Here is a 55,729-nt window from a genome sequence, read left to right on the forward strand (position 1 = left end):
CACCCAGATGGGCTACGACTCCGACGACCCGATCGCCTCCGGCGAGGTCGGCAAGGTCGGCGTGGCCATCGACTCGATCGAGGACATGCGGCTGCTGTTCGACGGCATCCCGCTGGACAAGGTCTCCACCTCGATGACGATCAACGCGCCGGGCTCGGTGCTGTTGTTGCTCTACCAGCTCGTCGCCGAGGAGAACGGGGTGCCGGGCGCCGCGCTCAACGGCACCATCCAGAACGACATCCTCAAGGAGTACATCGCCCGGGGGACGTACATCTTTCCGCCGAAGCCCTCGCTGCGGCTGGTCGCCGACACGTTCGGCTACTGCCGGACCGAGGTGCCGAAGTGGAACACCATTTCCATCTCGGGTTACCACATGGCCGAGGCCGGTGCCTCGCCCGTACAGGAGATCGCCTTCACGCTGGCCAACGGCGTGGAGTACGTCCGGGCCGCGATCGCCGCCGGGCTGGCCGTGGACGACTTCGCCCCCCGGCTGTCGTTCTTCTTCGTCGCCCGTACCACCCTGCTGGAGGAGGTGGCGAAGTTCCGGGCGGCCCGGCGGATCTGGGCCCGGCTGATGCGCGACGAGTTCGGGGCCAAGAACCCCAAGTCGATGATGCTGCGCTTCCACACCCAGACCGCGGGTGTGCAGTTGACCGCCCAGCAGCCCGAGGTGAACCTGGTCCGGGTGGCGGTGCAGGGGCTCGGCGCGGTGCTCGGCGGCACCCAGTCGCTGCACACCAACAGCTTCGACGAGGCGATCGCGCTGCCCACCGAGAAGGCGGCCCGGCTGGCGCTGCGTACCCAGCAGGTGTTGGCGTACGAGACGGACCTGACCGCCACCGTCGACCCGTTCGCCGGGTCGTACGTGGTGGAGGCGATGACCGCCGAGATCGAGGCGGCGGCGGACGCCCTGATGGCCCGGGTCTTCGAGCACGGCTCGGCGGTGGAGGCGATCGAGGCGGGCTTCCAGAAGCGGGAGATCGAGCAGTCCGCCTATCAGATCGCCCAGGAGATCGACTCGGGCGAGCGGGTGGTGGTCGGGCTGAACCGGTTCGCCGTCGATGCCGAGGAGCCGTACGAGCCGCTGCGGGTGGACCCGGCGATCGAGGCGGCGCAGGCCGAGCGGCTGTCCCGGCTGCGCGCCGAGCGTGACGGTGCCGCCGTGCAGCGGGTCCTGGCCGATCTGCGGGAGGCCGCCAAGGGCAACGCCAACGTGCTCTACCCGATGAAGGAGGCGCTGCGTCTGCGGGCCACCGTCGGCGAGGTGTGCGGGGCACTGCGCGAGGTCTGGGGCCGCTACCTCCCGACCGACCGGTTCTGACCGCCGGTCGCGCTGCGTGTCGGGACGCCCGTCCCGGGTACTCCGCTCTGAGCGGTCGTGCGGGCGTCCTCCCGGCTGATCTCTGACGCACACGGTGTCCGGTCGGAGGGCGACCGCGCGTGTGAGCGTTCCGATGCGCTCGTCGCCGGGTGTGGTCGGGTAATTGTCGTAGGGTCAGTTGATCGAGCGACTAATGCGACAATTCGGAAATGGCGCCGATGATCCGTCGAAGGATTTTCGGTCCGTGTACCCGATTACAGGTTGTAGGAGGTGAGGGGCGGATGACGACGTTCAACGGCGATCTACCTGCTGTCTCGCTCCGCTGCGGGCGCTCTCAGCAGGGCATACGTGACGCTGCGCGGTCCGACCATCACCGGAACGAGGTTGCGCAGAGTTACCATCGGGGGTCTACGCTGTCTGCTGTCCCCGATGATCCATCCATTTCTAGTGATCGAGAATTCGACGTGACGACTGCGTTGACGATGCCCACCGGCGAGCAACTGGTGGCGTCCTGGTCCGAAGTGCCGCCGGTCGGCGGCCAACCGTTGCCCGCCGAGCTGGACCACCTGCTCGCCCTGCGGGTACCGGGCCTGATCGCCACCCGCCGTCACATTCACTCGCATCCCGAACTGTCCGGTGAGGAATTCGAGACCGCCGCCCTGATCGCCCGGGAACTCTCCCTGGCCGGGCTCAGCCCGCGAATGCTGCCGAAGGGCAACGGGGTCATCTGCGACATCAACGGCCGCCCGGACGGCCCGGTGGTCGCGCTGCGCGCCGACATCGACGCGCTGCCGCTGACCGACACCAAGGACGTCCCGTACCGCTCCACGGTGGACGGCGTCTGCCACGCCTGCGGTCACGACGTGCACACCACGGTCATGCTCGGCGTCGGCATGCTGCTCGCCCAGCTCGCCGACCTGGGCGAACTGCCGGGCCGAGTCCGGCTGATCTTCCAGCCCGCCGAGGAGATCCTGCCCTGCGGGTCGCTGGAAGTTATCGAGGCGGGCGGTCTCGACGACGTGGCACAGATCTTCGCGCTGCACTGCGACCCGAGTCTGCCGGTCGGCCGGGTCGGCCTGCGGGTCGGGCCGATCACCGCCGCCGCCGACAACGTCACCGTACGACTCACCGGGCCTGGTGGACACACGGCCCGCCCGCACCTGACCGTCGATCTGGTCGACGCCCTCGGTCGGCTCGTCACCGAGGTCCCCGCCCTGGTCAGCCGTCGAGTGCCGGCGAACAGCGGCCTGCTGCTGGTCTTCGGTCACGCCTCCGCCGGCACCCAGTACAACGTCATCCCGTCCGAGGCGTCCGCCTCCGGCACGTTGCGGGTGATGGACCGCGACACCTGGCACAGCGCCCCGGACATCGTCACGCAGGTGGTCCGCGACGTCCTCGCCCCGACCGGCGCCACGGTCGACATCGAGTACCTGCGCGGCCGCCCGCCGGTCAGCAACGACGCCCAGGCCATCACCGTGCTGACCGCCGCGACCATCGCCGCCCTCGGCCCGGAGGGTGTCGCGGAGACCCCGCAGAGCATGGGCGGCGAGGACTTCTCCTGGTACCTGGAGTACGTCCCCGGGGCGCTGGCCCGGCTCGGCGTCGGCCGGGCCGGGCCCAACGTGGATCTGCACCGGCCGTCGTTCGACGTGGACGAGCGAGCCGTCCCGACCGGTGTACGGCTCATGGTGCAGACCGCGCTCCAGGCACTGGCGGCGCTGCGCTGACCCCGGCCGCCGCCACCCCCGGCGGTGGCGGCGTGTCGACCGGCGCGACCAGCGCTGGCTCCGAGGGCCGGTTGCGCCGACGCCGCCGGTTCCACCACAGCAGCAGCCCCAGCGGTACGCCGAACACCAGCAACCACGGCAGGACTGCGCCGAGCACGGTGAACAGGACGGTCATCGAGGCCAGGAAGACCGTCCAGCCGCCGCTGAGCCCGACCAGGAAACCGAGCTGGTTCTCGTCGTCGTCGGTGGTCGCGTCCGGGCCGACCAGGGTGACGGTGATCGTGGACAGCGCGGTCAGGTCGGCCAGCCGCCGCTTCTTCGCCTCCAGCGAGGCGAGGTCGGCCTCTCTGCGGGCCAGTTCGTTCTCCAGGCTGATCAGATCGCCGATCGAGTCGGCCTGGGCCAGCAACCGCCGGGCACTGTCCACTCGGGCCCGCTGGCTGGTGATCCGGGCGTCCAGGTCGATGGTCTCCTCGGTGACGTCCTGGGTGTCGATCTGCCGACGCTGTTGGCTGCCCAGTCGGGCGAGTTCCTCCACGACCGGGTAGAACCGGTCGGCCGGCACCCGCAACTGCAACTCCGCGACCGCGTCGGCCGCGGTACTGCGGCGCTGGTCCCCGCCGACGAAACCACCGGCTCGGGTCGCCGAGGCGACAGCGTCGCGGGCTGCCGCCTCCACATCGTCCACCCTGATCTCCAGGGAGCCGGTGTAGACGATCGAACGCTGGTCGACCCGGGTGTCCGTCGCCGTACCCGCCGCCCCACCCTGCGCCGGCTCACCGGCGGCGTCCCGTTCGGCCATGGCCGGCCCGGCGACGCCACCTGAATCCGAGGTGGCCGCCTCGTCAGTGCCGCTTCCACTGCCGCATCCGGTGAGCAGCGACAACGCGAGCAGTGCGCCCACCGCCGCCGTCCGGTGCCGACGGACTCTTCGCAGTCCCATCCCCGTTCCCCTTTCCTCGACCCGCAGCGGGGTGATAGCTCGGACGTCCCGCGTCACCCCACGGGTTCCGGCAGACTGCGCTGGAGACGTCACGATTCGATATGGGAGGCATCACGATGCGGCTCACCAAGTACGCCCACTCGTGCGTGCGGATCGAGCACGACGGCGCGGTGCTGGTCGTCGATCCAGGAATGTTCAGCGAGGCATCCGTGGCGCTGGACGGGGCCGACGCGGTGCTGATCACGCATGAGCACCCCGACCACGTCGACGTCGAGGCGGTCAACCGGCAGTTGGCGCGGCGGCCGTTCGTCATCCACGGGCCGGCGTCGCTGTCCAAGGTGTTGGGCGACGCGGCCGAGGCACTGCGCCCGGTCAGCCCCGGCGAGTCGTTCACCGCCGCCGGTGTGGCGGTACGCGCCTACGGCGGCCGACATGCCGTGATTCACCCCGACATTCCGGTGATAGACAACGTCGGCTACCTGTTCAACGATGTCGTCTACCACCCGGGCGACTCGCTCTTCGTGCCGCAGGACGTACCGGTCGACACCCTCTTCGCCCCGATCCACGCGCCCTGGTCGAAGTTCTCCGAGGTGGTCGACTTTATCCGCGCGGTGGCTCCGCGCCGGGTCTTCGCGCTGCACGACGCCCTGCTCAACGCGAATGGCTACACGGTGCTCGACCGGCAGTACACGGCCCTGTCGGGCAGCGAGTACCGACGGCTGGAGCCGGGCAGCCGGATCGACGGCTGAGCCGATGTCCGAATCGGCGCCTGATCTCGTCGAGCAGCTCTACCGGACGCCGCCGGACCGGTTCGTCGCAGCGCGGGACGCGGCGGCGGCCGAGGCGCGCCGCGCCGGAGACCCCGGCGCCGCCCGGGAGATCGCCCGCCTGCGTCGGCCCACCGTCGCCGCCTGGCTGGTCAACCTGCTCGCGTGGGAACGGCCCGAACTGGTGGCCGATCTGGCGCAACTGGCCGACGCGCTGCGCGCCGCGCAACGCGAGCTGCGCGGCCCCCGCCTGCGCGAGCTGTCCGCGCAGCGGCGGGCCGTCGTCGGTGCGCTCGTCGCCGAGGTACGCCGGCTGGCCGCCGAGGTCGAGGGGGCGCCGTCGAGCGGGAAGCTGCCGCTGGCCGAGGTCGAGGCCACCCTGAACGCCGCCCTGTCCGACGTGCAGGTCGCCGAGCAGGTCCGTTCCGGGCGCCTGCTGCGCTCCGCCCACTACGCCGGGTTCGGCGAGGTGCCCCGGCCGCAACTGCGGCTGGTGACCGGCGGCGAGGAGCCGCCGGCCGTACCGATTCGGCAAGAGCCGGCCCAGCGTGGCGAGTTGCGTGCCGAACAGGCACAGCGGGCGGCCCGCGCGGAGCGGGAACGCCGCCGCCGGGCGCTGGCGAAGGAGCTGACCCGGGCCCGTACCGACCAGGAACGGGCCGAGGACGACCTGGCGGGCGCGGCGGCGGCCGAGCGGGACGGCGCCGAGGCCCTGGACAGGCTCGAAACGGAACTGGCCGAGTTGGAACGCCGACGGGCCGTCGCCGAGCAGGAGCTCAGCCGGGTCCGGCTGGCCCGTCGGGCGGCCGAACGTGCCGCCAGTGCCGCCCGACGCCGCACCGGTGAGGTGGAAGCCGCGGTCGAGGCGTTGGAAGCCGAGGAGGAGGATGCCGGCGCTGGCGGTGGCGCGGCAGACTGATCCCCCATGGACGGATCTTCGGCCGGACACCTCACGGACGGATCTTCGGGCGGCCGGAGATGACTCCGGAACAGGTGGCTGCGGCCAGCAAGCCGGCGGTGCTCGCACTCGGTGAGGCGTACAGCCGGTGCCCCACCACGCTGCGTCGGGCCCGGTTGCTCGGCATCTCGGGCTGGGCCTTCTACATCACCGGGCGGGCCGGCGCCCTGGGTGACGTGCGGGCCGAGACGGTGGCCGCCGCGCTCGGTTTCATCGCCCCCGACGCGGTGGCCGACGGTTGGGACGCCGCCACGCGCACCGTACAACCGTTGGAGGTGGCCGCCGCCAGCTTGGCCGAGTGCTGCCGCTGGGGCGAGGAGAGACTGGCCGACGTGCCGCACCTGGACCGGCTGGTCGAGTTGGTGGAACGGGCTGTGACGGCGGCCGACGCCAGCGCGATGCCGTTGTTCGCGGCGTGGCGGGCCATGCCGTCGCTCGCCGCGACCCGGGGCGCCCGGCTGGCCGCCGGGCTGCGCCTGCTGCGGGAGCACTTCACCGGCGCCCATCTGGTGGCGGTACGCGCCAGCGGGATGACCCCGTTGGAGGCGGTGCTGGCCGGGCCGGAGGGGGAGAGTGGCGCGATCGCGTGCGGGTGGCCACCGCCGTACCCAGCGGTCGGCCCGTTGGTGCGGCGGCGGCTGTGGGCCGAAGCGGTGACCGACCGTCTCGTCGCGCCCGCGTTCGCCGCACTCGGCCCGGCCGGTGGCGCGGAACTGGTGGAGCTGCTGGCCGCGACCCGGGCCCACACCGAGGGCTGACCGGTTCGTCGGCCTGGGCCGGTCCTGACCAGCTTCGGGCCGCCCCTGACCCGTCAGCGACGGGGCGAAAGCGGGCCGACTGTGACAGATCACCCGGGTTCCGGGGTCGCCGCCCGCCGCGATGGCGGCCGGTAGCAGACTGAGGGTGTGGGAGACGCGCTACGCCGACGCGGTGCCGGTAGGGCGGGACCGCAGTTCGAGGACGTAGTCGTCCGGCGCGCCCGCCTTCTCGGCGGCGTTCGCGATCTCGGACAGGTACCACGAGGTGGGCAAGCCGCCCTCGTACCCGTCGAACACGTAGACCCAGGCCGTCACGTCGCCGTCCAGCGTCGACACCCGGACGGTCAGCTTCCGGTACGTGCCGGAGGTGACGCCCTCGATCTCGTCGAGTTGGGCCGCGTCGTACGGGTGGATGTCGTAGAGCGCCACGAAGACCCGGTCACCGGGCGACTCGACGACTGTGCTGACCGCGCCCTCCCAGCCGATGACGTCCTCACCGGCGAAGGTGAGCCGCCAGCCCTCCAGCCAGCCGATGCCCACCATCGGCGAATGCGGGCAGTAGGCGCGCATCCGAGCAGGGTCCAGGTTCGAGCCGTAGGCGGCGTAATGACGCACGGCGATGACGATAGCCCGGCTGACGCTCGGGGGAGAATACGACGGTGCGTGTCGCACGCGCCGGGGAGAAGAAAGTCACTGTGAGCATGGACGAGGGGCGGTCGTGGTGAGCCGGATCGTGATCATCGGCGGCGGGCCGGCGGGCTACGAGGCGGCACTGGTGGCGGCCCAACTGGACGCCGACGTCACCGTCGTGGAGGCCGAAGGTGCCGGCGGCGCCTGCGTGCTGTCCGACTGCGTACCGTCGAAGACGTTCATCGCCAGCTCCGAGGTGGTGACCGGTTACCGCGACACCGAGGTCTTCGGGGTGCACTCCGACGGCCTGGAGGCGGTCACCGTCGACGCCACGGCGGTCAACGAGCGGGTCAAGCGGCTCGCCCTGGCCCAGTCCGCCGACATCCACGCCAAGTTGGTCAAGGCCGGGGTCACCTTCGTCTCGGGGCGGGCCCGGCTGGGCGAGGACACGCTCGGTCACACGCACCGGGTGATCGTCACGCCGGACGGCGAGGAGGCCGCGTACGCGATCGGCGCGTCGACGGTGCTGATCGCCACCGGGGCCACCCCTCGTCAGCTGCCGACCGCCGTGCCGGACGGCGAGCGCATCCTGACCTGGCGACAGGTGTACGACCTGCCCGAGCTGCCGGAGCACCTGATCGTGGTCGGCTCCGGGGTCACCGGTGCCGAGTTCGCCAGCGCGTACCTGGCCATGGGGGTGCAGGTGACCCTGGTCTCCAGCCGCGACCGGGTGATGCCGCACGAGGACGCCGACGCCGCGCAGGCCATCGAGCGGGTGTTCCGGGCTCGGGGCATGAGCATCCTGAACAACTCCCGCGCCGAGGGCGTCCGCCGTACCGCCGACGGCGTCGAGGTCGAGCTCTCCGACGGCCGCAAGGTGTACGGCTCGCACGCGCTGATCGCGGTCGGCTCGATCCCCAACACCGAGGCGCTGGGCCTGGCCGAGTACGGCGTCGAGCTGGCCCGGGGCGGCTACGTGACGGTGGACCGGGTCTCCCGTACGAACGTGCCCGGCATCTACGCGGCCGGCGACTGCACCGGAGTGCTGCCGCTGGCCAGCGTGGCCGCCATGCAGGGCCGGATCGCCATGTGGCACGCGCTCGGTGAGGCGGTCCGGCCGCTGCGGCTGCGTACCGTCGCGGCGAACGTCTTCACCGACCCCGAACTGGCCACCGTCGGCGTCTCGCAGGACGAGGTGGACGCGGGCAAGGTGCCGGCCCGGCAGGTGATGCTGACGCTCGACGGCAACGCCCGGGCGAAGATGGACGAGGTGGCCGACGGTTTCGTCAAGCTGTTCTGCCGCCCGGCCAGCGGCCAGGTGATCGGCGGAGTGGTGGTCGCCCCGAAGGCCAGCGAGCTGATCCTGCCCATCACCATGGCCGTGGAGAACAACCTGACCGTCAACGAACTGGCTCAGACCATCACCATCTATCCGAGCCTCTCCGGCTCGGTCACCGAGGCCGCCCGCCAACTGATGCTTCACGAACTGGAGTGACCACTCCGGCCTCCTGCTCCTGCGGCCCTTGCCGCCCGCGCGGGTGGGTGGGCAGGGCGATGGCGAGGAGGGCGAGGAGGGTGACCTCGCTGAGGATGAGAGCCCGCTCGATCAGGCCGTAGAAAGCGCGGTCACCAGGATAGGCGGACCAGATCTGGGCCGCAGCCAGCAGCAGGCTGGCCACGGTGAGTATGCGTAGCCAGTGGCGGGTGCGGGCTCCGGTGGGCAGTTGGGCGGCGAGCAGCCAGCCGACGACCGGCAGGGCGAGGAACGCCACCACCGAGGCGTACCGGTGCACGTAGGCGGCGGTGCCCATCTCGGTGCCGGGCGGGTTGGTCGGCACCAGGCCGGCCAGCAGCAGTCCACCGGCCCACACCGCGAGCAGCAGTTGGGCCGCGCCCAACCGGCCGGTGCGTGCGCCCGGTACGCCGAGGCGGCGCAGCGCCGGTACGAGCAGCGCGGACGCCACGGCCAGCGTCAGCATCGCCAGGTGGATCGCCCCGCCGGAGTCGGAGACGGCATAGTCGCTGACGGTGAGGCTAACCGGGTCCAGGTCCCGCACGCCGAGGTGGCCGATGACGGCGAGCAGTGCGGCGAGAGCGATCCCGATGAGGGCCGGTGCACCGTTGTTCCGGATTCCAGGCATGACTCAGCCTGTCGTCGCGCACACCCCAGACGGATCCGGGACGAGCACCGAAATCCGACCCCGGGTGCACCCCGAACGGCCATCCGGCATTCCCCCCCAGGGTGACCGTCCCGCCGGCCAGGCGGCGTTCCTCCGGGGTGACGCCCGGGGGCCGTCCCCGGGTGATGCTTCAGTCGGCGGGTAGTTCGGCCGGTGCCGGGGCCAGCCGTGCGGCGATCAACGCCAACGCCCAGCCGGTCAACGCGAACCCGGCGGCGGCCACCACCGCGATCACCACCATCCGCCATGCCGACCCGGTCAGCGCCGCGCCGCCGAGGTGCCCGACCAGGCCGCCGTACGTCGCCCAGCTCACCGCCGCCGTGCCGGCGTAGGGCAGGAACAGCCGCAGCGGATACCGGCCACGGCCGGAGGCGAAGCAGACCGTCATCCGGCCACCGGGCACGAACCGGCAGAGCAGCAGCCCCGCCGGGCCGGGCCGGCGCAGGCCCTGAGCGAGGCGACCGGCCACCCGGCGGGTCCGACCCGTCACCTTGGGGCGAGGCGGCTGGCGCCGTGACGTGATCCGGCCGAGCAGGTAACAGGCCAGGTCACCGACGAATACGCCGAGGGCGCCGACGGCGATGGCCATCGGCAGGTTCAGCCCGCCGTACACGGTGAGCGCGCCGCCGGTGATCATCAACAGTTGGGTGGGCACCACCGGCACAAAGGCGTCCAACACCAGCAGACCGAACAGGACGAGGTACGCCCAGTCAGGTGACGCCACCTGGGTAAGTAGTTCGGGCACCTCTGTCACCTCGCGCGGCGGGCCATCCGGATACGTAACGAGCCTGACGGTGTGTCCGGCGTCACCGGGAACACCCCCCGTCCCGTCGTGACCAGCGACACTCGCCGAGTGGCGTGGCATGTGAAGGCTTTCGACCGGGGAGTATCGAAATCGGTTGGTGTGCGGTGACGGTCGCCGGAACGTCTCTCAGCGGCGTACCGTAGTCGGCGCGCGGCCCGAGCGTGCGTCGGGTCCCCCGTTCCTGACGCCCGAGCCGCCGGCCGGGCCGCTGACAGGTCCCGTGTCAGCGGCCCGGCCACCCTTCACGCGGGTACGGCCACCGCATCGTCGCCGCTGACCGGCTGCTGGAACTGGGACTGGTAGAGCCGGTGGTAGGCGCCGCCCGCCGCGAGCAGTTCGGCGTGGGTGCCCTGCTCGACGATGCGGCCGTTCTCCATCATCAAGATCAGGTCGGCGTCGCGGATGGTGGAGAGCCGGTGCGCGATGACGAAGCTGGTCCGCTCCGACCGCAGGGCCGCCATCGCCCGCTGGAGCAGCACCTCGGTACGGGTGTCCACCGAGCTGGTCGCCTCGTCGAGAATCAACAGCGACGGTTCGGCGAGGAACGCCCGGGCGATGGTGATGAGCTGCTTCTCGCCCGCACTGACGTTGCTGGCCTCCTCGTCGATCACCGTGTCGTAGCCGTCGGGCAGGCTGCGTACGAACCGGTCCACGAAGGTGGCCTGGGCGGCGGCGAGGATCTCCTCCTCGGTCGCGTCGGGCCGTCCGTAGGCGATGTTGTCCCGGATGGTGCCGCCGAACAGCCAGGTGTCCTGGAGGACCATGCCGATGCGGCCGCGCAGGTCGTCGCGGCTCAGCGTGGTGATGTCCACCCCGTCGAGCGTGATCCGGCCGGCGTCCAACTCGTAGAAGCGCATGATCAGGTTGACCAGGGTGGTCTTGCCGGCGCCGGTCGGCCCGACGATGGCCACGGTGTGCCCCGGCTCGGCCACCAGGGACAGCTCCTCGATCAGCGGCTTTTCCGGGGCGTACCGGAACGAGACGTCCTCGAACTCGACCCGGCCGTGCGGGTCGCTCACCCGGGCCGGCACCGCCGGATCCGGTTGCTGTTCCTCGGCGTCGAGCACCGCGAAGACCCGCTCGGCCGAGGCCACCCCGGACTGGAGCAGGTTGGCCATCGAGGCGACCTGGGTGAGCGGCTGGGTGAACTGACGGCTGTACTGGATGAACGCCTGCACGTCGCCGAGGCTCATCGAGCCGGAGGCGACCTGCAACCCGCCGACCACCGCGATCGCCACATAGCTGACATTCCCGATGAAGAACATCGCCGGCATGATGATCCCGGAGATGAACTGGGCCCCGAAGCTGGCCTCGAACAGTTCGTCGTTCTTGGCGCGGAAGGCCGCCTCCACCTCACGCTGCCGACCGAAGACCTTCACCAGTTCGTGGCCGGTGAACGCCTCCTCGATCTGCCCGTTCAGCTCGCCCGTGTGGGTCCACTGCGCGATGAACTTACGCTGCGACCGCTTGGCGATCTGCCCGGTCACCACCACCGACAGCGGCACCGCGACCAGCGCCACCAGGGCCAGCAGCGGCGAGATCCAGAACATCATGCCGAGTACGCCGACCACGGTGAGCAGCGCGGTCAGCAGTTGACTCAACGTCTGCTGGAGGGTCTGCGAGATGTTGTCGATGTCGTTGGTGACCCTGCTGAGCAGCTCACCGCGCGGCTGCCGGTCGAAGTAGGGCAACGGCAGCCGGTTCAGCTTCTCCTCGACCTCGGCCCGCAACTGGAACACGGTCCGCTGGACCACCCCGTTGAGCAGCCACCCCTGCCACCACAGCAGCACGCTGGCCGCCACGTACAGGCCCAGGGCCAGCAGCAGCACCCGGCCCAGCGCGGCGAAGTCGATGCCCACTCCGGGCACCACGTCCATCCGGGCGAGCATGGCGGCGAAGTTCTCGTTGCCAGCCGCCCGAGCCGCCGCAACGGCCTGCTCGGCGCTGGAACCCGCCGGCAGTTGCTGGCCGATCACCCCGGTGAAGATCAGGTCGGTGGCGTACCCGAGCACCTTCGGCCCGATCACCGTCAACCCGACACTGACCACCGCCAGCGCGATGATCGCGGCCAGGTGCAGGCGGTGCGGACGTAACCGGCCCAGCAGGCGCCGTACGCTCGGTCCGAAGTTCATGGGACGTTCCGCAGGCATGCCCGCACTCATCCCGTGCGGACCACCCCGGTGGCCGGACGCGGGTAACCGCTTCGGCGTACCCTCGCCGGTCGACTGCTGCGCGGGGATGGTGGCCGCTCGCTGACGCTTGCTCATGCCGGCACTCCGCTTCGCTGCGTGCCGTCATGAGGCACCTTCGCGCTGAGCCGATGATTCGCTCGCTGACGCTTGCTCATGCCGGCACCTCCGTGGTTCGTTGCGACGCCACGATCTCGGCGTAGGTGGGGGAGGTCGTCAGCAGATCCTCGTGTCGGCCCACGCCGACCACGACGCCGTTCTCCAGCACGATGATCTGGTCGGCGTCGATGATCGTGGAGACCCGCTGCGCGACGATGACCACTGCGGCGTCGGCGGTGACCGGCCGCAGGGCCGCCCGCAACCGCGCGTCGGTGCCGAGGTCGAGCGCGGAGAACGAGTCGTCGAAAAGGTAGATCTCCGGCCGGCGGACCAGGGCGCGGGCGATCGCCAGGCGCTGCCGCTGCCCACCGGAGACGTTCGTGCCGCCCTGCGCGATCGGCGCCTCCAGCCCTTCGGGCATGGCCTCGACGAAGTCCCGAGCCTGGGCGATCTCCAGCGCCGTCCACAGTTCCTCGTCGGTGGCGTCCGGGTTGCCGTAGCGCAGGTTGCTCGCCACCGTGCCGGTGAACAGGTACGGCCGCTGTGGCACCAGTCCGATCCGGTTCCACAGCTGCTCCGGGTCCAGTTGCCGGACGTCGACCCCATCGACCAGTACGGCACCGGCGGTCACGTCGACCAGCCGGGGGATCAGCGAGAGCAGGGTGCTCTTGCCCGCACCCGTACTGCCGATGATCGCCGTGGTGCTGCCCGCCGTCACCCGGAAGGAGATGTCCCGCAGCACCGGCTCGACGGCGCCCGGGTACTGGAAGCGCACTTCGCGTAGTTCCAGCTCGGCTCGGGTGGTCACCTCGACGACCGGGTCCGGGTCGGGCACCACGGAGGAGTCGGTGTCCAGCACCTCCGTGATCCGTTCGGCGCAGACCGCCGCGCGCGGCACCATCATCAGCATGAAGGTGGCCATCATGACGGCCATCAGGATCTGCATCAGGTATTGCAGGAACGCGGTGAGCGCACCGACCTGGATGGCTCCCTCGTCGACCCGCTGGCCGCCGAACCAGAGCACTGCCACGCTGGAGACGTTGAGCACCAGCATCACGACAGGGAAGATCAACGCCATCAGCCGGCCGGTGCGCAGGGCGGTGGTGGTCAGGTCGGCGTTCGCGGTGGCGAAACGGGCCGTCTCGTACGGCTCCCGGACGAACGCCCGGACCACCCGGATGCCGGTGATCTGCTCCCGCAGCACCCGGTTGATCGTGTCGATCCGGGTCTGCATCAACCGGAAGCTCGGCACCATCCGCCGGATGATCAGGCTCAGCAGGATCGCCAGCACGGGTACGCAGACCAGCAGCAGCCAGGAGAGCCCCACATCCTCCCGTAGGGCCATCACCACACCGCCGATGCTCATGATCGGGGCGGCGACCAGCATGGTGCAGCTCGTCAACACGAGCATCTGCACCTGCTGCACGTCGTTGGTGTTGCGAGTGATCAGCGACGGGGCGCCGAAGCGGGCGACCTCCCGGGCGGAGAAGCGGTTTACGTGCCCGAACAGTGCCGCCCGCAGGTCCCGGCCGAAACCCATGGCAATGCGGGCACCCAGGTAGACCGCCCAGATCAGGCAGACGATGTGCACCAGGCTGAGCACGAGCATCCAGCCGCCGGCACGCAGGATGTAGTCGGTGTCACCGCGGGCCACGCCGAGGTCGATGAGGTCGGCGTTGAGACTCGGCAGGGAGAGCGAGGCCATCGTGCTGACGAACTGGAGCAGCACCACCACGGCCAGCGGCCGTCGGTACGGGCGCAGATTGGCGTGCAGCAACCGGATCAGCATGTCGGTGCTCCCGCAGGATTCCCGGTGGGCTTCTCCTCGCCGATGACCTCAAGGAGGAACTGCCGGATCACGGCCGCCTTCGCCGGGTCGGCGTCGACCGAGGTGAGTGGGCGTCGGGCCTGGATCATCGCGGTGAGGGCGTCCACCCGGTCCCGACCGGCCGGGGTGAGGGTGAGTTTGACGCTGCGCCGGTCGGTGCCGTCGCGGCGCCGTTGCACCAGGCCGTCGCGTTCGAGGGTGTCGACGATGCCGGTGAGGGTGGCCGGGCGGACGAAGCACAGCTCGGCCACCGCGCGGTGCGGTAGTTCCCCGTGCTCGGCGAGGGCCATCAGGGTGACCATCCCGGCCTGGGTGAGGCCGTGCTCGTCGGCGAGATAGCGGTTCCACCGTTTGCCGGTGAGGTGCCCGGCGACCATCAGCAGCCGGCCGAGCGGCAGGTCCCCGAGTTGGATCAGTCTCATGCCGGTCACTTTAATGACCTGATAGTCAGGGGCCAAACTAATTTCGGTGCGACTCACCAGCTGGTCGGCAGCGGCATTCCCTCGGTGTAGCCGGCGGTGCTCTGCACTCCGACCAGGGCCCGCTCGTGGAACTCGGGCACGGTGCGGGCACCGGCATAGGTGAACGCACTGCGTACCCCGGAAATGATCTCGTCGATCAGGTCCTCCACGCCAGGACGGGCCGGATCCAGGTACATCCGGGCCGACGAGATGCCCTCCTCGAAGATCGCCTTGCGGGCCCGGTCGTACGGGCTGTCCTCGCCGGTACGCGCACTCACCGCCCGCGCGGAGGCCATCCCGAAGCTCTCCTTGTAGCGGCGGCCGTCCTCGTCGGCGTAGAGGTCGCCTGGTGACTCGTAGGTGCCGGCGAACCAGGAGCCGATCATGACGTTGGACGCCCCGGCGGCCAGCGCCAACGCCACGTCCCGGGGATGCCGCACCCCGCCGTCGGCCCAGACGTGCCGGCCCAGCTCGCGCGCTGCCGCCGCGCAGTCGAGCACCGCCGAGAACTGCGGCCGGCCCACCCCGGTCATCATCCGGGTGGTGCACATCGCGCCCGGACCGACCCCGACCTTGACGATGTCCGCGCCCGCCGCGACCAGGTCGCGTACACCGTCGGCGGTGACCACGTTGCCAGCCGCGACCGGGACGGCCGGATCGAGCCGGCGCACGGTCCGCAGGGCGTTGATCATTCGCTCCTGGTGGCCGTGCGCGGTGTCCACGACCAGGGTGTCGACTCCGGCCGCCAGCAGCGCCGCCGCCTTGCCCGCGACGTCACCGTTGATCCCCACCGCTGCCGCGATCCGCAGCCGCCCCTGGTCGTCCACCGCCGGCTTGTACAGCGTCGCCCGCAGCGCACCCTGCCGGGTGAGCACCCCGACCAGGCGGCCGTCGTCGTCGACCACCGGGGCCATCCGCCGCCGCCCGGCGGAGAGCCGGTCGAATCCGGTACGCGGATCCGCGTCCACCGGCACGGTGTGCAGCTCGGCCGACATCACGTGTTGCAGCTGGGTGAAGCGGTCCACGCCGACCGTGTCCGCCTCGGTCACCACGCCCATCGGGCGGCCCGCCTCGTCGACCACGATCACCGCGCCGTACGCCCGCTTCGGCAGCAGGTGGATCGCGTCGCCGACGGTGTCCGTCGGGCCGAGCGCCATCGCCGTCTCGTGCACCAGGTGCCGCCGCTTGACCCAGGCGACCACGTCGGCCACCACGTCGATCGGGATGTCCTGCGGGATCACCGCGATGCCGCCGCGACGAGCCACCGTCTCGGCCATCCGCCGGCCGGAAACCGCCGTCATGTTCGCCACGACCAGGGGGATCGTGGTGCCCGTACCGTCGCCGGTGGCCAGGTCCACGTCGAGCCGCGACGCCACCTCGGAGCGGGCCGGGGCCATGAAGACGTCGTTGTAGGTCAGGTCGTACGCCGGGGTGGCGCCATGGAGGAACCGCACCCGGCCATCATTCCTGCCGATGGCCGATCGCGCGTGCCGGTGGTAGGTGAACCACCCGCTCAGCCCAGCACCAACGCCGCCGCCACCAGGACCATCACCACCGCGATCAGGCCGTCGAGCACCTGCCAGACACGGGTCCGCGCGAGCAGCGGGGCGAGCCGGTAGGCGCCGGCACCGAGCGCGGTGAACCAGCACACGCTGGCCAGCGCGGCCCCGACACCGAACCACCAGCGGTGCTGGTGCTGCTGGGCGATGCCGCCGAGCAGCAGCACGGTGTCGAGGTACACGTGCGGGTTGAGGTAGGTGAAGGCCAGGCAGGCCGCCAGCGTCGCACCGAGCCGGGCCGGTGGCCGGTGCGCGGGGGTGAGGGCGCCGGGGCGCAGCGCGCGGCGGGCGGCGAGGACCGCGTACCCGAGCAGGAAGGCCGCGCCGCCCCAGCGGATCGCGGTGAGCAGGTCCGGTCGGCCGGTCACCACCGAACCGACGCCGGCGATGCCGACGCCGATCAGCAGGGCGTCCGACGCCGCGCAGGTCAGTACGACGGGCACCAGGTGCTCCCGGCGCAGGCCCTGACGGAGCACGAAGGCGTTCTGCGCTCCGATCGCGACGATGAGGGCGATGGACAGCGAGAAGCCGGCAACGGCCGAGGTGAGCATGGGTTGACGGTAGGGGTGGGCCGGATCATCAGTCCAACTAAAGATCCTTCAGATGGTTAAGCTGAGCTTCATGAGCGGTCTGGATTCCGCCCAGCTCCGAACGCTCGCCGCGGTCGTCAGCGAGGGCAGCTTCGAGGCGGCGGGTCGCCTGCTGCACGTGACGCCGTCGGCGATCAGCCAGCGGATCAAGGCGCTTGAGGAGACCGTCGGGCAGGTGCTCGTACGGCGTCAGCGGCCCTGCGACGCCACCGAGGCCGGCCGTCCGCTGCTCCGCCTCGCCGGGCAGCTCGCGCTGCTGGAACGGGAAGCGCTGGCCGACGCGCGCGGGCCACTCGGCGGCGATCCCGGTCGTACCCGCGTCGCCGTCGTGGTCAACGCCGACTCGCTCGCCACCTGGTTCCCCGCGGCCCTGGCCCGGCTACCCGCCCAGCCGGAACTCTCCTTCGACATCCGGCAGGACGACCAGGACCACAGTGCCGAGCTGCTGCGCGCCGGTACGGTGATGGCTGCGGTTACCGCCCAGCGTGAGGCGGTGCAGGGCTGCCGGGTACGCCCGCTCGGCGCGATGCGGTACCGGGCGCTGGCCGCCCCGTCGACCGTACGACGATGGTTCGCCGACGGTCTCACCCGTTCGGCGTTCGCCGCCGCGCCGGTGGTGGTCTTCGACCGCAAGGACCGCATCCAGCACCGCTTCGTGCGTACGCTGACCGGCCAGGCCCTCGATCCACCCGTGCACTACGTGCCGTCGGTGCTCGCGTTCAGCGCCGCGATCCGCCTCGGGCTGGGGTGGGGGATGGTGCCGGAGCAGATCGCCGCCGACGACCTGGATTCCGGCCGCTGCGTGGACATCGCGCCCGGCCAGGTGGTGGACATCCCGCTCTACTGGCAGCACTGGCGGCTCGACTCACCGGTGCTGACCGCACTCACCACTGCCGTGCGCGACGTCGCCGCCGAAACCCTCCGCTGACGCGCGCACCATCGCCCGCAGTGCTAGGAGGGGGCCCCTTCACCACCCCAGGCGTTAACCAGGGGCCCTTCCTTACACCTCAGGCGATGGTGCAGATGGCGGCGCCGGCGGTGATCACCGCGCCGACCTCGGCCGACAGGCCGCTGACCGTGCCGGCCTTGTGGGCGTGCAGCGGCTGCTCCATCTTCATCGCCTCCAGCACCACCACCAGGTCGCCCTCGGCGACGGTGTCCCCGTCGGCCACCGCGATCTTGACGATGGTGCCCTGCATGGGGGAGGTCAGCGAGTCGCCGCCGGCCGTCGCGCCGACCGTGACGCCACCACCACGACGGGTGGGCCTGCGCGCGGCCGGGGCGGGGGTGGCCGGACCGGTGGTGAGGCCCGCAGGCAGGCTCACCTCCAGCCGCTTGCCGCCCACCTCCACCACGACGGTCTCGCGCGCGGCCGGGTCGGCGGTCGCGTCGGCCGCGCCGGTGAACGGTGGCACGGTGTTGTCGAACTCGGTCTCGATCCAGCGGGTGTGCACGGCGAACGGCTCGGCGGTGAACGCCGGATCGCGGACCACCAGACGGTGGAACGGCAGCGCGGTGGCCATCCCCTCGACCACCATCTCGGAAAGCGCCCGACGGGCCCGCTCCAACGCCTCGATGCGGGTCTCCCCGGTGACGATCACCTTCGCCAGCAGCGAGTCGAAGTTGCCGCCGATCACGTCGCCGGCCGAGATGCCGGTGTCCACCCGTACGCCGGGGCCGGTGGGCAGCCGCAGCGCGGTGACCGTGCCGGGGGCGGGCAGGAAGTTACGCCCCGGATCCTCGCCGTTGATCCGGAACTCGATGGAGTGCCCGCGCGGCGTCGGGTCCTCGGTGAGGCGCAGCTTCTCGCCGTCGGCGATGCGGAACTGCTCGCGTACCAGGTCGATGCCGGCGGTCTCCTCGGTGACCGGGTGCTCCACCTGCAACCGGGTGTTGACCTCCAGGAAGGAGATGGTGCCGTCGTTGCCGACGAGGTACTCGACCGTGCCGGCGCCGTGGTAGCCGGCCTCCCGACAGATCGCCTTGGCACTGTCGTGGATCTGGGCCCGCTGCTCGGCGGTGAGGAACGGCGCGGGCGCCTCCTCGACCAGCTTCTGGTGTCGGCGCTGCAACGAGCAGTCCCGGGTGCCCACCACGATCACGTTGCCGTGCTGGTCGGCCAGGACCTGCGCCTCGACATGGCGGGGCCGGTCGAGGTACCGCTCGACGAAGCACTCGCCCCGGCCGAACGCGGCGACCGCCTCCCGGGTGGCCGACTCGAACAGCTGCGGGATCTCCTCCATCGTCCGGGCCACCTTCAGACCACGTCCGCCCCCGCCGAAGGCAGCCTTGATCGCCACCGGCAGGCCGTGGTCGACGGCGAAGGCCATCACCTCGTCAGGGCTGCCGACCGGGTCGGCCGTGCCCGGCACCAGGGGCGCGCCCGCTCGCTGGGCGATGTGCCGGGCGGTGACCTTGTCACCGAGGTCGCGGATCGCCTGCGGGGTGGGGCCGATCCAGGTCAGGCCGGCGTCGATGACCGCCTGCGCGAAATCGGCGTTCTCGGCGAGGAAACCGTAGCCGGGGTGCACCGCGTCCGCGCCGGAGCGGGCCGCCACGTCGATGAGCTTGTCGATGCGCAGGTACGTTTCCGCGGCGGTGTCACCGCCCAGGGCGTACGCCTCGTCGGCGAGCGTGGCGTGCAGGGCGTCCCGGTCGGAGTCCGCGTACACGGCGACACTGCCCAGGCCGGCATCCTGGCAGGCGCGGATCACCCGGACGGCGATCTCGCCCCGGTTGGCGATGAGTACCTTGCGCACCTTGGTGGCTCCTCCCGGAGGTTACTGACCGGGAGTTTAACGACCGACCCGGAAACCCTAACGATCGATCAGTGTGGGATGTCGCACGGATTGGTCCAGGATTGACCCGGCGTGGTGTCGTACCGATGTGATCGGCTACCGATGACGATGATGGCCGACATCGGCCACAAGCGGGGGGAAGCGATGATCGAGACCAGAGGGCTGCGCAAGTCGTACCGCAGCCGGGCCGGTCGGGAGACGAAGACCGTCGACGCGGTACGCGGCGTCGACCTGGATGTGGCCGCCGGCGAGATCTTCGGCTTCCTCGGCCCGAACGGCGCCGGCAAGACCACCACCTTGCGGATGCTGGCGACGTTGATCGAGCCGGACGGTGGCCAGGCCACCATCGCCGGTGCCGATCTGCGCAAGGATCCGGGTGAGGTACGCCGCCGGATCGGCTACGTCGCCCAGGGCGGCAGCACCTGGGACGAGTCCACCGCCCGGGAGGAGTTGGTGCTCCAGGCCCGGCTGTACGGCATCTCGAAGGCCGAGGCACACCGGCGGGCCACCCGGGCGCTGGAGGCGTTCCAGCTCACCGAGTTCGCCGACCGCAAGTGCAAGACGTACTCCGGTGGCCAGCGCCGCCGGGTCGAGATCGCGCTCGGCATCATCCACGAGCCGAAGATCGTCTTCTTGGACGAGCCGACCACCGGCCTCGACCCGCAGAGCCGGGCGCACATGTGGGACGAGATCCGACGGCTGCGCGCCGACGGAATGACCGTCTTCATCACCACCCACTACCTCGACGAGGCCGACGCGCTCTGCGACCGCATCGCGATCATGGATCACGGCGAGGTGGTCGCCGAGGGTACGCCCGCCGGGCTCAAGCGCGAGATCTCCGGCGACGTGGTGCAACTCGGCCTCGGCCTAACCGCCACCGCCGAGGCGGAGAAGTTGCTCGCCGCCGAGGAGTACGTCAGCCGGCTGGAGGCGCTTGAGGACGGTGGCCTGCGGCTCTTCGTCGACGACGGCGCCACCGCCATCCCACGCATCCTGCGCCGTGTCGACGGTGCCGGGCTCGATCTCAGGTCGATCGAACTGCACCGCCCGAGCCTCGACGACGTCTTCCTCACCAAGACCGGCCGCTCGCTGCGCGAGTCCTGACCGACCAGGAGACCTCATGAAACTCGCCCGCGACACCTGGCTGATCTTCGAGCGCCAACTGCATCTGCTGCTGCGCAACCCGGTGTGGGTATTCGTCGGCGTCTTCCAGCCGGTGATGTATCTGCTGCTGTTCGCCCCGCTGCTCAAGCCAGCGTTGAATGCGCCGACCCAGGCCGAGGCGTACAAGATCTTCGTGCCCGGTCTGCTGGTGCTGCTGGCCATCTTCGGCGGCCTGTTCCAGGGCTTCGGCCTGATCGCCGAGCTGCGGGCCGGCGTGATCGAACGCTCCCGGGTCACCCCGGTGAGCCGGCTGGCGTTGCTGCTCGGCCGCTCCCTGCGTGACGTGGTTTCGCTGCTGGTCCAGGCGGTCATCATCACCCTGCTCGCGCTCCTGTTCGATCTGCGCGTGTTCATCGGTGACCTGCTGCTGGCCTATCTGATGCTCGCCCTGATCGCGTTGATGACCTCGGCGGTCTCCTACGGCGTCGCGCTGAAGGTCAAGAGCGAGGACGCGTTGGCCCCGCTGATGAACACGGTCGCCCAGCCGGTGCTGCTGCTCTCCGGCATCCTGCTCCCGCTCGCCTTCGCACCGGGCTGGTTGCAGGGCATCGCCAAGTGGAACCCGTTCTCCTGGGCGGTGGACGGCACCCGAGCCCTGTTCAGCGGCGACATCGGCAACGACCGGGTGTGGCAGGGGCTGGGCATCATCGCGGTGCTCGCCGCTGCCGGCGTCTACTGGGCGGCCCGCCAGTTCGCCCGCAGCGTCCGGTGAAAGGAAGGGCCCCTTGTTAACGCCTGCGGTAGAGCAGGGGCCCCCTTTTAACATCCTCACACAGCGTGAGGAGAGTTCGCTCTCAGCGCGGGTCGGGCAGCGGCATGCGCTTGTAGCGTGAGTCGCGTGCCCCGCCTCCGCCACGACCGGATCACCTGGTTGGCGTACGCCCAACTCGGTTTGTGGGGTTTCTTCCTTTACGGTTTCGGCCCGGTGGTGCCGCTGCTGCGCGACGAACAGGGCACCTCCGCCGCCGTCGCCGGCCTGCACAGCACCGCCCTCGCAGCCGGCGCCCTGGCCGGCGGCGCGCTGTTCGCCCCGATCGCCCGCCGGCTCGGCCGAGCGCCGACGATCTGGCTGGGGCTGGCCGGCGTCGCCGCCGGGGTGACCGGGCTGGCCCTACTGCGCCCGCTACCCGCCACCCTCGCCGTCGTCATGGTGATCGCCACCGCCGGGACGCTGGTGGTCAGCGGGGTGAACGTGGTGCTCACCACCCGGCACGGCCCGGCCGCACCAGCGGCGTTGACCGAGGCCAACGCCGCCTGCGCCGGCATGGGTATCCTCGCCCCGCTGGTGATCGGGTTGAGCGTGAACGCCGGCTGGGGTTGGCGGCCGGGAATGTCCGTCGTGGTCGCCCTGATCGCACTCGTTGCCGTCGCGACCCTGACCCCGGGCGTACGCAGACCGCAGGTCGCCGTCGCCGAAGCGCGCCCAACCCCGGTCGCGGTTCGTCGCGGTACGCGCCGACTGCCGAAGGCGTACTGGATCGCCTGGGTGCTGATGGCGGTCACCGGTTCGATCGAGGTCTGCCTGTCCCTGTGGACCGCCGACGTGCTGCGCTCGAACGCCGGGATGGCGCCCGGGGCTGCCTCGGCGGCGGTGGCCGCGATCGTCGGCGGCATGTTCGTCGGCCGGATCTTCGGCGGCCGGGTGGCCCTCCGTTTCCGCCCGGTACCCCTCCTGCTCGCCGCGCTGGGAGTGTCGCTGGCCGGGTTCATCCTCTTCTGGGTGGCCTCGGTCGGCTGGCTGGCGGTCGTCGGCCTGGTGGTGCTGGGCCTCGGCAACGCGTTGCACTATCCGCTGGCCATCTCCCTCGCTCTCGCTGTCGCCGGTGACGCCACGGATCAGGCGGCGGGCTGGTCGGCGTACTCGATGGGGGTGGGTTTCGGGATCGCGCCGGTGGCGCTCGGCTGGGTGGCCGACGGCGTCGGAACCCACTCGGCGTTCCTGCTGCTGCCGGGCTTCATCGCGGCGGCTGCGCTGCTCGCGGTACGACTCGGCCGGGCCCTGCCGACCCCGACGCCCGCCGAGCAGCCGACCCCTGCTCCCGTCTGACTGCACCGTTCGTTCGGCGACGTGCTGTTCACGGACGGTGGAGTGTGCCGACCGCCCGCAGGGCGATGTCGACGGAGGCCTGAAGCTCCTCGCGGCTGGCGCCGGCGGCGGCGTGCACCGCGTGGCCCTCACTCAGCGCCATCACAAATCGGGCGAGTGCCGGGACATCCGTGTCGTCCGGCAGGTCGCCTTCGTCCACGGCACGGGACAGCCGTTCCGCAAGGGCCGACTCGGTCGCGGCGCGACCGGCGGCCAGGATCTTGGAGATACCGGCGTTCTCCGGCGAGCAGGCCAAGCCGCCCTGGATGGACAGGCAACCGGCGGGGTGATCAGCGGCGGTGAGGCCGTCGGCGCTGGAGCGTAGGAAGGCCTCGATGGAGGCGTACGCGCTGGGCTGGTCGAGTGCGGCGCGGGCGGCGGCCACCTGGGTCTCGTGGTAGCGGGCGAAGGCGCGTTGGAACAACTGCTCCTTGCTGCCGAACGTGGCGTACAGGCTCGGCCGGTTGATGCCCATCGCGCCGGTGAGGACGCTCAGCGAGGCGCCTTCGTATCCGTGGCGCCAGAAGACCTCGACGGCGCGATCGAGGACAGCCTCCTCATCGAAGGCGCGGGGACGTCCGATCGTGCTCATGGAGTCAGCTTACCGCTTGGTACAGAACGTGATCCAGACCACCAACCGATCGGTACAAAATCCTGTTACGCTGACTCGCAACTGATCGGTACAAAAGGAGAGGCATGACCGTCACACTGGTTACCGGCGCCAACAAGGGCATCGGTTTCGAAACCGCCCGGCAGCTTCTCGAACTGGGCCACATCGTCTACGTCGGCGCACGCGACATCGAGCGGGGCAAGGCGGCTGCGGCAGCACTGGGCGCACCGTTCGTACAACTCGACGTCACCGACGACGCGTCGGTGAGCGACGCCCTGGCGACCATTGATTCGACCGAAGGCCGCCTCGACGTCCTGATCAACAATGCCGGCATTCTCGGTGCCGGAGAGATCGACGGACCGAAGGCCCTACAGGTGTTCGACACCAATGCGGTGGGAATCGTCCGGGTCACCGAGGCCGCGTTGCCGCTGCTGAAGAAGTCGTCGAACCCGACGGTCGTCAACGTGTCCAGCAGCATGGGATCGTTCTGGGCGGTGAACAACCCCGAACGGCCGGAGTTCGGCATCCCGCTGGCGCTTTATGCGGCGTCCAAGTCGGCGGCCACCATGCTCACCGTCCAGTACGCCAAGTTGTACCCGGACATCAAGTTCAACGCACTCGAACCCGGCACCACAGCCACCGACATGACCGCAGCCTTGGGGATCGGACGGCCGGTGGAGGAGAGCGCCAAGACGGTCGTACGCCTCGCCACGCTCGACAAGGACGGTCCGACCGGGACCTTCACCGACGAACACGGCGAACTGGGCTGGTAGGGCAGATGACGACGCAAGAGGATATGCGTAGCTGGTACCTGCGCTACGTCGCGGCGCTCAACGCCCACGAATTCGACGGGATGGACGAGTTCATCAACGACCGGGTCCTGCTCAACGGCAAGCCCGGCACCCGGGACGATGTTCTCACCGTCCAGCGGCAGGACGTCGAAGCCGTTCCGGACCTCCACTGGGAGGTCAAGGAACTGCTGTTCGACCGCAACCGCATCGCCGTACGCGCGATCAACACCGGCACTCCGGTGAAGGAGTGGCTCGGTGCCGCCCCGTCCGGCGCTTCTTTCGAGATCGTCGAGTACGCCATCTATGAGGTCAGTGACGGCCGATTCGTGCAGATGACGGCGTTGCACGACTCCGCCGAGATGCTTCGGCAGCTAGCCGCCTGAGAAATGAGCACAATGGCTCGGACGCCCGGTCTGTGGGCCGGGCGTCCGAGCCATCGGTTGGCCTCGGCAAGCGACACTGCTCGACCCACCGAGGGACTCACAATGAAATGGAACCATCAATGACAACGATCGGAATTATCGGTGCCGGCGAGGTCGGCAGCCAGATCGCGCGTGCGGCACTGGCCAGCGGATACCAAGTCGTCATCGCCAACTCTCGGGGACCCGAGACGCTGGAACGTCTCGTTGCCGAGCTGGGCCCGTCAGCGCGCGCAGCGTACGCCGCAGACGCCGCTGCGGCCGGTGACTTCGCCGTCGTGGCGGTGCCCCTCAAACTCGTCAACGACATGCCGGTCGACGAACTTGCCGGCAAGATCGTGCTGGACACGAACAACTACATGCCCTGGCGCGACGGCAACTTCCCGGTCATCGACTCAGGCGAGAAGACAGTCCACGAACTACGCCAGGAGCAACTCCCCACGTCGAAGGTCGCCAAGGCGTTCACCCACATTCAGGCGCACCGGCTGCTTACCTCCGCTCGGCCTGCCGGCGCCCCCGACCGGTTGGCACTGTCGGTATCGAGCAATCATCCCGACGCCGTCGAACTCGTGACGAGGCTGTACGACCAGTTCGGCTTCGACACCGTCGACAACAGCCCGCTGAGCGAGTCCTGGCGCACCGGCCCCGGCCAACCTGCCTGGCTCCGGCACGCGTACCAGAACCGCCAAGAGCTGGCCCTCAACCTGACCCGAGCCCGGCGCGCAGTTCGGGCATAGCCCGATCGCCGGTGGCCTGTTCCCGCGGATGGCCCTGCTCCCGGCTCAGTGCACCCGGGCGAGGGTCAGACCGTCAGCGATCGGCAGCATCACTGCGGCAACCCGCACGTCGGCCAGGACGTCGTCGTTGAAGGCGGCGATGGCCCGGTCGTCGGCGTCTTCCGGTGCGATGACCCGGCCGTGCCGCAGCACATTGTCGACGGCGATCACCCCGCCCGGCCGCATCCGGGGCACCAACTCGGCCCAGTAGATCGGGTAACCGGTCTTGTCGGCGTCGATGAAGGCGAAGTCGAGGTACCGCTCGTTCGGCAACTCCCGCAGCGTGTCACCGGCCGGGCCGATCCGCAGGTCGATCCGGTCGGCCACACCCGCACGAGCCCAGTACCGGCGCGCGACACTCGTGTACTCCTCCGAGATGTCGAAGCAGGTCAGTTGCCCGCCGTCGACCAGCCCTCGGGCGATGGCCAACGCGGAAAGCCCGGTGAAGGTACCCACCTCCACCGCGTGTCGGACGCCGAGCAACTGGGTCAGGAAGGTCAGGAAAGCTGCCTGCTCGGGTGCGACCTGCATGGACGCATGTTCCGGCAGCAGGGCCAGCGTCTCCTCGGCCAGGTCGCGGATTACCTCGTCGGGCGGGGCACCGTGTGCGACCAGGTACCCGTGCAGTTCATCGGTGAGCGGGATCGACTTGAGCGTCATGCCCGGACGTTAACCGAGTGGCTCGACCGATTGGCTGCCAGGCGCGACCTTCGTCCACAGGTCAGTGATCCGCAGGTCCAGTTCGGCCAGTAGACGCCGCAGCAATGGTAGGGACAACCCGATCACCGTGCTCGGATCACCATCGATCCGCTCCACGAACGGCCCGCCCAGGCCGTCGATGGTGAACGCCCCAGCCACCGCGAGCGGCTCACCGGTCCCGACGTACGTGGCGATCTCGTGGTCGCTGATGTCGGCGAAATGAACCACCGTCGAGGCCACCGCCTCCGCGTGGCGCCCCGCCCCGACGTCGATGAGGCAGTGTCCACTGTGCAGCACCCCACTGCGCCCCCGCATCCGTTCCCACCGCTCGGTGGCGTCGGCAGCGTCGGCCGGCTTGCCGAGGATCTGCCCGTCGAAGGCGAGCACGGAGTCGCAGCCCAGCACGAGCGTGCGCTGGTCACCAGCCGGCCGCAACCGGGCCAGCACCGCCTGCGCCTTCAGCCTGGCCAACTCCAGGCAGAGATCCTCCGCCCGCTCGGTCACCACCAGTGACTCGTCGACCCCGCTGACCAGCACGTCCGGCTCGATGCCGGCGGCTTGCAGAGTCTTACGGCGGGCCGGGCTCGCCGAGGCAAGCACCAGGCGAAGAGGCATGACATCAGGCACCCCGCCGACGTTACCGGTTGCCCGCCCGATCACGCCGCCGGCTCCCGGCGCTCATCGTCGCGTCGCGAGTAGCTCAGCGGCTGATCCGCGGCGGCGGATCATCGGACCTACGTCGGTGACGAACGAACAAGGCCCACGCACCACCTGCCGCCATCAGCACCCCCAGCGTGACCAGCCCACGCACGGTCGCCGCACTCTCACCATCGGCCTGCGGCGCGTCCGCCGCCGCCGTGCTCGGGCGAGCCCCGTCGGGCGCGGTCGGCGGCACCGACTCAAAACCCCTCGGCGGTACGTCTGCCGTCAACGCCGCCACCAGATCGATTACCCCGTAGCCATACTGGTCGTCCCGCCCCGGCGGCCCTTTGTCGATCGCGGTAGCCGTCAACCGATGGGCAACCTCATCCGCCGGCAGATACGGATACTTCGCCCGAACCAGCGCCGCCGCCCCCGCCACAATCGCCGTAGCCCCAGACGTACCAGTCCCGACACGATACTTTCCATTTATGCCGGTGCTAAAGATCTCAACGGCTGGTGCAACTACGTCTACTTCTGCTCCGGCGACGGAAACCTCGGCGTGTCTCCCTTGGTGATTAATTCCACCGACGGCAATTACCTGCGGATAGGCGGCGGGAAACCCCACTTGCCCGTCATGCGGCCGATTCCCTGCTGCAGCGACGATCAGGATGTCTGCCTGGGCTGCCTCCTGAATTGCCTGCTGCAACTCGAAGTCAGGGGAGCCGGTGGAGGATATGCTTATTACTCGCGCTCCGCCTCTGATCGCATATCTGATGGCCTCGCTAAGTCCTCTTGCCGTCCCATGATGTCCTCCTCGCTTGAAGCGAACGGGGAGAACTGTTGCTTCTGGTGCAATACCTAAGGCCCCCTTGTTGTCGGGCTGGCCGTGGGCGACGATTATTCCGGCCATCCCGGTTCCGTGGCCGTCATGATCTCGTCGGCCGTCACGGTACCTCTCCTCGGAGACGTCGGCACCCGGTAACAGGTTTTTTTTGAGATCAGTATGGGGGTGAACGCCTGTATCCAGAACAGCTACAGTAATTCCGAATCCCTTGCTTATCTTGTGGGCATCTTCGAGCATGAGGAATCTCAGATGCCATTGTTTACTGCGGATGCTGTTGACGTCGATAGTCGTTGGCTGCGTCGCCGCTTCGGCATTCAGTGTAAGGCCGGAGGGGGATGCAAGGATGAACGTGAGTAGCAGTGCAACCGGAGTATGCAAAGCCCTTGGCTTCACCGATCAAGGCCGATTGCTGGTCCGGGGTCGAAGGGTCCCTCCTCGTCAGGGGGCCGGACTATCGGGCTAACGCCTTGATCCGTTTTCCAGGGGTGATCAGGGTCCCAGTGGCGCGACTCCTCGGCGTCGTCCTTCTTGCTTCTAGACGCGTCGCCTGCACCGGGGTGCAAGGTGCTGAAGTTGGACAGCGTTCCGTTGAAGGGAACCATGAGGGATCCGCCACCAGCCCCTCTCCCGTTACCTGGGCGAGAGCCCGCTGCTCCTGTGGGCGCAGTTCCAGCTCCGCCGCCTCCGATTATTCCGCCTATAGGGTTAACTCTTCGAATGTCGCCCCCATTGCTCGCGGACGGTCGAGTGGTCCCAGGCGCAGAGAGCCCGCCGATTACACCCCCAGTGTTGACTGCTCGGGAAGGCGTAGTCGGGCTAGGAGCGCTTGCGCGTCCGTTTTGCCCACCTGGTGTTGGCCCTAGCCCTGGAATTGCGGTCCGCGCATCCGTAAGCGGTGGTTGTTTTGCCGTGTTAGGGCTGAAGGGCGGACCAAGGCTTTCAGCAACTGGTTTGACAGGGTTGGAGAGGGCTGGCCCTGGATTTGCTCCACCAAGCACCGGGCCGGTCACGGGTGGGCGGGGAGTAAGAACGCCTCTTCCGGGTGACGAGGATGGCCCACGCGGTACCGGTCCAGTCGATGGAGTGTGGGGTATAGGCACGATCGGGGGGATGATAGGCGCGGCTATGCCTCCTGCCGCAGGCCCTTCCGGTGAATGATCTCTTGCAGGCTGAATTGGGGGTCGTGAATTAGGAGGGGGTTGGCGGAGCATTGCTTGGGCTTGTTGGAGTTCGCTGCTGAGGCCGTACATGATGCCGCGCGCTCGGACGTTGAGGCGCTCCAGGTCGGCGTCGGTTACCGGAGATTCGCTGGCACGGCTGCCAGCGGCGGCTTTGGGGTCGGCTGCGATTTCCTCCCAGGTCCGCTTCTGCCGGAGTTTGCCGGCGTACTCCTCGTAGATTTTTCCCAGCTCGGTGCGGGTGCTGGTGATGGCCTGGGTGGCGGCGGACAGTGCGGTCTGGTTGGCGGCGGCGGCGTCGTGCGTACGCTGCACCTGGTCGATCAGGTCGTCCAGTTCGGTGACGTACGCCCGGGCGGCGGCGTTGGTGTCCGGCGGCCAGGCTCGGGCCAGGCCGTCGCGGTATGCCTTGAGCCGGGTGAGGTGCTGGCCGGCCAGGTCGCAGACCTTGCGCCAGCCGGCAACGTGCCGCCAGTGCTGTTCGGTCTGATGATCCTGCACGCAGGCCCACATGTCGGCGACGTTCATCAGGTACCAGTCGGTGAGGCCGCCACTGCGGCCGACGCCCACATCTCTCACGGCAGTACCACCGGTCCCGGCTGGTCGGGGCCGGTGGGGTCGGCGAACGACGTGGAGGGCACGGGTGGGGTGATGGCCGTGCCGGGCCGGGCGAGGGCGTGCCGGATGTCGGCGACCCGGGCGGCGGAGAAGGCGTCGGCGTCGCCGTAACGCAGCGCCACCTGATGGGCGGCTTCCGCAAGATGGCCGGTGGTGTGGCCGACGCCCCAGACGGCGTTGGCGGTGGCCTGCTGGGTCTCCCAGTGGGCGCGCATGAACTGCACCAACTCGATGAACGCGTCGGCGGGATTGGACACCTGGGTGAGCATGTCGCTGGCGATGTACCGCAGATGCGGGGTGTAGTTGCTCTCCACCTCGGCGCGTAGCCGGTCGGCGAATTCCCGCATCTGGCGGATGTCCGCCTCGATGTTGCGGTAACTGCCCAACCAGGACGCTGGTCGGTCCTCTTCAGGGATCATCGGCCCCTCCCAACCGTTACCGCCCGGTTCCCCAGAGTGAGATTAGTGGGTGCATGCCGTCCCCGGCAGCCCCGTAGCCGGCGCCGGACATCCGACCGAGCGCCGGGGATCCCAGCCGGTCGGGACGCCGCAGCGTCAGTGGGGCAGACCTGACGCGCGCCAGGCACCGGGACCGGGCAGGTGCCCGGTGCTTCTCGGTCGACCGCTGCGCGCCCAGCTGGACGCCGGTGCCGGGGTGGGTTCGGCAGCGGGCCGGGGGCGGGCGACGATCGCGCCCACCAACGCGGCCAGTTCCTCGGCGGTCGGCACGCCGCGCACGATCCGCAACAGCGGCTCTTCCCCACACATGCCACTTAGCGTACGCGTCGGCGGCTTGACCTTGGTCGCACAATGGCGTGCCGACGGTGTAGGTGTCAGCGCTGCCGGGTACCGTCTCTGCGATGTCAGACGCTTCCTCCTCCCAACTCGTCGCCGACCGGTACCGGCTTCTCTCGCCGCTCGGTCAGGGTGGCATGGGTCGGGTGTGGAAGGCGCGCGACGAGGTGCTGCACCGCGATGTCGCGATCAAGGAACTCGTACCGCCGCCGGGTCTGACCAACGACGAGCGCCGCGAGATGCGGGAACGCTCGCTGCGCGAGGCGCGGGCCATCGCCCGGCTCAACAACGTCAACGTGGTACGCATCTTCGACGTGCTCCGCACCGACGGTGACCCGTGGATCGTCATGGAGTATGTAGCGTCGCGTTCGTTGCAGGACACGCTCGCTGAGGACGGGCCGGTGTCGTCGGCCCAGGCGGTGGAGATCGGGCTCGGCGTGTTGAACGCTCTGAAGGCCGCGCACAAAGCGGGCATCATGCACCGTGACGTCAAGCCCGGCAACGTCCTGCTCGGCACCGATGGCCGGGTGGTGTTGACCGACTTCGGGCTGGCCACCATTCCGGGCGACCCGAACGTCACCCGTACCGGCATGGTGCTCGGGTCACCGGCGTACATCGCGCCGGAACGGGCCCGCGACGGCACCGCCGGGCCGGAGGCCGACCTGTGGTCGCTGGGCGCCACGCTCTACGCCGCCGTGGAGGGCAAGTCGCCGTTCGCCCGGCCGTCGGCGATCGCCACCCTGGCCGCGCTGGCCACCGAGCCGGTGCCGCCGCCGCGTAACGCCGGCCCGCTCAAGTCGGTGCTCAACGGGTTGCTCCGCAAGGACCCGCAGGAACGCATCACCGCCGAGTCCGCCGAGCGCATGCTCCGCAAGGCCAGCGGCCGGCGGGCCCGAAGCATCTCACTGCTCGACGGCGTACGCCGGCCGGGGCCGAACGGTCCGCGTGAGCCGCGCCCGCCGCTGGTGCCGGCGCCGCGTCCGTCCGGGGAACGACCGCCCACCCCGTCCGCGCCGGTCAGCCCACCCGCCCCGCGTACGCCGCCGGTCTCCGGCCCGCTCGCCGCCACTGGCGCCGCCGCGTCGAGCAGCACGGACGCCGCGCCGACTGCGAAGGTCGCACCCCCCGACGCCGCCCCGAACAGGGTGGACGCGGGTGCCGACGTGACGCAGCCGGCCAGCTCGGACGCCGCGCCCACCGCCCTGGTCCCGTCGGGCGCGGACAGCAGCGCGCAGCTGGATGGGCGCGAACCGACCTCGGCAGGTACCGGTACGAACAACGATGCCGGCGCGGCCCGGGCCGGCGACCCGACGGGTTCGGGGACCGCGAACTCCGGGGACGTTGTGGGTGCCGGGGTGGCATCCGGCTCGGAGTCCGGCCCCGACGCCGACGCCGAAACGGGGGAGACGGACCGGTCGGGCACGGCGTTCGCGGATGCCGGTGGCGCGAACGCCGAGCCGACGGCGAAGGCCGACCGGCCGACGTCCAGCGTCGACCGCGCGGCGGCCTCCGGTGAGCCGGCAGCCAGTTCGGACACCGAACCAACCCGCCGGGTGGATCCCGTATCGGCCGGGGACGACACCCGGGTCGTACCGCAGCGGACCTCGCTGCTGCCGGCGGATCCGGGGAGCCCGGCGCCGGCCGGCGGCTCCGTATTCATCTCGGGCTTCCTGCGCTCGGAGCGGAACCGGCGAGGGCTGATCGTCGGCGCCCTGGTCGCGCTGCTGCTGGTTGGTCTGGCGGTGGCGGTGCCGCTGCTGAACAGCGATGACGGTGGTAACGGCGGCACACCGCAGGACACGGCCGGCACCTCCGACGCGGTGACGGCGAGCAGCGAACCGGCTGCCCCGCCGCCCACCACTGCCGCCCCGCCCACCAGCGCCGCACCGCCGAGTCCGTCGGTCTCGCCCAGCACGTCCCCGCCGAGCAGCGACCTGCCGGCCGGCTGGACGATGCGTACCGATCCGGTCGGCTTCAAGGTGGCGGTGCCGGACGGCTGGCGGCGCAGTTCCGGCGGCACCTGGGTGAAGTACCGGGACCCGAACGGCGTCAGCGAGTTGACCGTCGACCGGACGGACAGCCCGCAGCGGGATGCGGCGGCCGCGTGGCGGGCGATCGAACCGGCCCGCAAGAACGTCCGTGGCGTGCAGGGGTACCGGCTGATCGACATCTCGCCGCTGGACTGCAAGTGGCGGACCTGCGCCGACTGGGACTGGTACCAGACCCGCAACGGGGTCGAGATCCGGGTCCGCAACCGAGGCTTCGTCACCGCCAGCAACCGGGGTTTCGCCCTGCGCTGGGAAGTGCCTACCAGCGAGTGGGAAGCGCAGTTGCCGAACTTCGAGACGGCCTTCCGGGAGTTCGTGCCCGACCGTCAGGACTGACCGACAGGCATGACCTTTCGCCGTTCGGGGTATCTGATCTCCGACGACGGAAGGGAGGCCCGAAATGGGTTACCGAGGAAGGGACGCCCGACCCAAGCTGGCACTGTGGACGCTCGTGGTGCTCGGCAACGTCGTACTGCTGGTCGCCGCTGCCGGAGTCGCGGTGCTGGCGACCCTGGTGAGCCTGATGACGCTGGCCGGGGCCGCGCTCGCCGGCTGGCACCTCACCCGCCGAGGTAGCGTCACCCGCCGTGGTGGCATGACCGTGCCGGTCGCGCTGGCCTCCCGACGCCGGGCCTGAGCAGCGCGACGAGGAAGACAACGAACGCGGACCGGCGTCCGTGACGAGATGGGACGCCGGCCCGCTCGCGGGCGTACGTCAGGTGTTGTTGGCCAGGGCGATCAGGCGGCTGCGGTCGCCGTTCCAGTAGTTGCGGTCAACGGCCCCGCTGATGCCGGCGACGCGGCCGGAGTCGGTGTACTGCCAGAAGCTCCAGAACGGAGCGCCGGCCGGCAGGGCGCCCACCGAGGACGACCAACGGGCGATCCAGAGCGGGTGATTGTTCCACGGGCCGCTCCAACTGCCGGTGCACTGGTTCCAGAAGCTGGTGGTGGTGTAGATGACCGCGTAGCGGCCGGTGCGTGAGCGGTAAGTGTTCAGGAAGTCCTGCACCCAGTTGCGCATCGCGGTGGTGCTCAGGCCGTAGCAGTAACCGCCGCTGTACGGGTTCGCCTCCAGGTCCAGCGCGGCAGGCAGGGTACGGCTGTCGGCCGACCAGGCGCCACCGTTGGAGGCCAGATAGTTGGCCTGGACCGCGCCGGAGGAGATGTTGGGCCGGGCGAAGTGGTACGCCCCGCGGATCACCCCGGCGTGGTACGCGTTGACGTAATTGGTGTTGAAGTTCGGGTTCTTGTAGCTCGTACCCTCGGTGGCCTTGATGAAGGCGAACTGGATGCCGGCGTTGCGGACGCTCGTCCAGTTGATGGTGCCCTGGTAGCGCGAGACGTCGATGCCGGGCACGGTGGCCGCCGCGGCGGGGGTCGCGGTGGCGACGAGCCCGGCGGCGACGGTGGCGAGCACGGTGAGTGCGGCGGCGGTCAGCCGACGCAGCGAAGATCTGGCCTGACCCATGGCGTCCTCCTGAGACGACGATCAATAGACAGTCATCTTTGGGTGGGGTCGCTCGGCTGGGCAATAGAGGAAAATATAATTTTCGATGTCCGGCTTGTGGTGCGAGCACACCTGGTTATCAGCGCAAGGTGGCCGGATCGATCTGCCAACGGAACGGCTCGGCGAGAGTCAGCGTCTCCCCGGCCTTGGCCACCCGGTCCTCGACGTAGTGCCCGCCGTCGAGCCGGTACAGCCGCAGCGAGTGGGTGTCACCGTCCTGCTCGACCAGCAGATACCAGGGAATCCGGGCGATCGCGTAGAGCTGCATCTTGAGCACCCGGTCGGCGGCCGCGTTGCCCGGCGAGACGATCTCACCCACGAGCACTACCTCGGCCGCGTCCAGCACCGTTCCCTCGTCATCGGCGTCGGTGACCACGAGATCCGGGATCACGACGCGATCGACGCCGAGCCGGACGTTGATCGCGTCGTAGACCGAGAGGTCGTTGACCTCCGCCGCAGCCTCGATGCTGTTCGCCAGTCGCCTGGCGACTCGCTGATGCCGTCGGCTCGGAGCAGGGCTCACGATCAGGCTCCCGTCGAGCAACTCGATCCGGTCATGGGTCTCGCCCATGGCGAAGTAGTCGTCCTCCGTCCAGAGGCCGACGTGGGGTTCCAGAGGGGCTGCGCTCACCGGCGTACACCTCCCGATCCGATCGCCACCCGGTCAGTCTCACACGATACGGGCGGTTGGCCCGGCAATGACACCGGAACGCGGCCGGTAGGCTCGCGCCCCATGGTGTCGATCGAGGGCATGACGGAGTTCTGGGACCGCCTGGTCGGCGCGCAGCCCGACCCGCCCCCGCTGCTGGTGCTGCTCACCGGCGTGGCCGCGCTGCTGGTGGTCAGCACCCGGCTGCCGTGGCGGATCGCCCGCAACGCGATCACCATCGCGCACGAGGGCGGCCATGCCCTGGCCGCGCTGCTCACCGGACGCAAACTGCGCGGCATCCGACTGCACTCGGACACCTCGGGACTGACCCTCTCCGCGGGCCGCCCCACCGGCCCTGGCATGGTGCTCACCCTGCTCGCCGGCTACCTCGCGCCGCCGCTGGTCGGCCTGGGCGGGGCGTGGCTGCTGGCCGGTAACCGGATCACGCTGCTGCTCTGGCTCGCGGTGATCCTCTTGCTGGCCATGCTGGTCATGATCCGCAACCTGTTCGGGGTGCTGTCGCTGCTGGTCACCGGCGGAGTGGTGCTCGCCGTCTCGTGGTACGCCAGCCCGCAGGTGCAAGCCGCCTTCGCCTGGACCAGCGTGTGGTTCCTGCTGCTCGGTGGCGTACGGCCGGTGATCGAGCTGCAACGGCTGCGTACCCAGCGCGGGATGCCCGCCTCCGACGCCGACCAACTGGCCGGCATAACCGGGTTTCCGGCGTTCTTCTGGGTCGTCCTCTTCGGTCTGGTCAACCTGGCCGTGCTGGTCGTCGGCGGTCTGATGCTGGCCGGCCCGCTGCTCACGGAGGCCGGCATCACCTGGTGACCCGAGCGCCCGGCGCCGACCCGTTCGCACGCCGTGGCAACCGCGCCCACCCCCTGGTGCGTGTCCTCTACGACCCGCAGGGAGGTGGCAGGTGCCGGACGTCGACGGGTTCGACGAGTTCTACCGGGGCAGCCGACATCGGTTGCTCGGCTTCGTCTACGTGCTCACCGGTGATCTGGGCGAAGCCCAGGACGCCGTTCAGGAGGCGTACGTCCGGGCGTGGCAGCGTTGGTCCACGGTAGGTGGCTACGACGACCCCGAGGCGTGGGTACGCGTGGTGGCCAGCCGGCTCGCGGTGAGCCGCTGGCGCAGTCTGCGCAGTCGGGCTCGGGCCTACCTGCGGCACGGCGCGGTGGAGAGCGTCCCCCCACCGGGCACGGAAACCGTCGAGGTGGTCGCCGCCCTGCGTCGCCTGCCCGAGGAACAGCGGGTCGCGATCGCGCTCTACTACCTGGTCGGCCTGCCGGTCGCCGAGGTGGCACGGCAGACCTCAGCTCCCGTCGGCACGGTCAAGGCCCGCCTGTCCCGGGGGCGCACCGCACTCGCCGGGCTGCTCGCCGTCTCTGACCTGGAGGAGGCCCCCGGTGCGTGACGAGATGACGTTCGTCGAGCGGCTCCACAACGACCTGCGGGACGTCCGCTGGCCGGAGCCGGAGGTGCTGCGGGAACGGGCCCGCCGCCGACGGCGCCGGGCCATGGTGGGTGCGGCGACTGCGGTGCTGGTGCTGGCCGGTGGGCCGACGATCGCGCTGACGGGACTCGTGGCGCCGCGGGCCTCAGCGCCACCGACCACCGCGTCACAGCCGCAGACGTCGCCAACGGCGTACGCGGAGATTCCACACGAGGCGCTGGTGCAGCCGGAGGATCTCAGCACCAAGACCGATCCGCCGCTGGGCCAGGCGGGCCTCGGTGAACCGGTCAGGATCGACCACATGCTGCTGGTCTGCCTCGAGGAGCAGGACCGGACGGCGTACTGGGAGCTGTCTCGGTACTCGCGTTCGCAGACCCTGATGCGGCCGACCGCGGATGGCACCCGTCGACCGGCCGACGTGGTTTTCGGCCAGAACGTCTACCGGCTCGCACCGGAGGCCGTTGCCGGCTTCTTCGTGCGGCTCGACGCGCTGCTCGCACCCTGCACGAACTGGCGATCGAAGGGCGAGTCCGAGTGGGGGGATCGGATCGCGCGGGCCGAGGCGGACCACCGCTGGGAGGTGATCGACCGCGACTTCGCCGGCGACGAGGCGATGCTTATCCGGCACACCGTGATGGCGACCCGCAACCTGGACACCGGTGAGAGCCGGGGGCCGGCACGCCCTGTGACGACCGCCGTGCTACGGGTCGGCGACCTGGTCACGGTGCTGGCGCTCGGCCGCGACGGCACCGAGTCGGAGTTGCGCCGGGTCGCCACCATCGCCGCCGCCCGCCTCTGCACAGCCGCCAACCCCCCCTGCTAACCCCACCCCACCCCCACCCTGCCCACCCCCACCCCACCCCCACCCTCACCCCGCCCCCACCCCGCCCCCGCCCTCACCCCACCCCTCGCGGCCGCGATCTTGCACTTTCGGTCGGTGCTTAAGGGGTAAAAGCCGCATAGGGGCGACGCAAAGTGCAAGATCGCGGCCGCGAGGGCGGGGCGGGGACGGCCGCGCGGGCGGGGCGGGGCGCGGGCGGGGGCGGGCGGGGGCGGGCGGGGGCGGCTGCGGGGGCGAGGGCGGCAGGGGTGGGTGGATGATGAGGGTGGGGGATGGTGGGAGGTGGTGGATGGACTCGGTGAGTGGCTTCGAGGTGCATCGGTCTCACCTGGACGGCGTGGCGTACCGGATGCTCGGCAGCCGGGCCGACGCGGAGGACGCGGTGCAGGAGGCGTGGCTGCGCTACTGCGCCGCCGGCCCCGAGGGGATCGACGACACCCGCGCCTGGCTCACCACCGTGACCGCCCGGATCTGCCTCGACCTGCTGCGCTCCGCCCGGGTACGCCGGGAGGCGTACGTCGGGCCATGGCTGCCGGAGCCGGTGGTTTCGCGGCTGCCCGGGCCGGGCGGTCCGGCGGGATTCGCGCCTGATCCGGCCGATGCCGTCACCCGCGCCGACGAGATCAGCTACGCCCTGCTGGTGGTGATGGAGCGGCTGACTCCGGAGCAGCGGGTGGCCTTCGTCCTGCATGACGTCTTCGCGGTCCCCTTCGACGAGATTGCCGTGGCGCTCGACACCACGCACGCGGCGGCCCGACAACTCGCCTCGCGGGCCCGCCGCGCGTTGGCCGCTCACGACCTGTCACACCGTCCGGCCGACCGTGCCGAGCAGCGCCGGGTGGTCGCCGCGTTCGTCGCCGCAGCGCGGGCCGGCGACCTGGACGGGCTGCTCGCCGTGCTGGCACCCGGTGCGGTGGCGATCGGCGACGGCGGCGGGGTCGTCCCCGCCGGCCGCCGGCCGATCGTCGGCGCGCTTCCCGTCGCCCGGTTCTTCATCGGCCTGCTCCGCCGGGCAGCGGCGCAGGCCGCCACCGTGCTGGTCGAGCCGGTGCTGGTCAACGGGGACCTGGGCCTGCTCGTCGAGATGAGGTCTCGCGAGGTGGCGAGTCTCCGGCTGACGATGGCCTTCGCCGTCGCCGATGGTCGGATCACCGGCATCTTCGACCAGTTGAACCCGGCCAAGCTCGCCGGGGTACCGGCCCTCACCGATCAGCGCGCGCTGCCTCGGTGATCTGTACGTCCCACGGCACCGGGCAGGCGTCACCGCTGGTGTAACCCTGGGCGGTCAGCCCGAGCGCATGGTTGGTGCGGGCCCGCATGTTCTCCAACGCGATCGCGTAGGTCAGCTCCACCAGTTGCGCGTCATCGAGGTGTCGACGCAACTCCTCGACCATCTCGTCGGTGACCGTCATCGGCAGATCGGTCATCGCGTCGGCGTACCGCAGCGCGAGCCGCTCCACCTCGGTGAACGCCGCCGAATCCGGGTACCGGGGCAGCTCCCGATGCCGCGCCACGGACAAGCCGGCCTTCAGCGTCAGCATCGTGCCGAAGTCGACGCACCACGAGCAGCCGACCCGGGTGGCCACCCGGTGGACCACCAGGTCGCGCAGTTCCGTGCTGAGCCGGCTCGCGGCGCGTTCGTACGCCAGCTCGTGGATCGCGCTCGTCCACATGATCCCGGGGTGGCGTGCGGTGGCCCGGAACGGTTCCGGCACCTGGCCGAAGCGGCGACGGGCGAACCGGAACCCGAGCCGGGTCAACCAACCGACCTGACTGTCACTGAGCAGAGGAATTCGTGTCATGCAGGCGGGACGAGGCAGGGCCCGAGAATGTGACGCGAGGTGAGCCAGGACACGCCTCGGTGACCGGCCGCCGCGCCACGGTCACAGCGGGATGTTGCCGTGCTTCTTCGGCGGCAGGGTTTCCCGCTTGGTACGCAGCACCCGCAGCGCCCGGACGATCTGGGTACGCGTCTCGTGCGGCGCGATCACCGCGTCGACGTACCCGCGTTCGGCGGCGATGTACGGGTTGGCCAGGGTGTCCTCGTACTCGGCGATCTTTTCGGCGCGGACGGCGGCCGGGTCCTCGGCGGCGGCCAACTCCTGCCGGTAGAGGATGTTCACCGCGCCCTGCGCGCCCATCACCGCGATCTGTGCGGTCGGCCAGGCGAAGTTCAGGTCCGCCCCGAGGTGCTTGGAGCCCATCACGTCGTACGCCCCGCCGTACGCCTTGCGGGTGATCACGGTGACCTTCGGCACGGTGGCCTCGGCGTACGCGTAGATGAGCTTGGCGCCCCGGCGGATGATGCCGTCCCACTCCTGGCCGGTGCCGGGCAGGAACCCGGGCACGTCCACAAAGGTCAGTACCGGGATGTTGAATGCGTCGCAGGTCCGCACGAACCGGGCCGCCTTCTCGCTGGCGGCGATGTCCAGCGTGCCGGCGAAGTGCATCGGCTGGTTGGCCACCACACCGACCGGCCGCCCCTCGACCCGGCCGAAGCCGACCACGATGTTCTGCGCGTAGAGCGGCTGGACCTCCAGGAACTCCCCGTCGTCGAGCACGTGCTCGATCACCCGGTGAATGTCGTACGGCTGGTTGGCCGAGTCGGGGATCAGCGTGTCCAGTTCCCGGTCCGCGTCGGTGACGGCCAGGTCCGCGTCGACGGGGAAGACCGGCGGCTCGTCCAGGTTGTTCGACGGCAGGTGGGACAGCAGCGCCTTGACGTAGTCGACCGCGTCGGCCTCGTCGGTGGCGAGGTAGTGCGCGTTGCCGCTACGGGTGTTGTGGGTGCGGGCCCCGCCCAACTCCTCCATGCCCACGTCCTCGCCGGTGACCGTCTTGATGACGTCGGGGCCGGTGATGAACATGTGCGAGGTCTGGTCGACCATCACGGTGAAGTCGGTGACCGCGGGGGAGTAGACCGCGCCGCCCGCACACGGCCCCATGATGAGCGAGATCTGCGGGATGACGCCGCTGGCCCGTACGTTGCGGAAGAAGATTTCGCCGTAGAGCCCGAGCGACACCACACCCTCCTGGATGCGGGCGCCGCCGGAGTCGTTGATGCCGATGACCGGGCAGCCGATCTTCATGGCGAGGTCCATCACCTTGACGATCTTCTCGCCGAAAACCTCGCCGAGGGAGCCGCCGAAGACGGTGAAGTCCTGGGCGAACACGCAGACCTGCCGGCCGTCGATGGTGCCGTAGCCGGTGATCACCCCGTCGCCGTACGGGCGGGTGCGATCCAGCCCGAAGTTGGTGGACCGGTGCCGGGCGAATTCGTCCAACTCGACGAAGGAGCCCTCGTCGAGCAGCAGTTCGATCCGCTCACGGGCGGTCTTCTTGCCCCTGGCGTGCTGCTTCTCCACGGCTCGGGCGGATCCGGCGTGCACCGCCTCGTCGACCCGTCGCGCCAGGTCCGCCAGCTTGCCGGCGGTGCTGTGCAGATTGCTCCCGGTCTCGGTAGTCACCCACGGAATATAACGATGGTTCAGGTCGCCGGCGCTCGGCAGTAGGGGGAAACCGTAGGCTGGCGGGATGCCGGGTTCGCCGTACACCGATCTGGACCGTCCGCCGCTGTCGGCGGCGCGGCTGCGTCGGGCGCTGGTCGCGCCCTACGGTCCGTGGACGCGCCTGGAGTTGCGCGCCGAGACCGGCTCGACCAACGCCGACGTCGCCGAGGCGGCCCGCAACGGCGAGCCGGAGGGCCTGGTCGTGGTGGCCGAGCGGCAGACCGCCGGCCGAGGGCGGCGCGGCCGGCTCTGGCAGTCGCCGCCGCGCGCCGGCATCGCGACCAGCGTGCTGTTGCGGCCCGGGGAGGCGGTGCCGGACCGTGGCTGGCTGGCCGCACCACCGGCGGGGTACGGCTGGCTGCCGTTGCTGGCCGGTGTGGCGTTGGTGGAGGCGGTCGGCCGGCTGGCCGAGTTGGACGCCAGCCTGAAGTGGCCGAACGATCTGCTGGTCGACGGGGCCAAGTGCGCCGGCATCCTCGCCGAGGCGGTGCCCGGTCCCACCCCCGGTGACCCGCCCGCCGTCGTGCTCGGCATCGGGCTGAACGTCACGCTGCGCGCCGACGAGTTGCCGGAGAATCCGACCGGCCTGCCGGCCACCTCGCTGCAACTGGCCGGTGCGACGGCCACCGACCGGGATCCGCTGTTGCGCGCCCTGCTGCGCTCGCTCGCCGACTGGTACGCCCGCTGGCGAGCCGTCGGCGGCGATGCGAGTGCCAGCGGCCTGCACGAGGCGTACCTGAAGGTCTGCGCCACCGTCGGCCGCGAGGTCCGCGCCCTGCTCCCGGACGGCACCGAACTGACCGGCACCGCCACCACCATCACCCCCGAGGGCCACCTGGCCCTGACCACCCCCCACCCCACCCCCACCACCCACTCCCTCCCCGCCGCCGACCTCCTCCACCTCCGCTAACCCCACCCCCACCCCCACCCCACCCCACCCCACATCGCGCCGATCTTGCAGTTTCGGTCGGGATGAATGGCGTGTATCGGGCATAACGGGGACGGTAAGTGCAAGATCGCGCAAAGGGTGGGGTGAAGGTATGGGTGGACGGGTGAGGAGGGTGGCCGCGTGGTGGATGTGGCGAGGAGGGGGTGGGGGGTTAACGTCTGCGCGTCCGGTTCTGCGAGGAGGTATCCGTGGCGTTCCCCGAAGACGTGCTCACCGAGGACGAGCACGTCGTGTTGCACCTGCGTCCGCACTGGAAGGCCCTGATCCGGCCGGTGGCGGTGCTGGTGCTCGCCATCGCCGCGGTGGTGGTCGGTCTGGTGTTCCTACCCTCCGGTGGAGGCGGCTCCATCACCCTTGCCGTGATCGGCGGGCTGGCGGTGCTGGCCGTCATCGTGCTGGGGGTGTGGCCGTACATCGTCTGGCGCACCACGCACTACCTGTTCACCAACGAGCGGGTGGTGCTCCAGCACGGGGTGTTCTCCCGCGAGCGGCGGGACATCCCGCTCAGCCGGGTCAACGACCACTCGATGAACCAGCAGTTCGTCGGGCGTGTGCTGGGCTACGGCACGCTCACCATCGAGTCGGCCGGTGAGCGGGGCCAGTCGGTGCTGCCCGACGTGCCGAAGGTCGACCGGGTCCAGACCAAGCTCTACGAGCTGGTCGAGGCGTTCCACGACAAGCACTCGTTGGGCGACGGCGAGATGCGCGAGATCCTCGCCGAACGCGACAACAAGTCCGGCCTCTGAACTCTCGCTGGTGCAGGAGAACGTCCGCCCGCCTCGGCTGGTGCACGGGAACCGATATGTCGGCGAAAACGCCCGCCAGCGCTGCGCTGGCGGGCGTTTCGGGTGTCGGGAGGGTCAGCGGCGCCGGAAGCGGCGGTGCGCCGGGGCGGGCTGCAGCTCGGCCGCCAGTTCGGCCTCCAGCTCCTTGTCCAACGCCGCGGTGAGTTCGGCCTCCTTGCTCAGGGCGGCGGCGCGGGGCTGGAGCGGCCGGGGAGTCAGGCCCGTTGGCCGGGTGGCCGACGGTTGCTCCTCCTCCAGCTCGGTGACGGACTCGGCGAGTTCGGCTACCGGATCCATCCCGGCCATCGTGTCCCACTCGTCGCGTGGCAGGCCCTGCCAGGTCTGCTTGGTCTCGGCCGGCGCGGCGGGCTGGAAAACGAAGGTGCGGTACGACCAGAAGCGGAACAGGGTCGCCAACACCACACCACCGGTCTTGGCGACGTTCAGCGCCAGCAGGCTCGTCATGCCCAGCCCGTACTTGGCGGCGGCGAGAACACCGAGTTCGATCAGCAGGCCCACTCCGTTGAACAGGAAGAACAGGGCGTATTCCCGCTGCATGGCCGATTTCGGACGATCTCGGTACGTCCAGTGCCGATTCATCAGATATGACGTGATCGTCGCCACCACCGTGGCGACCACCGTCGCTTTCAACTGACCATCGACAAAAACGGTGAGTGCCAGCGCGTTGAACACCGCGTAATTGATGACGGTGTTGATGCCGCCGACCAGGCCGAATTTGAGCGCCTCATGGATGAACTTCTGCCAGCGCTCAGGCAGCAGACGGACAAGAGGCATAAGTAGCACCTTAGGGCAGTGGGCTCGGGCCGGCAGGCTCCGGCCCGACGGGTGGGCGGCAGGTCACGCCGCGCGGTCCCGGTTCACTTCCGGAGTGACTGGGGTTCCCTCATCTACGAAGACGAACCGCCGGTACGACCAGAATCGGAACAGCGTCCCGAGGCCGGTGCCCACGACGAAGCTGGCGATGTTGTCGGCGAGTCGGGTCTGGAAGACCTCCGGCCAGATGCTGCCCAGGCCGTACCGGCTGATGGCCAGGCAGGCCACCGCGATGCCCAGGCCCACCGCGTTGAAGAAGAAGAACAGGGCGTACTCGCGCGCCGGATGGGAGCGCTTGCGGTGCCGCCACGTCCAGAACCGGTTGCCCAGGAAGGCGAAGGTCGCCGCGATCACCGTGGCGATCGTCTTCGCCGTGATCTGTTCCACCCCGCCGGGGCCGATCAGGTAGTTGAACAGGGCGAAGTCGATGAGAAAGGCCACTCCGCCCACGGTCGCGAACTTGCTCATCTCGCGCAGAAGGTGACCGAAACGGTCGCGCAGGGAGTGGACCAGACCCGGTCGGGGCTGCCGGGAGCCTGGCTCCCCGGTCATCGTCGCGGCCACCGTGGCAGCGTACCGGTTGGCGGCCCCGTAGACGGGGAGCAACGGCTTCCGGGATCCACCGGCGCGGCGGTGCGGGCAGGCACGAACGGAGCGTAGCCGGACATGTCCAATCCGGAGTTGGTTTCCCCTGCCTCTCATCGAGTGGCAAAGCGCGCCGGCCAGCGGGGTGGACGGAGGTCCGCCGCAAGATTTGCGTGAAACTGCGCGTGAAAGCGGGTAAAGGGCCGTGAAGCGGCAGCGTGCCCGTGCCTTGTGCAGTTCTTCACAACCAGTCCCACTGACTGGGGAGGTCCCTCGGTTTACGCTGAGCCTAATCCCAGGTTTCCACGAAGGCGACGCACATCGCGCGCCGAGACTCGTGCACTCCATAGACCGGTCAGCGTCGACCACAAGGAGATTTGTCATGGTTGCTCCGGCCACCGTTCGGGGTATCGATCAGGCCCCGACGTCCCACCCCAAACTGCTCGCCTGGGTCCGTGAGGTCGCTGAACTGACCACCCCTGACCAGGTGGTCTGGGTGGACGGGTCCGATCAGGAATGGCGCCGCCTCACCGATGAACTGGTCGAGGCCGGCACCCTTATCCGGCTCAATCCCGAGAAAAAACCCAACTCGTTCTACGCGCGGACCGACCCGACGGACGTCGCCCGCGTCGAGGAGCGGACATTCATCTGCTCGGTGGACGAAGCGGACGCCGGCCCCACCAACAACTGGATGGCGCCCGCCGAGATGAAGCGGGTCATGACGGATCTGTACCGCGGCTCGATGCGCGGTCGGACGATGTACGTCATCCCGTTCGTGATGGGTCCGGTCGAGGCCGAGAAGCCCATGTTCGGTGTGGAGATCACCGACAGCCCGTACGTCGTCGCCTCCATGCGGATCATGACCCGGATGGGTGCCAAGATCCTGGAGGCGATGGGCGACGACGCGGACTTCGTGCACGCCCTGCACTCGATCGGCGCTCCGCTGGCTCCCGGCCAGCAGGACGTGGCCTGGCCGTGCAACGAGACCAAGTACATCTCGCACTTCCCGGAGACCCGGGAGATCTGGTCGTACGGTTCCGGCTACGGCGGCAACTCGCTGCTCGGCAAGAAGTGCTACTCGCTGCGGATCGCCAGCGTCATGGGCCGCGACGAGGGCTGGCTCGCCGAGCACATGCTGATCCTCAAGATCACCTCGCCGGAGGGCAAGGTCTACCACATCGCCGGTGCCTTCCCGTCGGCCTGTGGCAAGACCAACCTGGCCATGCTGGAACCGACCATCCCGGGCTGGAAGGTCGAGACCATCGGTGACGACATCGCCTGGATGCGCTTCGGCCCGGACGGCCGCCTCTACGCCGTCAACCCGGAGTACGGCCTGTTCGGCGTGGCACCCGGCACCGACTGGAAGACCAACGCCAACGCCATGCGGACGTTGGACCGAGGCAACTCCATCTTCACCAACGTCGCCCTGACCGACGACGGCGACATCTGGTGGGAGGGCATGGGTGAGCCGCCGGCGCACCTGATCGACTGGAAGGGCAACGACTGGACGCCGGAGAGCGAGAACCTCTCCTCACACGCGAACAGCCGGTTCTGCACCCCGATCACCCAGTGCCCGATCCTTGCCGAGGACTACTACGACCCCAACGGCGTGCCGATCGACGCGATCCTGTTCGGTGGCCGGCGCCGGGACACCGTACCGCTGGTGACCGAGGCCCGGGACTGGGTGCACGGCGTCTACATGGGTGCCACGCTCTCCTCGGAGACCACCGCCGCCGCCTCCGGCGCGGTCGGTGTGGTCCGCCGCGACCCGATGGCGATGCTGCCGTTCATCGGCTACCACGGCGGCGACTACTTCCGGCACTGGATCGAGATGGGCAAGGGCACCGACGGCGACGAGTCGAAGCTGCCCAAGGTCTACTACGTCAACTGGTTCCGCAAGGACCCGGACGGCAACTTCCTGTGGCCCGGTTTCGGCGAGAACTCCCGCGTACTCAAGTGGATCATCGAGCGGATCGAGGGCCGGGCGGAGGCCGTCGAGACGCCGATCGGCATGGTCCCGACGCTGGACTCCCTCGACGTCGACGGCCTGGACATGACTCCGGAGGACGTCCGGATCGCGCTCAAGGTCGACCCGGACGAGTGGCGCAACGAGTTGCCGATGGTCACCGAGTGGTTCGACAAGTTCGGCGACAAGCTGCCCGGTGTCCTCTGGGCCGAGCTGGACGCCCTGCGGGCCCGACTCGACGCGGAGCAGCCGCAGCGCGGGGTGTGATCGACGCGGGATTCGAGGCATCATCGGATCCCATGAGGACGGCCGCCGAGACCGAGGTCCGGCGGCCGTCCGCCGTCCGGGCCATGACCGTGCTGCTCGCCGTGACCGCCGCGGCCACCGTCGTGGTCGAGGTGCTCAACTGGTGGTACGCCCCGGAGCAGGGCTTCGGGCTCGCGGTACGCACCGGCTGGGCGATGCTGCGATCGATCGGCTTCCTGCTGCTGATCGGCCACGTACGCCGAGGCCGTACGGTGGCCCGTCCGCTCGGCCTGATCCTCGCCATCACCACCGTCTTCGCGGTGGGTCGACTGATCGTGCCCCGGAACGGCATGCCACCGTTGCCCGGCCTGCTCGGGTTTGCCCTGCTCGCGGCACTGTGCACCGCCGTGGTCTGGTTGCTGTACCGCTCCCCGGCCATCGCCGGGCATCTGGTGCGGCACCGGCCCCGGCTGGTCATCGACCGGTCCGGCATCTTCTGGCGGGAGACCCCACCGCGTCGACCGGAGGCCAACGCCTGGCTGTTGACCAGCCGGGTCGCCGCCTTCACCTACAGCCCGCTGATGCTCGTACCGGCCCTGGTCGCCGTCGCGGAGATCCTCGACGGCCGGCCGTTCGCCCTGCCGGCGGTGCTGTTCTGGCTGGCGGCGGGTATCGCGACCAGCTACCTGGTGTTGTTCTGCACCGCGATTCTGATGCGCGGCAAACGCTGGGCGGGCACCCTGCTCGTGGTGATCACCCTGGCCGTGCTCGCGGTGGACCTGCCGTTGTGCTGGTGGTTACTCGGTGTGGATGGGCTGATCCGCGACGGCGCGCCACTTCTCGCCGCAGCGGTCCTCGCCCTCTACGGCGTACGCCGTGCCTCCACCGCCGCGCCCGCCTCCTGAGCTGGGGCGATTCGACCGGGTCTCGACCGCTCGGTGCGGTATCGGCCACCGGCACGCTCGGCTGCGCGCGGGCTCGCTACTCTGCAAGTGATGACTCTGCGGAAAGTTCTCTACTCCGTCTACGAGCGGCGGCTGACGGCCAAGCTCGCGGGCCGTCCGGTGCCCCGCCATGTGGGCGTGATGTGCGACGGTAACCGCAGGTGGGCCCGGGAGATGGGCTTCGTCGACCCGAACGACGGGCATCGGATGGGTGCCGAGCGGATCAAGGAGCTGCTGCGGTGGTGTGACGCGGCCGGGGTGGGGCATGTGACGCTCTGGCTGCTCTCCACCGACAACCTCTCCCGGCCCGCAGCGGAACTGGATCCGCTGCTCCAGATCATCGAAGATCTGACCACCGAGCTGGCTGAGGCGGGCAACCCCTGGCGGCTGCGGATGGTGGGCGCGCTCGACGTGCTGCCGGCGCACCACGCCGCAGCGCTCAAGGCCGCCGAGGAGCGGACCCGGGACCGCAGCGGCGGCGCTCAGGTCAACATCGCCGTCGGGTACGGCGGCCGCCGGGAGATCGCCGACGCGGTCCGCTCGCTGCTGCTGGAGCACGCGGCGAACGGCGGCACACTGGAGGAGTTGGCCGGTTCCCTCGACGTCGACGACATCTCGGAGCACCTCTACACCCGCGGCCTGCCGGACCCGGATCTGATCATCCGGACCAGTGGCGAGCAGCGGCTGTCCGGCTTCATGCTCTGGCAGTCGGCACACTCGGAGTTCTACTTCTGCGAACTCAACTGGCCGGATTTCCGGCGCGTCGACTTCCTCCGCGCACTGCGCTCGTACGCCACCCGTCAGCGCCGTTTCGGGGCCTGACCGGGGCGGCCGTTCTCGGGGCCGTCAGGTCAGGTGGTGGGTGGCCTCGGTGAGGAAGTCGCCCAGGGCGGCCGGGGAGTCGATGGTGAGGTCGGCGGCCTCGGCGACCTCGGCGCCGGTCTCCGGGTTGGCGACGGCGACGCAGACCCCCAGGAAGTCGGCATCCGCGGCGGTGCGGGCCCGCAGCGCGGCGAACGCCTTGATGTCGGAGACGTCGTCGCCGAAGTACCAGGCGCCACCGGCGGACTGCACCAGCTCGTCGATGACCATGCCCTTGTCCCGGTCTACCGGCGGCTTGACCTCCAGCACCATCCGCCCGACCTGCACCCGCAGGCCCAGGCGTTCGGCCTGGGCGCGACCCCACTGCTCGACCGTGTCGGCCAGCTGCGGCGCGGTACGCCAGTGCAGGGCCACGGACAGCCGCTTGTATTCCACCAGGGCCTGTGGCGGTAGTTCGGCCCGGGCCAGGTCGGCGAGTTCGGCCATGGTGGGCACGAATGGCAGGGCGGCCGGCTCGGTGACCGTCTCGCCACCGGAGTGGCTGTGCTCCAACCCGTACAAGCCGTAGAGATCCACGCCGGTCAGCCCGTCGAAGTGCTCCCGAAGGAACTCGACGGGCCGGGCGGAGACGATCGCGATCCGGCGTACCACCGGGGCGAGTGCCTCGATCGCGGCCAGCACCTTCGGCGCGGGCTGCACCTTCGTCGGATCGTCGGCGACCGGCGCGAGTGTGCCGTCGAAGTCGAAGAAGAGCACGGTCTCGGCCGCCCGGTCGGCGGTGGCCCGCCAGGCCTCGTCGGCGTTCAACGGGATCTTCGGCTGCTGGTTGCCTAGATTCAACGGTGGCACGCGCGAAAGCGTACCCCGGCTTTCGGCGATCAATCCTGGCCTGAGGTTGGCTCGTTTGGCCCTTGCGATCAGCGTTCGGCGGCTCCCCGTCCGCGCCGTCCGAACGGCACCACGGCCGCCTCCTGGCCGTGGCTGAGCAGATAGCCCTCCACGAATCCGGTGTTCCGGTCGCCGGTGTGCGCCTCGATCTCCCGGAGCCGCTCCACCAGGAACTCGGTGAGCGCGGTGAGCCGGTCGTTGAGCCGCTCGTGCAGCTCAGCGAGCACGGCCAGGACGATCGCGGTGCTCGCGGCGGCGAGCGCGAAGAGGTTGACGAGCAGGGGAAGCTGCCCGCCGTCGAGGGCCAGGGTCACCGCGTTGCCGGTGACGCAGAGCGTCACCGAGATTGTCGCGACCACGACTGCCGACCATTTCAGGGTCATGAAGACCCTCCTTCTGTCCCGCAGGGCTGGGTTCGGCCTTGTCCCGTCCCCCCGCCGACGACGAGCCCAAGCAGTACAAATACGGACGCTAGCGCGCCCGATCCCGGCCCGAAGCGAAACGAATGAGGCTGACCTGCTGTTCTTTCGCCATCTGAGGAACTAGCTGGCCGCTTCCCCACGTTTTCGGACACCAGTCGGCAGGGTCGGCCGGTATGCGAGATAACGGATGGTTTCTCGGATGTGGAACTTCTCCGCGTCCGAGACGCCGGGGTCGACCAGCCGACGCAGCAGCGCCTCGACGTCGGGGTCCATCGGCGGGGGTGTCGGGGCGCCCCGGTGCCGGGAGGCGGTCCGATCCCAACCGAGTGCCGCGAAGGCCACTGCCGGGTCGAGGCCGAGGCCTTCGCAGAACGCCACCACCCGCTCGGCCTCCGGGTCGCTGGCCCAGTCGCCGCGTACCCAACGGTTGATCGTCTGCCGTGAGACACCGGTACGCCGGGAGACCTCGGTGCCGCTCCACGCCCGGGTGGCACGCGCCTCGTCGAGGGCCCGACGGACGAAGGTGGCGAAGGCGATCTTCCGTGCATTGGCGGTCTCGGTCACCTCGTGACCGTACGACCGTTGAGCCTGGGTGGGCGTCCTCGGCACGCGCCTGTCACGCTTACGTGACGCCGATTCTGACTGGTCGGTCAGGGGTCCAGCACTGTTTCTGAGGGGTGTCACCTGGGCAGGATAGATGTACGTAGGTGCGGGGGCAAACAAACGAAAAGCTGATACTGTCACGCCCATGGGACAACCTACGGTGTGTCACGTGCATGAGACGATCAGTGCTCACCTGTGTCACGCGTCCGATGTACGGGAGGTGCGGTGACCGAAGTCGCAACCCGTGCGCAGGCCTTCGGCCTGATCGCCGAGGGTGTCGCCGCAGGGCTCAGCGCGCCCTGGCGCCTCTACCTCGCCCGGGGCTGCCGCTATCTCTCGCTGAGCGTCGGTGACCGGGCCGAGTGGAACGCCTGGCGGACCCACCTCGGCTGCCCGGAACTGAGCGTCCGGGTCTATGACGCCGGTGGCGAGATCCGCCGGTCGTCCGTGGCCGAAGTGGTCCTGGACGGCTGCCGGATCAGCGTCGAGCTAATGGAGGAGGTCGGCACCGACGACCTCGACCGGCTGCTGGTGACCGACCCGACCACAGTCGAGCCGGAGGAACGATGAGCAACGTGCGAGGGACCGGAGCCGCCGGATGAGTCCCTTCCTCGCGATATTCCTGGTGCTCGTGCTCGCCGCGACCAGCTATGCGGCCGGGCGACTGCACGGGCAACTCAGCTACCGCATCGGTTACCGCTTCGGCTATCGGCAGGGCTACTTCGACGGTGACCGTGGGGCCTGGAACCGGCGGCGGCGCGACGCCCAGGCGGCGATCGCCACCGCCCTCGCGGTCACCGGGCCCAGCAACACCCGGGTGCCCGCCGCCGTGACCCGCCCGGGCACCACGTACACCGGATCGTCGTTCACGACGCCGGCCGCCTCGGTAACCGGGCGGCACCCGACCGGCACTCTCGTACGGCGAACCGGCTGAGACCGGTCGACGGGCTTGCGGGCCCGTCCAGGAAGGCGGCGTACCGCTTGATCGGGCGTGCGCCGCGGGGATCACGTCAGACCGGGGACGGTGGTCCCACCGGCCGGGGTGCGCGCAGGGGGCATGCATCCCGGCCGGTTCACCTCTGTCGAGGGCACCACCGCTCGTCGAACGAGCCGTGGGCTCGTCCCCGAGGTCTCGCTGCCGGGGCCGTCGTTGGCCGCAGATGCGCCTTCTGAATCATGCCCTAGCCGGGACGGGTGCGGGGAGCTAGCGTCTAGGCATGGCGCGGGATTGTCCCGAGCCAACCGGCCCGCCCGGCCTGCGACCTCGCGCACGGGGCCCGCATCCGACCCCGTGTCCGTCGGGCACCGGAGGAGGCGGACCGCGGGTGGCCGGGTGCCCATCCGCCGGAGCAGGCCTGTGACGACTCGCCGTACGACCGCCGGTGCCGACCAGGGCCCGGCCGCGACTACCACGACCCGCCGCACCGCCCGGAGCCGCCGCACTGCGGCTGCCGGGTCGGCCGACACCAGGGAGCCCCGACCAGCGGGCCAATCCTTCGTCCTGGACACCTCCGTCCTGCTCAGCGACCCGGCGGCATTCCACCGCTTCGCCGAGCACGAGGTGGTCCTACCCCTGGTGGTGATCTCCGAACTGGAGGGCAAGCGACACCATCCCGAGCTGGGCTGGTTCGCCCGGCAATCGCTACGCATGCTGGACGAGTTGCGCGTGCTGCACGGGCGGCTGGATCGCCCGGTACCCGCCAACGACGACGGTGGCACGCTTCGGGTGGAGCTCAACCACACCGACGACGGCGTACTGCCGCCGGGCTTCCGCAATGAATCCAACGACGCCCGGATTCTTTCCGTCGCGCTGAACCTCGCCGCCGAAGGGCGGGAGGTGACGCTGGTCAGCAAGGACATGCCGCTGCGGGTCAAGGCCGCCTCGGTCGGGCTGCGGGCCGACGAGTACCGGCACGGCCAGGCCAGCGACCCGACCTGGACGGGGATGGCCGAACTGGATCTGCCCGAGGACGACATCGCCCGGCTCTACGCCGGGGAGACCATCGACGTGGACGCGGCAGCGGGCCTGCCCTGCCACACCGGTCTGGTGTTGCACTCCACCCGGGGATCCGCCCTCGGCCGGGTGCTGCCGGACAAGACTGTCCGGTTGGTCCGTGGCGACCGGGAGGCGTTCGGCGTACACGGGCGCTCCGCCGAGCAGCGGATCGCGCTTGATCTGCTGCTCGACGAGTCGATCGGCATCGTCTCGCTGGGCGGCCGGGCCGGAACCGGCAAGTCGGCCCTCGCGCTCTGCGCCGGGTTGGAGGCGGTGATGGAGCGCCGCCGGCACAAGAAGGTGATCGTCTTCCGCCCGCTGTACGCCGTCGGCGGCCAGGAACTCGGCTACCTGCCCGGCTCGGAGTCGGAGAAGATGTCGCCTTGGGCGCAGGCGGTCTTCGACACGCTCGGCGCCGTGGTGCACGAGAACGTGCTGGAGGAGGTCACCTCGCGCGGTCTGCTGGAGGTGCTGCCGCTGACCCACATCCGCGGGCGCAGCCTGCACGACGCCTTCGTCATCGTCGACGAGGCGCAGTCACTCGAACGTGGCGTCCTGCTGACGGTGCTCTCCCGGATCGGTCAGGGTTCCCGGGTCGTGCTGACCCACGATGTCGCCCAGCGGGACAACCTCCGGGTCGGTCGGCACGACGGAGTGACCGCAGTGATCGAGGCGCTGAAGGGTCATCAGCTCTTCGCGCACGTCACGCTCAGCCGTTCGGAGCGATCTCCGATCGCCGCGATGGTGACCGATCTGCTGGAGGACATCCCGCAATGATGACCGTTTAGGGCGTTTTACCACGCATTTTTTGAGTGACCCACGTCACAATCAGGTCTGGCCGTTTCCCATCGGTCTCACTGTGCGCGATGGTGTCCAGCGGGCGCCCACGCACCGCAGGCATCGTCGGTGGCCATTCGCCACTCCCGTCAGGGAGGCGAACGACCGCCGGGGTACGCCGGCAGTGCGGCTACGGTGACCGGCGAGCCGGTCACGGGCGCTCGCGGTGTGCTTCGGCCCAGCGGGCCGTCACCCCGCGTCCCTGACCCCGACGAAGGGATCACCACGTGAGTCGGCTGTGGAGCCGGTTCGCCGCTCGTGGCGTCGCTGTCGTGATGCTCTCTGGAGGCATCGCCGGCGGCTTCTACCTGAGCGAAGATCGCCAGACGTCGCGCCCGGATCCGGGCGCGCAGGTGGCCGGCAATGTTACCCAGATCGATGTCGACTATCGGCAGGAGCAGCAGGTCTCCCGCCAGGTGCGAGCCGCCCGTCAGCAGGCCGCCGAGACCAGGAAGCGGGCCCGCGCCGCCGCCGAGAAGGCCCGCAAGGCCGAGGAAGCGGCGCGCAAGAAGGCCGCCGAGGAGAAGGCGGCCAAGGAGGCTGCGGCTCGGGCTCGGGCCCTCAAGCCGTACGACGGACCGGTCCCGGCCTCCTGCAAGGAGTACAGCGGGCACCGGAAGACCGGTTGCGCCCTGATGATCGACGCCGGTTTCAAGATCGACCAGTTCCCGTGTCTGGACAAGCTCTGGAACAAGGAGAGCGGCTGGAACCCCCGGGCCCACAACAGTCGCTCCGGTGCACACGGCATCCCGCAGGCCATGCCGGGCAACAAGATGGCCACGGTCGGCGCGGACTGGGAGACCAACCCGGTCACGCAGATCAAGTGGGGACTCGGCTACATCAAGGGTCGGCACGGCACGCCGTGCAGTGCCTGGACCCACTCGCAGAACCGCGGCTGGTACTGACCGCTCCGTCGGCGGGAACGAAGGGCGCACCCCTCGTTTCCGCCGACGTTGCGCTGACCGCCCCCGATCGCCTGCCGAGGGCGGGTGCCGGGGGGCGAAAAGTGGCGGCTGCCGGAGTTTGCTGATAGCTGTTGACGGGTGACCCTGCACCCCGTCAACGGCGACCCGCACCGGTTCGGCACCGGAGCCTTCTACGCGTCCATCGGTCGGGCCTTCGTCGCCATGTGTGCCGTGGTGCCGGTGCTCTTCCTGATCGAGGGCCTCGACACCTGGCTCGGCGCCGGCTTCGACGCCGCCGCAGGCATCATCCCGCAGCGCATCGAGGGGTTGGACGGGGTCTTCTTCTCACCGTTCCTGCACCACGGCTTCGAGCATCTCTACAGCAACAGCATCCCGCTGATCCTGCTCGGCACCTTTGTGCTGGCCGCCGGTGCCCGACGCTTCCTCTGGTCCACGCTGGTGATCGTCCTGGCCAGCGGCCTGGGCGTCTGGTTCACCGGGTCGCCCAACACGATCGTCGTCGGGGCGAGCGGGGTCATCTTCGGCTATCTCGGCATCCTGCTGACCCGGGGCATCTTCGAGCGGAGCTGGTGGAACTTCGCCGTCTTCCTGCTGGTCGGCCTTCTCTACGGCGGCCAACTGGCGCTCGTCCTGCCGACCGACGAACGGATCTCCTGGCAGGGGCACCTGTTCGGGCTGCTGGGCGGCATCGTCGTGGCGATCATCTTCCGCCGTCGACGGCCGGAGTTCGACGGCCCGTACGGCTCCGAGTCGCCGATGACCATGCCCTGAGCCGTACCCTCATCACGGCCGTCGGCGGCCGGACAGCGGGCGGAACCGGCCGCCCAGCGTGGCGACGCCGACGGCGACCAGGGTGAGCAGCGCACCGAGGACGGTTCGCGGACCCGGGTGCGACGCGGCCGTGGGCAGCAGCACGTCGAGCAGCACCGCGCCGATGACCTGACCGGCGATGGTCGCCAGCCCGAGCACGAGTACGCCGACGAGGCGGACCACCGTCGCGGCAACCGCGATGAACAACACGCCGACCGGCCCGCCCAGATAGAGCCAGGGTTCCGTCGGCAGGCCGCCGGAGGGTGCACCGCGCACCGCGACGCTGACGGCGAACGCGACCAGCAGGACGCTGGTCCCGACGGCGAAGTTCACCCCCGTCGCGGTCAACGTGCTGCGGGTGACCACCCGGACCCAACCGTTCACCGCCTGCTGCCAGGCCACCGCGACCCCGGCGATCAGCGGCAGCACGGTCAGAGCGAGACTCGCCGGCTCCAGCCCTCGGCCGCCGACGGCCAGCAGTACCGCCACCACGGTCAGGGCCGCGCCGGTCAGCCGAGCCCCGGTCAGCGGCTGGCGACCACCCGGGCCGATTCCCGCCCGGTCGACGGCGAGGCTGCTGCCCGACTGGCCGGCGACCACCGCCACCGTGAAGACAGCCACGCCGAGAGTGCCGACGGTGGCCCCCTGCGTGAACACCAGCAGAGCACCACACGCTCCGCCGAGGCACTGCCACGGCCGTAAGGCACCGGTGCCCAGCGCGGCCCGCAGGGCGCTGAGCCCTCGGCGCCCAGCACGGGTGGCGGGGAGCAGCACCACCAGCAGCAGCAGGCCCACCCCGAACGAGATGACCGCCGCGGCGAGGCCGTCGCCGAGGCGTACGCCCAACTCGCCGTTGATCCGCGACTGGACGGCCACCGCCATCCCGGCGACCGCCGCCAGTACCACCGCGCCGGCCCGGCGCCCCACCGACGTCGCCGCCCGGGGCGCCGTCCCGGCCAGGTTCACACCGCCGCCCCGCTCCGCTCATCAGCGGTGCGAGGCGGCAGGCTACCGCGTCTGATGGTCCGCTCGCCGTACCCGCTCACGCCTGCTCGGCCAGCGGCCGGCCGTCGAAATCCACCGCCGAGTAGAGCGCCAGCTTCTCCAGCCGATGGTACGAGTCGATCACCCGGATCGTGCCGCTCTTGGAACGCATGACGATCGACTGGGTGTACGCCCCGCCGGCCCGGTACCGCACCCCCCGCAGCAGGTCACCCGAGGTGACGCCGGTGGCCACGAAGAAGCAGTTGTCGCCGGTGACCAGATCGTCGGTGGTGAGCACCCGGTCCAGGTCGTGCCCGGCAGCCAGCGCCTTCTCCCGCTCGGCGTCGTCGCGGGGCCACAGCTTGGCCTGCATCATCCCGCCCATGCACTTCAACGCGCAGGCGGCGGTGATTCCCTCGGGGGTGCCGCCGATGCCCATCAGGACGTCGACGTCCGACTCGCCACGAGCGGCGGCGATGGCACCGGCGATGTCGCCGTCGGAGATGAAGCGGATGCCCGCACCCGCCCGGCGGATCTGGTCGACCAGATCGTCATGACGGGAACGGTCGAGTACACAGACCGTCACCTCGGAGACGCTGGAGCCCTTCACCTTGGCGATCCGGCGCAGATTCTCGACGACACCGGCGTTGATGTCGACGACGTCCGCGTAGGCCGGTCCGACGGCGAGTTTCTCCATGTAGAAGACCGCGCTCGGGTCGAACATCGCACCCCGCTCGGCGACCGCCAGCACCGCCAGCGCGTTCGGCATCCCCTTGCTCATCAGCGTGGTGCCGTCGATCGGGTCGACGGCGACGTCCACCTCCGGACCGCTGCCGTCACCGACCTCCTCCCCGTTGAAGAGCATCGGCGCGTTGTCCTTCTCGC

At 70.0% G+C, this 55,729-nt stretch carries 56 protein-coding genes (2 of these 56 cut by a window edge); 29 read left to right on the forward strand and 27 right to left on the reverse strand.

Annotation, left to right across the window (positions count from 1 at the left end; all coding sequences use genetic code 11):
- Window positions 1-1,321: the 3' portion of a methylmalonyl-CoA mutase family protein gene (locus tag AB0M35_RS01100; protein WP_363740234.1), read on the forward strand. It extends 263 nt beyond the left edge of the window; the window shows 1,321 of its 1,584 coding nt (coding positions 264-1,584); its start codon lies beyond the left edge, outside the window; the stop codon is at window positions 1,319-1,321.
- Window positions 1,322-1,785: 464 nt separating this feature from the next.
- Entirely contained in the window at window positions 1,786-3,048 is a 1,263-nt protein-coding gene (locus tag AB0M35_RS01105) for an amidohydrolase (protein ID WP_363740235.1), read from the forward strand.
- Here AB0M35_RS01105 and AB0M35_RS01110 read toward each other — a convergent pair.
- Entirely contained in the window at window positions 3,005-3,991 is a 987-nt protein-coding gene (locus tag AB0M35_RS01110) for a DUF4349 domain-containing protein (RefSeq protein WP_363740236.1), read from the reverse strand. The two genes, AB0M35_RS01105 and AB0M35_RS01110, sit on opposite strands and share 44 nt — an antisense overlap.
- A gap of 116 nt (window positions 3,992-4,107) precedes the next feature.
- Here AB0M35_RS01110 and AB0M35_RS01115 point away from each other — a divergent pair, with 116 nt between their 5' ends.
- The 3 genes from AB0M35_RS01115 to AB0M35_RS01125 are packed head-to-tail and all read left to right on the forward strand — an operon-like array spanning window position 4,108 to window position 6,474.
- Window positions 4,108-4,740, forward strand: a complete 633-nt coding sequence (locus tag AB0M35_RS01115; RefSeq protein ID WP_363740237.1) for an MBL fold metallo-hydrolase — start codon at window positions 4,108-4,110, stop codon at window positions 4,738-4,740.
- A gap of 4 nt (window positions 4,741-4,744) precedes the next feature.
- Entirely contained in the window at window positions 4,745-5,677 is a 933-nt protein-coding gene (locus AB0M35_RS01120) for a hypothetical protein (protein WP_363740238.1), read from the forward strand.
- Between the two features lie 59 nt (window positions 5,678-5,736).
- On the forward strand, window positions 5,737-6,474 hold the full coding sequence (locus tag AB0M35_RS01125) for a hypothetical protein (RefSeq protein ID WP_363740239.1): 738 nt from the start codon (window positions 5,737-5,739) through the stop codon (window positions 6,472-6,474).
- 159 nt (window positions 6,475-6,633) lie between these two features.
- Here the strand turns inward: AB0M35_RS01125 and AB0M35_RS01130 are convergent, their stop codons facing one another.
- Window positions 6,634-7,089: a gamma-glutamylcyclotransferase gene (locus tag AB0M35_RS01130; RefSeq protein ID WP_043719680.1), complete on the reverse strand. Its 456-nt coding sequence runs from the start codon at window positions 7,087-7,089 to the stop codon at window positions 6,634-6,636.
- Between the two features lie 106 nt (window positions 7,090-7,195).
- On the opposite strand from AB0M35_RS01130, the gene AB0M35_RS01135 reads away from it, so the two are divergent.
- Window positions 7,196-8,599, forward strand: coding sequence for an NAD(P)H-quinone dehydrogenase (locus AB0M35_RS01135; RefSeq protein ID WP_363741824.1), 1,404 nt, complete (start codon window positions 7,196-7,198; stop codon window positions 8,597-8,599).
- On the opposite strand, the gene AB0M35_RS01140 is transcribed toward AB0M35_RS01135, so the two are convergent.
- The 7 genes from AB0M35_RS01140 to AB0M35_RS01170 all read right to left on the reverse strand — a co-directional run bounded on the left by AB0M35_RS01140 (window position 8,556) and on the right by AB0M35_RS01170 (window position 16,776).
- Window positions 8,556-9,245 (reverse strand): DUF998 domain-containing protein, encoded by a 690-nt coding sequence (locus AB0M35_RS01140; RefSeq protein WP_363740240.1) that lies wholly within the window; start codon window positions 9,243-9,245, stop codon window positions 8,556-8,558. The genes AB0M35_RS01135 and AB0M35_RS01140 overlap by 44 nt on opposite strands.
- Before the next feature lie 169 nt (window positions 9,246-9,414).
- Window positions 9,415-10,029 carry a DedA family protein gene (locus AB0M35_RS01145; protein ID WP_363740241.1) on the reverse strand — a complete coding sequence of 205 codons (615 nt, stop codon included), beginning with the start codon at window positions 10,027-10,029 and terminating at the stop codon, window positions 9,415-9,417.
- Between the two features lie 302 nt (window positions 10,030-10,331).
- On the reverse strand, window positions 10,332-12,356 hold the full coding sequence (locus AB0M35_RS01150; RefSeq protein ID WP_363740242.1) for an ABC transporter ATP-binding protein: 2,025 nt from the start codon (window positions 12,354-12,356) through the stop codon (window positions 10,332-10,334).
- 76 nt (window positions 12,357-12,432) lie between these two features.
- Window positions 12,433-14,166: an ABC transporter ATP-binding protein gene (locus AB0M35_RS01155; RefSeq protein ID WP_363740243.1), complete on the reverse strand. Its 1,734-nt coding sequence runs from the start codon at window positions 14,164-14,166 to the stop codon at window positions 12,433-12,435.
- The gene (locus tag AB0M35_RS01160) at window positions 14,160-14,627 is read right to left on the reverse strand and encodes a MarR family transcriptional regulator (protein ID WP_363740244.1); all 468 of its coding nucleotides are present in this window, start codon (window positions 14,625-14,627) and stop codon (window positions 14,160-14,162) included. The genes AB0M35_RS01155 and AB0M35_RS01160 overlap by 7 nt, the downstream gene beginning before the upstream one ends.
- A 53-nt stretch (window positions 14,628-14,680) precedes the next feature.
- A complete protein-coding gene (locus AB0M35_RS01165; RefSeq protein WP_363740245.1) occupies window positions 14,681-16,120 on the reverse strand; it encodes a GuaB1 family IMP dehydrogenase-related protein in 1,440 nt (479 codons plus the stop codon).
- Window positions 16,121-16,179: 59 nt separating this feature from the next.
- A complete protein-coding gene (locus AB0M35_RS01170; RefSeq protein ID WP_363740246.1) occupies window positions 16,180-16,776 on the reverse strand; it encodes a LysE/ArgO family amino acid transporter in 597 nt (198 codons plus the stop codon).
- 70 nt (window positions 16,777-16,846) lie between these two features.
- On the opposite strand from AB0M35_RS01170, the gene AB0M35_RS01175 reads away from it, so the two are divergent.
- Window positions 16,847-17,743, forward strand: coding sequence for a LysR family transcriptional regulator ArgP (locus tag AB0M35_RS01175; protein WP_363740247.1), 897 nt, complete (start codon window positions 16,847-16,849; stop codon window positions 17,741-17,743).
- A gap of 79 nt (window positions 17,744-17,822) precedes the next feature.
- Here AB0M35_RS01175 and AB0M35_RS01180 read toward each other — a convergent pair whose 3' ends face one another.
- Window positions 17,823-19,574 carry a biotin carboxylase N-terminal domain-containing protein gene (locus tag AB0M35_RS01180; RefSeq protein ID WP_363740248.1) on the reverse strand — a complete coding sequence of 584 codons (1,752 nt, stop codon included), beginning with the start codon at window positions 19,572-19,574 and terminating at the stop codon, window positions 17,823-17,825.
- A 183-nt stretch (window positions 19,575-19,757) separates the two neighbouring features.
- Here AB0M35_RS01180 and AB0M35_RS01185 point away from each other — a divergent pair, with 183 nt between their 5' ends.
- From AB0M35_RS01185 to AB0M35_RS01195, 3 genes are all read left to right on the forward strand, one after another.
- A complete protein-coding gene (locus tag AB0M35_RS01185; protein ID WP_363740249.1) occupies window positions 19,758-20,717 on the forward strand; it encodes an ATP-binding cassette domain-containing protein in 960 nt (319 codons plus the stop codon).
- A gap of 16 nt (window positions 20,718-20,733) precedes the next feature.
- The gene (locus AB0M35_RS01190) at window positions 20,734-21,489 is read left to right on the forward strand and encodes an ABC transporter permease (RefSeq protein WP_363740250.1); all 756 of its coding nucleotides are present in this window, start codon (window positions 20,734-20,736) and stop codon (window positions 21,487-21,489) included.
- A gap of 126 nt (window positions 21,490-21,615) precedes the next feature.
- Window positions 21,616-22,824, forward strand: a complete 1,209-nt coding sequence (locus tag AB0M35_RS01195) for an MFS transporter (RefSeq protein WP_363740251.1) — start codon at window positions 21,616-21,618, stop codon at window positions 22,822-22,824.
- Window positions 22,825-22,852: 28 nt separating this feature from the next.
- Here AB0M35_RS01195 and AB0M35_RS01200 read toward each other — a convergent pair whose 3' ends face one another.
- Window positions 22,853-23,455: a TetR/AcrR family transcriptional regulator gene (locus AB0M35_RS01200; protein ID WP_363740252.1), complete on the reverse strand. Its 603-nt coding sequence runs from the start codon at window positions 23,453-23,455 to the stop codon at window positions 22,853-22,855.
- A 104-nt stretch (window positions 23,456-23,559) separates the two neighbouring features.
- Between AB0M35_RS01200 and AB0M35_RS01205 the strand changes: the two genes are divergently transcribed.
- The 3 genes from AB0M35_RS01205 (at window position 23,560) to AB0M35_RS01215 (ending at window position 25,420) form a co-directional block, all read left to right on the forward strand.
- Entirely contained in the window at window positions 23,560-24,246 is a 687-nt protein-coding gene (locus AB0M35_RS01205) for an SDR family NAD(P)-dependent oxidoreductase (protein ID WP_363740253.1), read from the forward strand.
- Between the two features lie 5 nt (window positions 24,247-24,251).
- Entirely contained in the window at window positions 24,252-24,647 is a 396-nt protein-coding gene (locus tag AB0M35_RS01210) for an ester cyclase (protein ID WP_363740254.1), read from the forward strand.
- 119 nt (window positions 24,648-24,766) lie between these two features.
- Entirely contained in the window at window positions 24,767-25,420 is a 654-nt protein-coding gene (locus AB0M35_RS01215; RefSeq protein WP_363740255.1) for an NAD(P)-binding domain-containing protein, read from the forward strand.
- 45 nt (window positions 25,421-25,465) lie between these two features.
- Here AB0M35_RS01215 and AB0M35_RS01220 read toward each other — a convergent pair whose 3' ends face one another.
- From AB0M35_RS01220 to AB0M35_RS01240, 5 genes are all read right to left on the reverse strand, one after another.
- Window positions 25,466-26,119 (reverse strand): class I SAM-dependent methyltransferase, encoded by a 654-nt coding sequence (locus tag AB0M35_RS01220; RefSeq protein WP_363740256.1) that lies wholly within the window; start codon window positions 26,117-26,119, stop codon window positions 25,466-25,468.
- 9 nt (window positions 26,120-26,128) lie between these two features.
- Window positions 26,129-26,785 carry a nucleoside triphosphate pyrophosphatase gene (locus AB0M35_RS01225; RefSeq protein WP_363740257.1) on the reverse strand — a complete coding sequence of 219 codons (657 nt, stop codon included), beginning with the start codon at window positions 26,783-26,785 and terminating at the stop codon, window positions 26,129-26,131.
- A gap of 73 nt (window positions 26,786-26,858) precedes the next feature.
- On the reverse strand, window positions 26,859-28,037 hold the full coding sequence (gene mycP, locus AB0M35_RS01230) for a type VII secretion-associated serine protease mycosin (protein WP_363740258.1): 1,179 nt from the start codon (window positions 28,035-28,037) through the stop codon (window positions 26,859-26,861).
- 1,360 nt (window positions 28,038-29,397) lie between these two features.
- Entirely contained in the window at window positions 29,398-29,859 is a 462-nt protein-coding gene (locus AB0M35_RS01235) for a hypothetical protein (RefSeq protein ID WP_363740259.1), read from the reverse strand.
- A gap of 135 nt (window positions 29,860-29,994) precedes the next feature.
- Complete coding sequence (locus AB0M35_RS01240) at window positions 29,995-30,207, reverse strand: acyl-CoA carboxylase subunit epsilon (protein WP_363740260.1); 213 nt, start codon at window positions 30,205-30,207, stop codon at window positions 29,995-29,997.
- Window positions 30,208-30,299: 92 nt separating this feature from the next.
- Here AB0M35_RS01240 and AB0M35_RS01245 point away from each other — a divergent pair, with 92 nt between their 5' ends.
- Both AB0M35_RS01245 and AB0M35_RS01250 read left to right on the forward strand, forming a co-directional pair.
- Window positions 30,300-32,618, forward strand: a complete 2,319-nt coding sequence (locus tag AB0M35_RS01245; RefSeq protein ID WP_363740261.1) for a protein kinase — start codon at window positions 30,300-30,302, stop codon at window positions 32,616-32,618.
- A 64-nt stretch (window positions 32,619-32,682) separates the two neighbouring features.
- Window positions 32,683-32,919, forward strand: coding sequence for a hypothetical protein (locus tag AB0M35_RS01250; RefSeq protein ID WP_363740262.1), 237 nt, complete (start codon window positions 32,683-32,685; stop codon window positions 32,917-32,919).
- 78 nt (window positions 32,920-32,997) lie between these two features.
- Here AB0M35_RS01250 and AB0M35_RS01255 read toward each other — a convergent pair whose 3' ends face one another.
- Window positions 32,998-33,750: a GH25 family lysozyme gene (locus AB0M35_RS01255; RefSeq protein WP_363740263.1), complete on the reverse strand. Its 753-nt coding sequence runs from the start codon at window positions 33,748-33,750 to the stop codon at window positions 32,998-33,000.
- A 118-nt stretch (window positions 33,751-33,868) separates the two neighbouring features.
- The gene (locus tag AB0M35_RS01260; RefSeq protein ID WP_363740264.1) at window positions 33,869-34,420 is read right to left on the reverse strand and encodes a Uma2 family endonuclease; all 552 of its coding nucleotides are present in this window, start codon (window positions 34,418-34,420) and stop codon (window positions 33,869-33,871) included.
- A 102-nt stretch (window positions 34,421-34,522) separates the two neighbouring features.
- On the opposite strand from AB0M35_RS01260, the gene AB0M35_RS01265 reads away from it, so the two are divergent.
- From AB0M35_RS01265 to sigJ, 4 genes are all read left to right on the forward strand, one after another.
- Window positions 34,523-35,266 (forward strand): M50 family metallopeptidase, encoded by a 744-nt coding sequence (locus tag AB0M35_RS01265; protein WP_363740265.1) that lies wholly within the window; start codon window positions 34,523-34,525, stop codon window positions 35,264-35,266.
- Between the two features lie 91 nt (window positions 35,267-35,357).
- A complete protein-coding gene (locus tag AB0M35_RS01270; protein WP_363740266.1) occupies window positions 35,358-35,858 on the forward strand; it encodes a SigE family RNA polymerase sigma factor in 501 nt (166 codons plus the stop codon).
- Window positions 35,851-36,720 carry a hypothetical protein gene (locus AB0M35_RS01275; RefSeq protein ID WP_363740267.1) on the forward strand — a complete coding sequence of 290 codons (870 nt, stop codon included), beginning with the start codon at window positions 35,851-35,853 and terminating at the stop codon, window positions 36,718-36,720. The genes AB0M35_RS01270 and AB0M35_RS01275 overlap by 8 nt, the downstream gene beginning before the upstream one ends.
- A 307-nt stretch (window positions 36,721-37,027) precedes the next feature.
- On the forward strand, window positions 37,028-37,969 hold the full coding sequence (gene sigJ, locus AB0M35_RS01280) for an RNA polymerase sigma factor SigJ (protein WP_363740268.1): 942 nt from the start codon (window positions 37,028-37,030) through the stop codon (window positions 37,967-37,969).
- Here sigJ and AB0M35_RS01285 read toward each other — a convergent pair.
- Window positions 37,941-38,540, reverse strand: a complete 600-nt coding sequence (locus AB0M35_RS01285) for a carboxymuconolactone decarboxylase family protein (RefSeq protein WP_363740269.1) — start codon at window positions 38,538-38,540, stop codon at window positions 37,941-37,943. The two genes, sigJ and AB0M35_RS01285, sit on opposite strands and share 29 nt — an antisense overlap.
- A gap of 81 nt (window positions 38,541-38,621) precedes the next feature.
- Window positions 38,622-40,205 carry an acyl-CoA carboxylase subunit beta gene (locus AB0M35_RS01290; RefSeq protein ID WP_363740270.1) on the reverse strand — a complete coding sequence of 528 codons (1,584 nt, stop codon included), beginning with the start codon at window positions 40,203-40,205 and terminating at the stop codon, window positions 38,622-38,624.
- 67 nt (window positions 40,206-40,272) lie between these two features.
- Here AB0M35_RS01290 and AB0M35_RS01295 point away from each other — a divergent pair, with 67 nt between their 5' ends.
- Window positions 40,273-41,157 carry a biotin--[acetyl-CoA-carboxylase] ligase gene (locus tag AB0M35_RS01295; protein ID WP_363740271.1) on the forward strand — a complete coding sequence of 295 codons (885 nt, stop codon included), beginning with the start codon at window positions 40,273-40,275 and terminating at the stop codon, window positions 41,155-41,157.
- Window positions 41,158-41,384: 227 nt separating this feature from the next.
- Window positions 41,385-41,942, forward strand: a complete 558-nt coding sequence (locus AB0M35_RS01300; protein WP_363740272.1) for a PH domain-containing protein — start codon at window positions 41,385-41,387, stop codon at window positions 41,940-41,942.
- Between the two features lie 114 nt (window positions 41,943-42,056).
- Here AB0M35_RS01300 and AB0M35_RS01305 read toward each other — a convergent pair whose 3' ends face one another.
- The gene (locus AB0M35_RS01305; RefSeq protein ID WP_363740273.1) at window positions 42,057-42,776 is read right to left on the reverse strand and encodes a GtrA family protein; all 720 of its coding nucleotides are present in this window, start codon (window positions 42,774-42,776) and stop codon (window positions 42,057-42,059) included.
- A gap of 63 nt (window positions 42,777-42,839) precedes the next feature.
- Window positions 42,840-43,367: a GtrA family protein gene (locus AB0M35_RS01310; RefSeq protein ID WP_363741827.1), complete on the reverse strand. Its 528-nt coding sequence runs from the start codon at window positions 43,365-43,367 to the stop codon at window positions 42,840-42,842.
- A gap of 415 nt (window positions 43,368-43,782) precedes the next feature.
- Between AB0M35_RS01310 and AB0M35_RS01315 the strand changes: the two genes are divergently transcribed.
- From AB0M35_RS01315 to AB0M35_RS01325, 3 genes are all read left to right on the forward strand, one after another.
- On the forward strand, window positions 43,783-45,633 hold the full coding sequence (locus tag AB0M35_RS01315) for a phosphoenolpyruvate carboxykinase (GTP) (protein WP_363740274.1): 1,851 nt from the start codon (window positions 43,783-43,785) through the stop codon (window positions 45,631-45,633).
- Window positions 45,634-45,665: 32 nt separating this feature from the next.
- On the forward strand, window positions 45,666-46,517 hold the full coding sequence (locus AB0M35_RS01320; RefSeq protein ID WP_363740275.1) for a hypothetical protein: 852 nt from the start codon (window positions 45,666-45,668) through the stop codon (window positions 46,515-46,517).
- 90 nt (window positions 46,518-46,607) lie between these two features.
- Window positions 46,608-47,378 (forward strand): isoprenyl transferase, encoded by a 771-nt coding sequence (locus AB0M35_RS01325; RefSeq protein ID WP_363740276.1) that lies wholly within the window; start codon window positions 46,608-46,610, stop codon window positions 47,376-47,378.
- 24 nt (window positions 47,379-47,402) lie between these two features.
- Here the strand turns inward: AB0M35_RS01325 and otsB are convergent, their stop codons facing one another.
- From otsB to AB0M35_RS01340, 3 genes are all read right to left on the reverse strand, one after another.
- Window positions 47,403-48,227: a trehalose-phosphatase gene (gene otsB, locus AB0M35_RS01330; protein WP_363740277.1), complete on the reverse strand. Its 825-nt coding sequence runs from the start codon at window positions 48,225-48,227 to the stop codon at window positions 47,403-47,405.
- 68 nt (window positions 48,228-48,295) lie between these two features.
- On the reverse strand, window positions 48,296-48,649 hold the full coding sequence (locus tag AB0M35_RS01335; RefSeq protein ID WP_363740278.1) for a hypothetical protein: 354 nt from the start codon (window positions 48,647-48,649) through the stop codon (window positions 48,296-48,298).
- 159 nt (window positions 48,650-48,808) lie between these two features.
- Window positions 48,809-49,252: a helix-turn-helix transcriptional regulator gene (locus AB0M35_RS01340; protein WP_363740279.1), complete on the reverse strand. Its 444-nt coding sequence runs from the start codon at window positions 49,250-49,252 to the stop codon at window positions 48,809-48,811.
- Between the two features lie 264 nt (window positions 49,253-49,516).
- Between AB0M35_RS01340 and AB0M35_RS01345 the strand changes: the two genes are divergently transcribed.
- The 5 genes from AB0M35_RS01345 (at window position 49,517) to AB0M35_RS01365 (ending at window position 53,821) form a co-directional block, all read left to right on the forward strand.
- Window positions 49,517-49,861: a hypothetical protein gene (locus AB0M35_RS01345; RefSeq protein ID WP_363740280.1), complete on the forward strand. Its 345-nt coding sequence runs from the start codon at window positions 49,517-49,519 to the stop codon at window positions 49,859-49,861.
- Window positions 49,862-49,889: 28 nt separating this feature from the next.
- Window positions 49,890-50,225 (forward strand): hypothetical protein, encoded by a 336-nt coding sequence (locus AB0M35_RS01350; RefSeq protein ID WP_363740281.1) that lies wholly within the window; start codon window positions 49,890-49,892, stop codon window positions 50,223-50,225.
- 423 nt (window positions 50,226-50,648) lie between these two features.
- Window positions 50,649-52,064, forward strand: coding sequence for a PhoH family protein (locus AB0M35_RS01355; RefSeq protein ID WP_363740282.1), 1,416 nt, complete (start codon window positions 50,649-50,651; stop codon window positions 52,062-52,064).
- A 287-nt stretch (window positions 52,065-52,351) separates the two neighbouring features.
- On the forward strand, window positions 52,352-53,029 hold the full coding sequence (locus AB0M35_RS01360) for a transglycosylase SLT domain-containing protein (protein ID WP_363740283.1): 678 nt from the start codon (window positions 52,352-52,354) through the stop codon (window positions 53,027-53,029).
- A 138-nt stretch (window positions 53,030-53,167) separates the two neighbouring features.
- Window positions 53,168-53,821, forward strand: a complete 654-nt coding sequence (locus AB0M35_RS01365; RefSeq protein WP_363740284.1) for a rhomboid family intramembrane serine protease — start codon at window positions 53,168-53,170, stop codon at window positions 53,819-53,821.
- Window positions 53,822-53,833: 12 nt separating this feature from the next.
- Here the strand turns inward: AB0M35_RS01365 and AB0M35_RS01370 are convergent, their stop codons facing one another.
- Both AB0M35_RS01370 and glpX read right to left on the reverse strand, forming a co-directional pair.
- Complete coding sequence (locus AB0M35_RS01370; protein ID WP_363741830.1) at window positions 53,834-54,787, reverse strand: DMT family transporter; 954 nt, start codon at window positions 54,785-54,787, stop codon at window positions 53,834-53,836.
- A 115-nt stretch (window positions 54,788-54,902) separates the two neighbouring features.
- A protein-coding gene (gene glpX, locus AB0M35_RS01375; RefSeq protein ID WP_363740285.1) for a class II fructose-bisphosphatase crosses the window boundary here: on the reverse strand, window positions 54,903-55,729 show its 3' portion. Its footprint extends 205 nt past the window's final position; only the last 827 of its 1,032 coding nucleotides appear in the window; its start codon lies off the right edge, out of view; it ends in the stop codon at window positions 54,903-54,905.

Origin of the sequence: Micromonospora sp. NPDC051196, assembly GCF_040682415.1 — a bacterium.
In the GTDB taxonomy this organism is placed as follows: Bacteria; Actinomycetota; Actinomycetes; order Mycobacteriales; family Micromonosporaceae; genus Micromonospora.

What these genes read in the sequence shown, in the direction of transcription:
- AB0M35_RS01200 (WP_363740252.1), bottom strand. Translation starts at nt 23,455, where the DNA reads ATGAGCACGATCGGACGTCCCCGCGCCTTCGATGAGGAGGCTGTCCTC.
- AB0M35_RS01320 (WP_363740275.1), top strand. Translation starts at nt 45,666, where the DNA reads ATGAGGACGGCCGCCGAGACCGAGGTCCGGCGGCCGTCCGCCGTCCGG.
- AB0M35_RS01350 (WP_363740281.1), top strand. Translation starts at nt 49,890, where the DNA reads ATGAGTCCCTTCCTCGCGATATTCCTGGTGCTCGTGCTCGCCGCGACC.
- AB0M35_RS01325 (WP_363740276.1), top strand. Translation starts at nt 46,608, where the DNA reads ATGACTCTGCGGAAAGTTCTCTACTCCGTCTACGAGCGGCGGCTGACG.
- AB0M35_RS01150 (WP_363740242.1), bottom strand. Translation starts at nt 12,356, where the DNA reads ATGAGCAAGCGTCAGCGAGCGGCCACCATCCCCGCGCAGCAGTCGACC.
- AB0M35_RS01220 (WP_363740256.1), bottom strand. Translation starts at nt 26,119, where the DNA reads ATGACGCTCAAGTCGATCCCGCTCACCGATGAACTGCACGGGTACCTG.
- AB0M35_RS01265 (WP_363740265.1), top strand. Translation starts at nt 34,523, where the DNA reads ATGGTGTCGATCGAGGGCATGACGGAGTTCTGGGACCGCCTGGTCGGC.
- AB0M35_RS01190 (WP_363740250.1), top strand. Translation starts at nt 20,734, where the DNA reads ATGAAACTCGCCCGCGACACCTGGCTGATCTTCGAGCGCCAACTGCAT.
- AB0M35_RS01185 (WP_363740249.1), top strand. Translation starts at nt 19,758, where the DNA reads ATGATCGAGACCAGAGGGCTGCGCAAGTCGTACCGCAGCCGGGCCGGT.
- AB0M35_RS01305 (WP_363740273.1), bottom strand. Translation starts at nt 42,776, where the DNA reads ATGCCTCTTGTCCGTCTGCTGCCTGAGCGCTGGCAGAAGTTCATCCAT.
- AB0M35_RS01250 (WP_363740262.1), top strand. Translation starts at nt 32,683, where the DNA reads ATGGGTTACCGAGGAAGGGACGCCCGACCCAAGCTGGCACTGTGGACG.
- AB0M35_RS01140 (WP_363740240.1), bottom strand. Translation starts at nt 9,245, where the DNA reads ATGCCTGGAATCCGGAACAACGGTGCACCGGCCCTCATCGGGATCGCT.
- AB0M35_RS01110 (WP_363740236.1), bottom strand. Translation starts at nt 3,991, where the DNA reads ATGGGACTGCGAAGAGTCCGTCGGCACCGGACGGCGGCGGTGGGCGCA.
- AB0M35_RS01255 (WP_363740263.1), bottom strand. Translation starts at nt 33,750, where the DNA reads ATGGGTCAGGCCAGATCTTCGCTGCGTCGGCTGACCGCCGCCGCACTC.
- sigJ (WP_363740268.1), top strand. Translation starts at nt 37,028, where the DNA reads ATGGACTCGGTGAGTGGCTTCGAGGTGCATCGGTCTCACCTGGACGGC.
- AB0M35_RS01245 (WP_363740261.1), top strand. Translation starts at nt 30,300, where the DNA reads ATGTCAGACGCTTCCTCCTCCCAACTCGTCGCCGACCGGTACCGGCTT.
- AB0M35_RS01335 (WP_363740278.1), bottom strand. Translation starts at nt 48,649, where the DNA reads ATGACCCTGAAATGGTCGGCAGTCGTGGTCGCGACAATCTCGGTGACG.
- AB0M35_RS01205 (WP_363740253.1), top strand. Translation starts at nt 23,560, where the DNA reads ATGACCGTCACACTGGTTACCGGCGCCAACAAGGGCATCGGTTTCGAA.
- AB0M35_RS01240 (WP_363740260.1), bottom strand. Translation starts at nt 30,207, where the DNA reads ATGTGTGGGGAAGAGCCGCTGTTGCGGATCGTGCGCGGCGTGCCGACC.
- AB0M35_RS01235 (WP_363740259.1), bottom strand. Translation starts at nt 29,859, where the DNA reads ATGATCCCTGAAGAGGACCGACCAGCGTCCTGGTTGGGCAGTTACCGC.
- AB0M35_RS01310 (WP_363741827.1), bottom strand. Translation starts at nt 43,367, where the DNA reads ATGACCGGGGAGCCAGGCTCCCGGCAGCCCCGACCGGGTCTGGTCCAC.
- AB0M35_RS01120 (WP_363740238.1), top strand. Translation starts at nt 4,745, where the DNA reads ATGTCCGAATCGGCGCCTGATCTCGTCGAGCAGCTCTACCGGACGCCG.
- AB0M35_RS01175 (WP_363740247.1), top strand. Translation starts at nt 16,847, where the DNA reads ATGAGCGGTCTGGATTCCGCCCAGCTCCGAACGCTCGCCGCGGTCGTC.
- AB0M35_RS01210 (WP_363740254.1), top strand. Translation starts at nt 24,252, where the DNA reads ATGACGACGCAAGAGGATATGCGTAGCTGGTACCTGCGCTACGTCGCG.
- AB0M35_RS01215 (WP_363740255.1), top strand. Translation starts at nt 24,767, where the DNA reads ATGACAACGATCGGAATTATCGGTGCCGGCGAGGTCGGCAGCCAGATC.
- AB0M35_RS01115 (WP_363740237.1), top strand. Translation starts at nt 4,108, where the DNA reads ATGCGGCTCACCAAGTACGCCCACTCGTGCGTGCGGATCGAGCACGAC.
- AB0M35_RS01160 (WP_363740244.1), bottom strand. Translation starts at nt 14,627, where the DNA reads ATGAGACTGATCCAACTCGGGGACCTGCCGCTCGGCCGGCTGCTGATG.
- AB0M35_RS01125 (WP_363740239.1), top strand. Translation starts at nt 5,737, where the DNA reads ATGACTCCGGAACAGGTGGCTGCGGCCAGCAAGCCGGCGGTGCTCGCA.
- AB0M35_RS01295 (WP_363740271.1), top strand. Translation starts at nt 40,273, where the DNA reads ATGCCGGGTTCGCCGTACACCGATCTGGACCGTCCGCCGCTGTCGGCG.
- AB0M35_RS01170 (WP_363740246.1), bottom strand. Translation starts at nt 16,776, where the DNA reads ATGCTCACCTCGGCCGTTGCCGGCTTCTCGCTGTCCATCGCCCTCATC.
- AB0M35_RS01155 (WP_363740243.1), bottom strand. Translation starts at nt 14,166, where the DNA reads ATGCTGATCCGGTTGCTGCACGCCAATCTGCGCCCGTACCGACGGCCG.
- AB0M35_RS01315 (WP_363740274.1), top strand. Translation starts at nt 43,783, where the DNA reads ATGGTTGCTCCGGCCACCGTTCGGGGTATCGATCAGGCCCCGACGTCC.
- AB0M35_RS01285 (WP_363740269.1), bottom strand. Translation starts at nt 38,540, where the DNA reads ATGACACGAATTCCTCTGCTCAGTGACAGTCAGGTCGGTTGGTTGACC.